The organism is Rhodococcus sp. T2V (genome assembly GCF_029269925.1).
Lineage (GTDB): Bacteria > Actinomycetota > Actinomycetes > Mycobacteriales > Mycobacteriaceae > Rhodococcus_F > Rhodococcus_F koreensis.
The window spans coordinates 1-42,090 of sequence record NZ_JARJBD010000091.1 but is presented as its reverse complement, the minus strand read 5'-3'; the positions used below and the strand labels follow the sequence as shown (position 1 = coordinate 42,090).

General features: G+C 66.2%; 35 protein-coding genes and 2 pseudogenes. 11 read left to right on the top strand and 26 right to left on the bottom strand.

Going from position 1 to position 42,090, the window contains the following annotated elements; genetic code table 11:
- The 6 genes and pseudogenes from P3H15_RS43105 to P3H15_RS43080 all read right to left on the bottom strand — a co-directional run.
- A pseudogene (locus P3H15_RS43105) lies at window positions 1–404 on the bottom strand (cutinase family protein); the annotation flags it as partial.
- A gap of 200 nt (window positions 405–604) precedes the next feature.
- Entirely contained in the window at window positions 605–1,402 is a 798-nt protein-coding gene (locus tag P3H15_RS43100; protein ID WP_276142897.1) for a hypothetical protein, read from the bottom strand.
- Window positions 1,402–3,432 carry a hypothetical protein gene (locus tag P3H15_RS43095; protein WP_276142896.1) on the bottom strand — a complete coding sequence of 677 codons (2,031 nt, stop codon included), beginning with the start codon at window positions 3,430–3,432 and terminating at the stop codon, window positions 1,402–1,404. The genes P3H15_RS43100 and P3H15_RS43095 overlap by 1 nt, the downstream gene beginning before the upstream one ends.
- Window positions 3,429–3,800, bottom strand: a complete 372-nt coding sequence (locus P3H15_RS43090; protein ID WP_276142899.1) for a hypothetical protein — start codon at window positions 3,798–3,800, stop codon at window positions 3,429–3,431. Before P3H15_RS43090 ends, P3H15_RS43095 begins: the two co-directional genes overlap by 4 nt.
- A gap of 186 nt (window positions 3,801–3,986) precedes the next feature.
- Window positions 3,987–4,157 carry a hypothetical protein gene (locus P3H15_RS43085; RefSeq protein ID WP_276142895.1) on the bottom strand — a complete coding sequence of 57 codons (171 nt, stop codon included), beginning with the start codon at window positions 4,155–4,157 and terminating at the stop codon, window positions 3,987–3,989.
- A 127-nt stretch (window positions 4,158–4,284) separates the two neighbouring features.
- Window positions 4,285–4,503, bottom strand: a complete 219-nt coding sequence (locus P3H15_RS43080; protein WP_276142894.1) for a hypothetical protein — start codon at window positions 4,501–4,503, stop codon at window positions 4,285–4,287.
- Window positions 4,504–4,646: 143 nt separating this feature from the next.
- Here P3H15_RS43080 and P3H15_RS43075 point away from each other — a divergent pair, with 143 nt between their 5' ends.
- A complete protein-coding gene (locus tag P3H15_RS43075) occupies window positions 4,647–7,124 on the top strand; it encodes an SEC-C metal-binding domain-containing protein (RefSeq protein ID WP_276142893.1) in 2,478 nt (825 codons plus the stop codon).
- Between the two features lie 179 nt (window positions 7,125–7,303).
- Here P3H15_RS43075 and P3H15_RS43070 read toward each other — a convergent pair whose 3' ends face one another.
- The 9 genes from P3H15_RS43070 to P3H15_RS43030 form a co-directional block, all read right to left on the bottom strand.
- Window positions 7,304–7,936, bottom strand: coding sequence for an RES family NAD+ phosphorylase (locus tag P3H15_RS43070; RefSeq protein WP_276142892.1), 633 nt, complete (start codon window positions 7,934–7,936; stop codon window positions 7,304–7,306).
- The gene (locus P3H15_RS43065; RefSeq protein WP_276142891.1) at window positions 7,933–8,526 is read right to left on the bottom strand and encodes a helix-turn-helix domain-containing protein; all 594 of its coding nucleotides are present in this window, start codon (window positions 8,524–8,526) and stop codon (window positions 7,933–7,935) included. Before P3H15_RS43065 ends, P3H15_RS43070 begins: the two co-directional genes overlap by 4 nt.
- A gap of 814 nt (window positions 8,527–9,340) precedes the next feature.
- Window positions 9,341–9,700, bottom strand: coding sequence for a hypothetical protein (locus P3H15_RS43060; protein WP_276142890.1), 360 nt, complete (start codon window positions 9,698–9,700; stop codon window positions 9,341–9,343).
- A 407-nt stretch (window positions 9,701–10,107) separates the two neighbouring features.
- Window positions 10,108–11,430, bottom strand: a complete 1,323-nt coding sequence (locus P3H15_RS43055) for a DUF2637 domain-containing protein (RefSeq protein WP_276142889.1) — start codon at window positions 11,428–11,430, stop codon at window positions 10,108–10,110.
- Window positions 11,431–11,586: 156 nt separating this feature from the next.
- Window positions 11,587–11,958: a hypothetical protein gene (locus tag P3H15_RS43050; RefSeq protein WP_276142887.1), complete on the bottom strand. Its 372-nt coding sequence runs from the start codon at window positions 11,956–11,958 to the stop codon at window positions 11,587–11,589.
- Window positions 11,955–12,737, bottom strand: coding sequence for a ParA family protein (locus P3H15_RS43045; protein ID WP_011600537.1), 783 nt, complete (start codon window positions 12,735–12,737; stop codon window positions 11,955–11,957). The genes P3H15_RS43050 and P3H15_RS43045 overlap by 4 nt, the downstream gene beginning before the upstream one ends.
- A gap of 1,326 nt (window positions 12,738–14,063) precedes the next feature.
- Window positions 14,064–15,299, bottom strand: a complete 1,236-nt coding sequence (locus P3H15_RS43040) for a hypothetical protein (RefSeq protein WP_276142886.1) — start codon at window positions 15,297–15,299, stop codon at window positions 14,064–14,066.
- Window positions 15,300–15,708: 409 nt separating this feature from the next.
- Window positions 15,709–16,293 (bottom strand): hypothetical protein, encoded by a 585-nt coding sequence (locus tag P3H15_RS43035; protein WP_276142885.1) that lies wholly within the window; start codon window positions 16,291–16,293, stop codon window positions 15,709–15,711.
- Window positions 16,294–18,337: 2,044 nt separating this feature from the next.
- Window positions 18,338–18,595: a hypothetical protein gene (locus P3H15_RS43030; RefSeq protein ID WP_276142884.1), complete on the bottom strand. Its 258-nt coding sequence runs from the start codon at window positions 18,593–18,595 to the stop codon at window positions 18,338–18,340.
- Between the two features lie 1,360 nt (window positions 18,596–19,955).
- On the opposite strand from P3H15_RS43030, the gene P3H15_RS43025 reads away from it, so the two are divergent.
- A complete protein-coding gene (locus P3H15_RS43025) occupies window positions 19,956–20,387 on the top strand; it encodes a helix-turn-helix transcriptional regulator (RefSeq protein ID WP_276142898.1) in 432 nt (143 codons plus the stop codon).
- Window positions 20,388–20,658: 271 nt separating this feature from the next.
- On the opposite strand, the gene P3H15_RS43020 is transcribed toward P3H15_RS43025, so the two are convergent.
- Genes P3H15_RS43020 through P3H15_RS43010 form a run of 3 tightly spaced genes read right to left on the bottom strand, consistent with a single transcriptional unit; the run spans window position 20,659 to window position 23,541 of the window.
- Entirely contained in the window at window positions 20,659–21,222 is a 564-nt protein-coding gene (locus P3H15_RS43020) for an inner membrane-spanning protein YciB (protein ID WP_276142883.1), read from the bottom strand.
- A 29-nt stretch (window positions 21,223–21,251) separates the two neighbouring features.
- The gene (locus tag P3H15_RS43015; protein WP_276142882.1) at window positions 21,252–22,337 is read right to left on the bottom strand and encodes a GAF domain-containing protein; all 1,086 of its coding nucleotides are present in this window, start codon (window positions 22,335–22,337) and stop codon (window positions 21,252–21,254) included.
- A gap of 37 nt (window positions 22,338–22,374) precedes the next feature.
- Window positions 22,375–23,541 carry a cytochrome P450 gene (locus P3H15_RS43010; RefSeq protein WP_276142881.1) on the bottom strand — a complete coding sequence of 389 codons (1,167 nt, stop codon included), beginning with the start codon at window positions 23,539–23,541 and terminating at the stop codon, window positions 22,375–22,377.
- 91 nt (window positions 23,542–23,632) lie between these two features.
- On the opposite strand from P3H15_RS43010, the gene P3H15_RS43005 reads away from it, so the two are divergent.
- Complete coding sequence (locus tag P3H15_RS43005) at window positions 23,633–24,688, top strand: DUF3068 domain-containing protein (RefSeq protein WP_276142880.1); 1,056 nt, start codon at window positions 23,633–23,635, stop codon at window positions 24,686–24,688.
- Here P3H15_RS43005 and P3H15_RS43000 read toward each other — a convergent pair.
- The 8 genes from P3H15_RS43000 to P3H15_RS42965 form a co-directional block, all read right to left on the bottom strand.
- Window positions 24,685–25,353: a hypothetical protein gene (locus P3H15_RS43000; protein WP_276142879.1), complete on the bottom strand. Its 669-nt coding sequence runs from the start codon at window positions 25,351–25,353 to the stop codon at window positions 24,685–24,687. The genes P3H15_RS43005 and P3H15_RS43000 overlap by 4 nt on opposite strands.
- Window positions 25,354–25,917: a hypothetical protein gene (locus tag P3H15_RS42995; RefSeq protein WP_276142878.1), complete on the bottom strand. Its 564-nt coding sequence runs from the start codon at window positions 25,915–25,917 to the stop codon at window positions 25,354–25,356. It lies immediately after the preceding gene.
- A 14-nt stretch (window positions 25,918–25,931) separates the two neighbouring features.
- Complete coding sequence (locus P3H15_RS42990) at window positions 25,932–27,521, bottom strand: peptidoglycan DD-metalloendopeptidase family protein (RefSeq protein WP_276142877.1); 1,590 nt, start codon at window positions 27,519–27,521, stop codon at window positions 25,932–25,934.
- Window positions 27,518–28,330, bottom strand: a complete 813-nt coding sequence (locus tag P3H15_RS42985) for a hypothetical protein (protein ID WP_276142876.1) — start codon at window positions 28,328–28,330, stop codon at window positions 27,518–27,520. The genes P3H15_RS42990 and P3H15_RS42985 overlap by 4 nt, the downstream gene beginning before the upstream one ends.
- Window positions 28,327–30,495: a hypothetical protein gene (locus tag P3H15_RS42980; protein WP_276142875.1), complete on the bottom strand. Its 2,169-nt coding sequence runs from the start codon at window positions 30,493–30,495 to the stop codon at window positions 28,327–28,329. Before P3H15_RS42980 ends, P3H15_RS42985 begins: the two co-directional genes overlap by 4 nt.
- A gap of 26 nt (window positions 30,496–30,521) precedes the next feature.
- A complete protein-coding gene (locus tag P3H15_RS42975; RefSeq protein ID WP_276142874.1) occupies window positions 30,522–33,632 on the bottom strand; it encodes an ATP-binding protein in 3,111 nt (1,036 codons plus the stop codon).
- 34 nt (window positions 33,633–33,666) lie between these two features.
- Window positions 33,667–33,948 carry a hypothetical protein gene (locus P3H15_RS42970; RefSeq protein WP_276142873.1) on the bottom strand — a complete coding sequence of 94 codons (282 nt, stop codon included), beginning with the start codon at window positions 33,946–33,948 and terminating at the stop codon, window positions 33,667–33,669.
- A 259-nt stretch (window positions 33,949–34,207) separates the two neighbouring features.
- Window positions 34,208–34,495: a hypothetical protein gene (locus tag P3H15_RS42965; protein WP_276142872.1), complete on the bottom strand. Its 288-nt coding sequence runs from the start codon at window positions 34,493–34,495 to the stop codon at window positions 34,208–34,210.
- 536 nt (window positions 34,496–35,031) lie between these two features.
- On the opposite strand from P3H15_RS42965, the gene P3H15_RS42960 reads away from it, so the two are divergent.
- From P3H15_RS42960 to P3H15_RS42925, 8 genes and pseudogenes are all read left to right on the top strand, one after another.
- Window positions 35,032–35,700, top strand: coding sequence for a hypothetical protein (locus P3H15_RS42960; RefSeq protein WP_276142871.1), 669 nt, complete (start codon window positions 35,032–35,034; stop codon window positions 35,698–35,700).
- Window positions 35,697–37,442 (top strand): FtsK/SpoIIIE domain-containing protein, encoded by a 1,746-nt coding sequence (locus tag P3H15_RS42955; RefSeq protein ID WP_276142870.1) that lies wholly within the window; start codon window positions 35,697–35,699, stop codon window positions 37,440–37,442. The genes P3H15_RS42960 and P3H15_RS42955 overlap by 4 nt, the downstream gene beginning before the upstream one ends.
- A gap of 59 nt (window positions 37,443–37,501) precedes the next feature.
- On the top strand, window positions 37,502–37,858 hold the full coding sequence (locus P3H15_RS42950; RefSeq protein WP_276142869.1) for a hypothetical protein: 357 nt from the start codon (window positions 37,502–37,504) through the stop codon (window positions 37,856–37,858).
- Window positions 37,858–39,255, top strand: a complete 1,398-nt coding sequence (locus tag P3H15_RS42945; protein WP_276142868.1) for a ParA family protein — start codon at window positions 37,858–37,860, stop codon at window positions 39,253–39,255. The genes P3H15_RS42950 and P3H15_RS42945 overlap by 1 nt, the downstream gene beginning before the upstream one ends.
- Window positions 39,256–39,355: 100 nt before the next feature.
- A complete protein-coding gene (locus P3H15_RS42940; protein ID WP_276142867.1) occupies window positions 39,356–40,579 on the top strand; it encodes an insoluble domain protein in 1,224 nt (407 codons plus the stop codon).
- A gap of 23 nt (window positions 40,580–40,602) precedes the next feature.
- Window positions 40,603–41,292, top strand: coding sequence for a hypothetical protein (locus P3H15_RS42935; RefSeq protein WP_276142866.1), 690 nt, complete (start codon window positions 40,603–40,605; stop codon window positions 41,290–41,292).
- A 28-nt stretch (window positions 41,293–41,320) separates the two neighbouring features.
- Entirely contained in the window at window positions 41,321–41,533 is a 213-nt protein-coding gene (locus P3H15_RS42930; protein ID WP_276142865.1) for a hypothetical protein, read from the top strand.
- Window positions 41,534–41,790: 257 nt separating this feature from the next.
- Window positions 41,791–42,090: pseudogene (locus tag P3H15_RS42925) on the top strand (cutinase); the annotation flags it as partial.

Here is a 42,090-nt window from a genome sequence, read left to right as displayed (position 1 = left end):
CTGCCGCGTCCGCACCCTGGGAGTACCCGGTGATCGAGAACTTCGCGCCCCGGCATTTGTCGGCGTAGGACTTCAACACGGCGGTGGCCTTGCTGACCGCGTCGGCCTTGCTGTCGGCTGGCCGTTGTCGAACGCGCGCGCCATATACGGCAGCGTGTATATCTGTGCGCGGGCACCGTTCTGTGCCTTTATTGCCGCCGCGACCGGGGCGAGCATGCCTACGGGCTGGTTCGGGTCGGCGTTCTCGTTGGTCTCCCACGTTCCGGGGATGAGCAGGTTGAACGTCGACGCGCAGCTGGTCGGGGCGGCGTTGGCGATCGCGGGTGCGGTAAGAGCGACGCCGACGACGGTCGCGGTGGCGATCAGCGCGACCGTGCGACGGTTCTCGAACGTCTGGCGGGCATTGGCACCTCGATTACCGGAAGGGACACTGATGCCTACATTCACCCATTTCGGCATTTCCCCTCAACGGGGTGTCGGGGTGCCACCGCTCCTCTTTAGGGCGCTGACCGGCGAGAATCGACCGGAGTCAGGTGTTTTCACATGCGATGCGACAAGGCCAACCCGACCCGCGGCGGGCTGGTGGGGGGTGGTTCCCAGCGTGTTAGATCCAGTCGATGTGGACGGAGTCGATGTGGTCGAAGTGGAATCCGAACTGGTCGCTGTACCTGTCGAAGCCCTTGTTCTCGGGGTAGTCGAGGGTGGCGTGCCGCTCGAGCAAGGCCACAACCCGGGCGTGATCGTCGTTGGCCAGTGCGGCGGCCAGTTCGCGGGACTCGTCACTGCTGAACGGGGTGTCGGAGTTCGCGAAATCCAGGGTCCGGACCCGGTAGTCGTAGCCCTCGTCGGCGCCGTTGCGGACCATGACGCCGCCCCGGACGCGGATGACCGCTCTTTTCGGGGTTCCGTCCGGCCGCAACACACCGGCGCGTTTCATGATGTCCTGCGCCTTCACGGTCTTGAGTTTCTTGCTGGCGTCGGCCCGCAACTCGTTCGTTTCCCCGGACCGGTACCGGGAGACGGCGGAGCGGGACCGGCCGATCTTCGCGGCCACCGCGTCGATGCCGCCGAGGCGTTCGATCGCCGCCCGCCGTTGGGCACGCTCGAGCACGTCGGCGTGCGGGATCCGCCCTTGCTGGGCCCACCGGCGCAACGTGCGCGCCGACGGCGGGGTGCGGCCGGCATCGATCGCGGCCTGACGCAGGCCCTCGTTGCCGAGCTCCTTGCGTAGTTGTGTGACCGAGACCTTGCTGGTCAGCCCGGCCAGGCCCCCGCTCTTGACCTGCTTCGATTTTTCGACACCGCTGGTCGCGGCGTTGGCCACGGACACCTTGAGGCCGTCGAGACCGACCGCCTGCTGCGCCGGCTTCGTGGTGCGCGGCTTCGGAAGATGTAGGGCCATCAGAGTGCCCCCTCCCCTTCCTCGGTGTCCTCGTCGTCGGCGAATGCCGCCTTGATCGCGAGATTCACGTCGTGCACGTCCTGCGCCGACGTGAAGGCGGACAGGAGTGTGTCGGTGAGGACCACGTCTTTTTCGACCGACATCTTGCCCAGCGCCTCACTCGGGTCGGCGATGTCCTCTCCGTCGGCGAGGAGGTACACCCAGGAGTCGGTGACGGTCCGGATCGGCCAACGATTGTGCTCGCGGGCGATTCGCATCGCGACACGGCGGCCGCGCCACCGGCAGTGCGCGATGATCGACGCCCGCCAGAGCGGTTGGTGGTGATGTTGCATCCGGGTCGCGGTCCACATGTCCGGGTTGACCATTCGCCCGATGTAGCCCTTGTAGCAGGTGCCGATGAACCGTTTCGTCGCCGCGTCGTCGGTGTCCACCGAGACCTTGCGGGCCTCGCGCAGGATCTTCGCCCACTTGTCCAGGGCGCGGCCCTGCTGCGGGTAGACCCAGGCCTCGGCGATGTCGAGGTCGTCGAGTTCGGCACCGATTCCTCCGTCGGCCACCGGTGCGCACAACCCGTCGAGACTGACCGAGGTGACCCAGGTCTGTACCGGTTGGTCGGTGAGCATGTGCGGGTGCGGCAGAGGTAGCTTCTCGGGCAGCGACAGCGTCTGCCCGGCAGGGAGGGTGATCCGCCACAGCCCGAACGGGGCCCCCTTCTCCCCCACCGCCGCAGCGGCCGCCGCCTCGCCGGTCAGATGTGTGGGTTGCCCGTAGCCGAATTCGAGCATCCCCGCGGAGGCGAGGTAGGCGGCGCGTTGGTCTATCGAGACCAACCGGTGGGCGTTGTCGAGGTCATCGGCCTCCGGGACGCGGGTCCAGCCGACCGCGGGTTCGAGGTCTCCCCGCGGCGGACCGTCCAGCGGTGGGACCGAACCCGGTGCGGTGACGACGATCCCTTTGCCGCTGCGGGTGCGTTCCCGCTTGATCTTGTCGACGATCGCGGCGCCGGTGCGCGCGGGTGTCGGGCCCGGGAGCACCCCCAGGTGCTGGGCGCACCAGGCCAATCGGCGACCGAGTTCCCGAGCCGCCGGGAGGTCATCGTCCGGGAGATACGTTCCGGCCGTCGGTGAGCCGAGGATGCCCATGTCGCCGACCCGGTTGTGCCAACCGAAGTCCTTGTTCCAGTACGTCCACACATAGGGTTCGATCACCACATCGACCATCGAGGTGAACTTGCCGATCGAGCGGGACAGGTGCACCACGTGCCCGGGGTCGCCGCGCAGTTCCCACCCGGCGGTCAGCAGTGGGGTGAGGGTGGCCTGCAGCACCGCGGTCAGTTCTTGGGCGGCGCGGTTGCGGAGGGCTTCCATGTCGTCGACGTCGTCTTCGCTGCCCGGGTCGATGACCCACCCGAGCAGCTCGCACGCGGCCTGTCCGACGATCCAGATCTGTGCGGGGGCTCCCAACGGGGTCAGGGCGGCCCAGCGGATCAGTTTGTCCAGTTTCTCGACCGAGTCGACCGGCCCGGTCAGCTCCCGCCCGGACGGTGTGTACGTGCCCGCGGCGGTCACGATCAACGCATGACCATCGGCCTCGTCTCCGGCGGGCAACGCCTCCCACACCGGTGTACGGGGTGTTGCCGTCGGCTCGATCTCCGATGCTGGGAGATCCAGGGCATCAGCGGGCGTCGTCGGTTCCGCCGTGGCGGCTTCTGACGTAGCTGTTTCCGCCGGTGCGATTTCGGTGAGCTCGTCACCGCCGTCCACCGCAGCGCTATCCATCTCTTCGCTGTCCACCTCGGGAGACGGCGGGGTCGGGGCGTCGGCGGCGGCGGCGACATCCGCCTGCTCGGACGATTCGGGGTATGCGGCCACGGCCGGCTCCGAGTCCGCCTGATCGGCTGCGACGCAGACACCAGCATCGACGGAGGCAGAGTCGTCTTCGGGGACAACGCCATCGGTGGAAGCCGGAGACGCCGTCAGCGTTGCCTCGGGCAGTGCGAACAGAGGAATCTGCTCCCACGGACCGCTCATGACTCCTGCTCGACGATCCGGCCGTCATGATCCGCCGGAGGGACACTGTAGCGGTCGAAGAACTCCTGCAGGGCCACATCCACGACGTTGGTCACCGTGGATTGGCGATCGTTCACCAGCCAGGTCAACCGGGCCTCCGTCGAGGCCAGCACCCGGGTATTGAGCGGAACCTTCGCCGGTCCCTTCCGCCGTTCCAACCTCGCCGTCAACTCCGGACTCGGCCCTCCCGCACCACCGGAGTCTCCCGCGCCGGGAGCGCGCTTCCCCGACCCCGCGGCGCCACCTCGGGCGCCGCCTTCGGAATTTCCCACCTTCGCCATACCCACCCACTCGCATTCCGCGTGCCGCCCGTGTGCTTGCGCGGAAATTACCCTACCCACCACACGCCTTATTGCAGGTATCTTCGCGGGCATGTTTGCATGCAGATTTGCGCCCGGGATGTGACGGGGCGCTACGGGCGCAGGCATTTGACGCCGCTGGCGGTGACATAGCCGGAGACACAGCTCGGGTACGTCAGCGCAGGAAGCCGTCATGACTCGACAATCTCGGATTCGTCATTCCACCAGTGTGATCGGCACCCCGGGCGAGATGAACAGGTGGTGCCGGGCGCCGTCGTGGGTGAGGGACATGGCCACCCCCGTGGTATGTCCCTCGGCGAACCGTGCGGGCAGCTCGCGGGTAGCGTCGAATCTGGTGTGGCTGATGTCGTAGGTGACGCCGCCCAAATATGAGGCTGGGCACCATGCCCTCCTTTGCTGACCGTGGATCGTTGCCGAAAGTCTCGCTGACACCACCTCATCCGCCGTGGACGGACACACCGTCGCGGCATGAGAGTATCGGCTGTGGGCGGGGCTACCAGCGGTGGACGACGCTCGGGTTCGGCTCGTCGCTACCCAAAATCGCGACCGGAGTAATCAGCAGGCGCACCGTGGAGTTCTGGCTGACAAAACCGACGAATCCGCCGTTCCCGTGGTCTGCGAAGATGCCCCTGACAGCGTCCTCGAGGTCGTGGGCGGTGGGCGCATCGGCGAGCGGATAACGGACCCCGTCGTAGATCGCTTCGTAACTCATGATCCTTCTCCCGCTGGTGTCGTGATGCTCCCAGCGTGAGAGCGTCGGGCCGACGGTCGATGCCGATGCCGACGCGTTCTTCCGCAACCGAGCGATCCGCTCCTCGCGACGAGACGCCCGGGCGAATCGCATACCATCGCCCGGTGACCGATCCGACAGATCCCACCGTCGAAGCCGCCATGGCCCTGCTCCGCGAACACGGCCCCCTCCATCCCCACGAATGGGCGCGGTTGCTGGTCGCCGCAGGGCACGGATACCTCGCCGACATGGAGGACCTCACCGAGTACATCGACCATCCCCGGCTCGGCTACCTGGCGGACGGTCGCAGCGCGGCCCTCGACTCGCTGCTCGACGGGCGCGTGCTCACCCACCGGCTCACCGCCGTGGAAATCTCCTCCGGCATCCTCGACGCCCACCCGGACCTGACGCCGCTGCTGCCGTTCGACGACCACGACCTGGCGGCGGGCGGGCTGCACACCATTTTCCGGGACCTCGACGACGACGTCTTCGACGAACGCGGCGTCGACGACCCGGACTGGCCGAAGGATGCGGCGCTGCTGCTCGAACCGGATGCGCTCGCCGAATTCCGGCCCGGCGACCTGGTCGCGCTCGCCCTCGTCGACGGCGTACTGCGGCTCACCGCCGCGGCGGTTCCCCTTGCGGGCGCACCCGATCTCACCGGCGCGCTGACCGACCTGGTGCCGCAGGAGGGCCCCGGGCCCCTGGACGACATCGTCTGGCAGCTGATGGCCGACGACCCGTCCCTGCTGACGGCGCCGACCCTCCCGCTCGGCGATCTGATCACCGCCGCCGGATACGTGTGCGACGGCGATGCCATCGCGGTCGAAGGATTCGACTTCGCCGCCCATAGCGGGAAGTCGCACCTCGCGAAGGTCGCGGCGGCGCACCACCTCACCGACGACGAGACGGATGCGGTCATGGCGTTCCTGGCCCTGATCGGCGTGATCGAGCGCACCCCCGACGACGAACGTGAGCGCGCTGTCGACGCGCTCGTGGCGAGCGCGGGTGACCGGTTCGCCGGGCTCGCCCGCCCGAACGCGGCCCGCGCCGCCTTCGGCGAGGCGTATGCCACCTGCGGCGCCGGAAACGAGACCCTTCGGGTGGCCGCCGCGGTGCTCCGCGACCGCGGTCCCCGCCGGATCGCCCCGACCGCGCACTGGCTGGCGGGCAAGGCGGCCGAACTCGACGGACGGACCGCGGAGGCGGAGCGGCACTACGAGCGGGCGGTGTCGGTGGACCCGAACTGGGACGAGGCACTCGAGGAGCTGGCCCGCTTCGCGTCCGATCGTGGCGACGCGGTGCGGGCGATCGGGCTGCTCGACCGAATCCCGGGCGGGTATCGCGACCCGATGTACGACCTGCTGCAGTTGTTTCGTCCCGTCGACCGGCCGGACCTGGGGCGCAACGATCGGTGCTGGTGCGGGTCCGGCCGCAAGTACAAGGTATGCCACCTCGGCAAGGCCGAGCACCCGCTGGAGCAGCGGGCTGGGTGGCTGTACCAGAAGGCGGCGTCTTTTGCGCAGGGCATCGCGTGGCGGCCGCTGCTGCTCTCGCTTGCCCAGATTCGGTCCGCGCACGACGACGATCCGATGGCGCTGTATCACGCGCTCGACGACCCGCTGGTCGCGGATGTGGTGATGTTCGAGTGCGGAACGTTCGAGCGGTTCGTCGCCGAGCGCGGCGATCTGCTGCCCGCGGACGAACTGCTCCTCGCGCAGCAGTGGTTGCTCGCCGAGCGGTCGGTACACGAGGTCGAGGCGGTACGTCCGGGCGAGGGGCTGACGCTGCGCGACGTGCGCACCGGCGACCGCCTGCAGGTCACCGAGCGGACCGCCAGCAGGCAGCTTCGGGCCGGCGACTTCTTCTGTGCCCGAGTTGTTCCCGCCGGTTCCACGACGCAGATCTTCGGCGGCATCGAACCGATCGCGCCCGGGCAGCGGGGTCGGCTGATCGAGTTGCTCGACTCGGACTCCACCGACCCCGAGGAGCTCGTCGAGTTCCTCAGCGCCCGGTTCGCGCCGCCCCGGCTGGTCACCACCGACGGGCATCCGATGGTCGCGTGCACGGCCGTGTTCGAGGTGGCCGACACCGCCGGGATCCGACGCAAGCTCAGTCGCCGCTTCGGCGCCGCCGAGAAAGACCGGTGGACCTGGACCGAGAAGGGCAGCGTGCTCGGCGTGCTGAACCTGGCCCCCGGCACCGAACCCTGGGTGCTCGAGGTCGAGGCGATGAACGAGCCACGCTTCGAGTCGCTGGTCGAGGCCGTGGGCGCCGCCGATCCCGGGGCGAGACTGCGCGAGCAGGCCCGGACGCCGGCAGCGGAGTTGATGGCTCAGGCGCAGGAAAAGGGGGTTCGCCCGGTGCAACCCGTCGACCCCGAGGATCCCGAGATCGCGGCGGCGCTCGCCGAGCACATCCGCGGATACGAGCAGCAGTGGCTCGACGAGGCGATCCCCGCCCTCGGCGGTCACACACCGCGCGAGTGCGCCGCCGACCCCACCCGCCGCGACGAGCTGATCCGGCTGCTCGAGTCCTTTCCGCAGCAGGAGCGGCCGGGGGCGATGAGCGCAGGCCGGCTGCGGGAGGCATTGGGGCTTTAGGTTTTAGGATTCCGGCTGCCCCACACACCGAACCCGGCGACGTCGTTGCCGCACCCCGCCGACCGTGGCCTGCCGGGCGACGGTCGGCGGGGTGAGGTAGACGCGCGGGTTGGTGCCGATCCGCCCACACGCGGCGACGACGATCCGGCCGATTCCGATCGGTTCGGGCTGGGACGGAGTTACACCGTCGATGCGTATCCGATGGTGCGTGCGGCGGTGCGGAGGATCGGCCGCACGCGCGGGTGATCGAGTGGTCGAGTGAACTCGGGGTCGGCGGGGAAGGAGTCGGCGGCGGGGTTCCACAGGACGACGTTCGGAAGGCCGGTCATGGTGGACGATACGTATAGACCGTCGAGATGCGGCCATGTCAGGTGGATGGCGCGCGCCCAGGTGCGGCACACGGTACGCGGTCCGTGAAGCAGCGCGGACGAGGAGTGGTGACGGACCAGCCAGGTTTCGGTGAGGTTCAGCAAATTCAGGGGACGGGCCGGGCGCCACCCGGTCAGGGCAGGCGCTCCGATCGTGGTGTCGATCGTTTGTGTCGCCTGGTACACCTCGGCCAATGCGGTGGCGACATCGCAGGCGGCGTACAGGACGCCGGTGGTGGTCGCTGCCGCGGCGGGGCCGGGGTGCGGGTCGTAGCGCATGGACGCGATCGGTCCGTAGGTGCGCAGAGTCCGCCAGGACACGGCGTGTGGACCGGTGGTGCGGTGGATCCGCCACAGCACACCGTCGTAGGCCAGGATGTCCTCCGGATTTACGGTGAGCGGCGTTCGCGGTGCCCGCGGAGTCTTCGGGTTCCGACCGCTCACCAGGTGTCGAGGGATTCCAGGAGCGCGGCCACCGGTGCGGGGTCCGCCGCGGCGGCCAGATGCTCGAGCGGGGTGCGGTCGCCGAGGTCGGGTTGCGGGGTGTGCATGAGCGCGGCGATCGCCACGGGGCTGACCGTCGAAGGGATGGCCGCCACGACAGCGCTGAGCCCCGGCAAGACATCGTCACCGACGAACTGCCATCGGGGGATCCGGCGATGCCCGTGCAGATCGAACGCCCACAGCGTGCGCGCGGTGAGCCTCCGGGACACCACCGACCTGTCGATGCCGAGCAGCTCCGCGGCCTCCTTGACGTCCAGCGAATCCGCGAGCGCCGTCACGGTTTGCCGCGCGATCTCCACCGCGCGAGCGCGGATCTCGGCCACCGGCGACCACTGGTCGAGGACTTCGCCGACGCCCTCGCCGGCGTGCGCGCGGAGGAACTTGATCTCTCCGGCCGACAAGGTGTCCGAAGCGGCGGGTACCGCGGTGAGCGCAGCGTCGAGTTCGCGAAGCATCTCACGGGCGGTGAGGTCGAGGTGATGCTTGGCCAGCAGCGCGTCGAGTGAATCCACCTTCTCCACCGACCTCATCTGCACATCTTAGCTCGCGTGTGCACTGTTGTGCACGTTGGGTCGCCGGGCGCCTGCTAGATTCCGGTTTCCGGGCAACCCGATCGCACACTGCTGACGGCCCAGCCGCTGCGCATCGGTGGCGACTCCCCGTCGTCGCGACCGCGGGCGACCGCTCCGATCTACCTCGTCGGTTGTGGTCCACGGCGTCAGACCCGGGCGACGTGCGCGATCGATCTCGTGGCGCGGATCCACATCGGCCGCCTCGACGATAGCAATCTTGACCCGCGCCCGTTGCTCGAGCGCAGCGTGGCCCATCCCGCCCGGTCGGCGCCCAGGTCGATGACGGACCTCGTTCCGTACTTGTCGACCTCAGGTCAGGGTTCCACGCAGAATCTGAGAGATCGGTGGTGTGCCGTGCGTTGCACGACACGCCCCAACTACGACGCTAGCTAGCATAGCGACGTTAGCTATCGGCGCTGTGCGGCTACGGTCGCGGGCTTTTCGGCGCACGATCGATAGTGCCGCGCACCGGTCCGATCTGAGCCCTGTGCGCAGCCACCACTGCACATGATGGCGATCCGCGGCTGGCCATCTGGTCGCCGGCGAAAAGTGGACAACCGACCAGCTCGGCCAGTTACGTCACCGTGATGAAATTGTGCCTGCTCTCCCCTTCCGGAGAAGTCGCAACGTACCCGCGTCGATACCCGCACTTGATGTGCCCGCGGCACCGTCGAACAACTTGAGCCGCCCGCGATGACATTTGGCGAGACCCGCACTCGACTTTCGCGGCGCGATCGATCGCGGTTACCCGTCGGGATCGATCACCACCCATCTACTCGCCCGCTTCGGGATCGAGTGGCGAGGAATGTGCGCCTGCAGCGGGCTGCAGCTCGACGGATACACGGTGCTGCATCGCGCGGGCGTGTTGTTCCTTCGCGGCGATGGCAGTCTCGATACGGCAGCGCAGGTTTTCGTCGTCCAGGCGTGGATTGTCGAACCCGGTCACCACCGCCAGCTCGGTTCCGATGCGGATGTGGGCAGACTTATTGACCACCGATCCGTCGTCACGGCACGCCAGGTCGCGCCCAGCGGCGATGACCTGAGCCATGGCGTCATCGCGATCGGACGCTTCCCCCGCGCGCACCGATGTCCGCTGAATCTCCAGATCCCAAAACGACACGAACCACTCCACAACCGCTCCCTCATCCACTCTTCTCGAGTGAACTGTACGAGTCACCGACGTCCAGCATGCAACGCAGCGCCGGCCTACCTGCAATGCGCAGATGATCGCCGACGTTGTGATGGTGTTGGATCCGCATTGCGGTCCACACGCCCGATTGCCTGTTGCATCCGAATCGGGCGCCCGCGTTGCCAAACCTCGTACTAGTCGGCGTTGCGTTCCCGCAACCAGGCGTTGCGTTGCCAACCTCATCTGGTTGCAACGCAACGTCGGGCTGTGTTGCGGTCAGAGGCGCTGGCTGTTGCGGAGGTTCGGAATTTGCTGGGTGGGGCGCGCTTCGTTCTGTTGGTCGGGTCGTCTCACTGGTCGTGCCGCGGAGGGTACGAGCTGGTCGTCGCCGCATTGCCGGGAGCGGGCGATCAGGGTGCCCCGACCAACGTGTACTGCGGATCGAGCGTTGCCGCATTGCGTCCGTCCGCCATCTCCTCGAGCTCCGGCAACGGGGGCGTTCGGAACCCGGCGTCGACTGCGCGTTGCGCCACCTTGTCGAATCGGCGCATTGCGGTGCTGGCGGCCTTGGCCCGTGTGAGCGTGGCGATTTCTGCGTAGCTGTGCTGTTCGATGATTCGCAGTCGGGCCGTCTCTTTCACTACAGGCTCGAAGTCGGCGCACGTGTCGATGAAGTCGAGGAGGTTCTCGATGGTCTGGGCTTCGTCCGGCAACACGAATGGCTCTTGCGAGTCCTCCGGCGCATTGCCGACCAGCAGTGCATCGGCATTGCGCCCGTCCAGCGCACTGCGCGCAATGTGCTCCTCGGTTCGGGTCGCAACGTCGGTGAGGTCATCTGGGTTCGCCTCGGTGCGGGTGGCAACGTCGGTGAGGTCATCTGGGTTCGCCTCGGTTTGTTGCGTGGCATCCGCAACGCCAGTGGGACCCTTAGGTCCGGCCGCGGCGGTCTCACGGCTGTTGTCGGGTGCCGAGGAGTCGTCTGCCGTTGCAGCGTCGGCGGCCTGCGCAACGGCCTGAGCAATGCGCGGCGCAACGTTGGGGTCCGGTGCAACGTCGGAGTCCCGTGCAACGTCGGGATCCGGCGCAATGCTCGGGGCAACGAGGGCCGCAGTATGCCCGACGTTCCGTTCGGATGCCGGCATCGACTGATCCGCCACCGTCGGGTAACCGGTCGTGATGTCCGCACTGTCCTGCTGTTCGCGGTCGCGGGTGTCTCGGACGACCGCGGTGTACTCGGTGTGGGCGGTGCCGATGGCCTTGATGAGGATTCCGACACCGTGGGTGAAAGCCAAGACCAAAAGTGGCGGAATGACTGCAATAAGCGATGCGCCGGTTGGAGTCAGTGGGGTGTATCCCAGGTCGATGCCCGCTGCAACACTCCGCGCAGCTGCTTCCGCGGCGCGGTAGGCGTGGTAGGCGTTGCCGAAGACGCTGATGAAGACGACGACCACTGCGAGCCAGAGGAAGAAATGCTTCCCCGTTGCGTTGCCGTTGATTTTGCTGAGCGCAACGATGGCGATCGTTGCGCCGAGGATTGCGCCGTCGACGATGGCGGGGAAGATCCAGGTGAGGTAGTGGGGGATTTCGGCCTGCAATGCGAGGTCGCGTTGCACGGCGAACGAGAGCACGAAGGCTCCGGTGGTGATGCCGACCGCAATGGCGATCGCAACAATTAGGGCGGCAATCAGGGCGCGGAGCTGGATTCGTGCTGCTCGGATACTAAGGTCGTTCATGATCGGGGTGTCCTTCCACGGGTTCCCGGTCCACGAGGCCCCCGCCGGCGCAATCGGCGGGGGCCTCCTCATGTTGGTGCGGCCAGTGCGTTGCGGTAGGCATATCTCGAACCACGAGCGCCCACTTAGCTCTGCTAGCTAGTGTCGCTATGAGTGCTAGCAGCCATTTCTGGTCAGGTACTCGATGAGAGCGGCGTCAGTGACCGACGAAATGGTGATGCTTCGATCCCCGGTCTCATAGCGCAACTTGTCCACACCGCGCGTCAGGCGCGCCTTGGTCGAGGGCCGCAACCGCACGTTGTGTTGTTCGCTGAGCTTCTCGACAGGCGATGACGCCTCGGGCGCAGGAGACAAGACTGGCGTGACGGGCACGTCGGCGACAGACCTGATGGTCGATTCGGTCGGAAGTTGCGTCGACTGCTCGTCGACGGCGGCCGGAGTGGGGTCTTTGACGACCCGAGGGCGCTCAGGAAGATCTGCGGCAGGGTGCGCCGGCCTGCGGATTGCTGGTTCACGTTGGACGCTCATACGGTCGCTCCTGCGGTCTTGATGGGTAGTTCGTTGAGAAGGTCGGTGTAGGCGAGCTGCAATGACAGCGATTTCCCGCCTGTGAATTTGTGGATCGGGGTGCGCGCGCTGTGTGCGTCCTGCCGCGTGGCGTATTCCGGGATGGTGGTGCGCGCGACGAGGTCGCCGTAGACCTCGCGCAGTTCGCTCTCCCGGAATCGGTGTTCGCCTGTCCCCCGCTGTCGGCTGAGGACGATCTTGTCGATAGCCAGGTTCGGGTTGGGGCGTCGCTGGACGTTCTCGACGGTTTCGAAGAGCTTGGTGACGCCTTGAACGCTGTCGATGGTGGGCTCGGTCACTGCGATGACCCCGTCCACTGCACAGAAAACGGCGAAGAGGAGTTTGCCGAGCGACGGTGGGCAGTCGAAGAGGACTGCGTCGTACGCGGAGAGGTCGAGGCCCTCGAAGGCGATGTCGAGGCGGAAGATGAGGTCGTTGGCCCCATCCGATTCGATGTTCGCGAGCGTCTGGTCGGCCGGGATCAGATCGACGCCGTCCCATGGGGTGGCAATGACGGCGTCGATCGCCGTGCCCGACTCGGTTCGGCTCATCAGGTCGTAGGTTGTCAGCATCTCGTCGGTGATGGTGACGCCTACGCCGTTGGTGGCATTGCCCTGGGGGTCGACGTCGACAATGAGGACGTGTCCGCCGGCGTTGCTTATTGCGCTCGCGAGACCGAGGGTCGTGGCGGTCTTGCCCACTCCCCCCTTCTGATTGCAGATCGCGCATTTGCGTGTCATGACTTGGTTTCCGTTCCGTCGAGGCCAGGAGACTTCCAGATGCGCGCGATGAGCGTTAGTGCAACTCCGCACGCTCGCGTAGGGAGCATAGCCAGGCTTGGCTGCTGAACTAGCTCGACACGCCGAGCAACACTAGCGTTCTTTGCTAGGTGAGCTAGCATGCATAGCGTTCATAGCGTAACTAGTTTCTCTAGTTTGGCTTTCGTAGCGATCGACGCTGCAGACGCAAACATATCTATGGCCTCTAGGGTTGCAACCCTATCTAAGGTCTCTGTAATCGCTTTGTTCGCAACAGTTACTGCACTAGCTCTTATAGCGACGTTAGATACGACTGCGTTTATAGCGATGACCGCAACGATCGATAGCCCAACTTTCCTAGCAAGCCTCGCCCTCGTAGAAGTGTGCGCGCTCATAGCTCTGCAAGCACCCCTACGACCCCTAGACCGCATAGCCAGCCTATTGAGGCTAGAACGCCTAGAAACGCTCGAAAGGCAAGTCAGCCTAGACATGCAAGCGTCCATAGACAGCGGCGCAACTATAGCGCTCATACGGAGTCTAGCTCCAGTAGATATCGTTGCAGGCATCTCTCTGCTAGCGACGACTGCGAGAATTGCTGCGCTACAACGAGTAGCTGTGATCGTCGCTATAGCAGAAATATCCGCGATATGAAGGCTAGAGCCGATAGCCCAGATACACCGCATAGACCGGATAGTTGCGCTTCCCTCCCTGCTACCAAAGCAGATCCCGTCAATGCTATCGGAGCTAGCGTTGATATTTCAGCAGGTCAGGGGGTCGTCGGCCGCAGCTATGCCACGAGGCACCGTCACGCGAAACGCATCCCTCCACCAGATCGCATCTGCCTAGGCACGGACGGAACCCGGGGAAACAGAACAGGCCGGCTTCGAGTCTTCACAGCTCGACATGCCGCCCGAGCGGACCTCGCCCCGGATCCACCAAGTACGATTTCGAGCTAGCGGTGCTTCGCTAGCTAGGCTAGAGGCCCTATCTCTGTAAGCGAGAACTGCTATTTCCGCCAGCGGCGTTAATGCAACGGTCGCTACACCGCTAGCTACTACGTCACTCCTGGCAGCTGTAGGCAAGCGAGCAATCAACGCTCGCATAGCTAATCAAGATTGCTGTAATAGCGTAACTCTGCTATCTAGCGTCCCTAGCAACGCTACGTAGCATGACTAGCATCGCACCGTGGAAAACGTCGCTTTCCCAACGAGCGCACATTCGCTGGGCAGCGCGTCGCAGGAAAGCATTCCCCCGGGTTAAGAAGGAAGCGGCAGGACGTGTGAATCGGGTGTGCACAGAGCCGACGGTTCAGGGCAGTAATCGGTGGGCGAGTTGTTCGGCGTTGAGTTGCCGAATGCCGTCGTCGACGGCTTGGCGGTCAGTGAGGTCGACGCCTCGCTCTCTGAGCGCTGCGGCCACCTGTTTGGCGGGGCCCCAAGTAGTTTCATCGTCGAATGCGTCATGGAACTCGGGTAGGAAGGTGTCCACAGAATCAACGACGCGGCTGATCCACTGGCGGTCGAGCCCCTGTTGGGTCAGCGCGAAGGTCAGCCATCGGCGCAACACGAAGGGCAGTGCGTTGCGTTGGTCGGCGTCGAGGACTGCTTTGCGGGGAAGCCAATCAGTGAGCAGCAGCATCACCTCGCCCGGGCTCCAGCACAGCGGTCCGGCGCCTATGTAGCCGTCGCCATAGTCCAGGAACAGCGCGGCCAGCGACCGGCTCACCTCGTCGTCGCTTCCGATGTCGGTGAGGAAGTCCTCGACCAGTTGGCGGCGCCTTTGCTCGGGAAGTCCGACATGTTCGGGCCATTCTGGCAGGTAGTCGCGGCAGCGGGACCATGCCAGCGCCCGGTGATCGCAAAAGTCCTCGTCGGCGGTGCGCGGCCAGGTCATGTCCGTGGTGCGCAACGCGTTCGCGAGATCGGCGAGCACCTCGGCGACCGGGACCGACTGGAGCGGCATCGGTGCCTCGTCGGGCTCGCGCAGCTGGTCCCACGTGGTGGCTGCGCCAGGATTCAGGAGAGCGAGCTTGTCGATCATCAGCCCGCCGACCTGGTAGATATTCGCCATCAATGTGTGTGGGTGCGGTCCGTCGTAGTCAATGAACAGGACCCGTTCGCTCTCGTACACGTCGATCGCGCGCCACGCTGCGGTCGGAGTCCACGCCGCGACGGTGTGCCAGGCCGGCAGAGGTTGGGTTTCGGCCAAGATGCCCAGGGCGTCGGACAGCATGGAGATGTCGGCCGCAGGTGCGACCCGCGCGAGCGCGTCGACCGCGGCCAGCGAGTGCGGGGACGGTGTGGAGCATGCTCGGCCGGTGACCTGCATGCACAGTAGGTGCTCGGGTTCGTGTTCGGTCAGTGCCGCCGTCGACCACGCCTCGCCGAGCCAGCCGCTGGCCCAGGTCTCGGCGGTGAGCACGTCGTCGATTTCGAGGAGTTGCCAGGCGTCGCGCAGCAGAAGATCGGCTGGGTGAAGTTGCCGAGGAGCACGGCGAACGGGTCGGCTTTTGCCGCCCTTGCGGCGGCCACGGCTCTTGGGCATATCCGCAGTCCACCACAGACACCGACCAAGGCGCCATCACGACGCGCCGTCCGGTCAGATTCCGGCGACGTCCGTTTCTGCCGTCACGTGACAGAAACCGTAGGTAGCCCGGGTATCAACGCTCGCCTAACTATTCGCAATAGCCAGAACTACCTAGCGTTGCTAGGTCGCATTGCTAGCAACGCTAGGTCAGCGTTGTTTGGCTGCCGAACAGCCGGGAAAGACGCCGTGCCCGTTGAGCGGGACCTCTGGGGTCGTGCGCCGTTGAAAAGTCTTCATCCACGAAGATGGGGTGAACCGCCTGCTGTGCGAGCGGGTCGACTTCGATTGCCAAGCGTACGAGGCCATCTCGGAACTGCTGCTGGACAGGTGGTGCGGTGTCAGAGTTGCGTCGGCCCACGCTTAGGCATCATGTGTCCCTCATGGTGACGTTCTTGCGAGCTGGACCGCGAACCACGACTGCGGTTTCCACGACTGCGCGTGCCTCATCGGAAAGGGCGAGAATCGCGTGATCTCTAGCCTGGACCGTGGCCTCGTCGTAGGCGTGGACAACGACATTGTCGTCGGCCCACACAGCCGAGTGGTCACACGCTCTGATGAATGCGTGATTGTGAGCTACAACCCGGCACTGGTCGAAGGCAGTAACCGTCGCGTGGGTGTAGGCCCAGACATGAACTTGCCCGGTGACTTCCACGGTCGTTGCGTCAGTGGCGACGATGTGAGCGGTCGCGGGTAGTGGTGAGTCGAGGTGAATCCGTGCCTGCGATCCTGCGGTAAACCGCAGGGTCCACTCGTCGCCGGCCGATGCGAAGGTTTTGTCGTCGAGTTCGATTAGCTGACCTGCAGTGTCAACCACGACTGTCTTGGCGCCGTTACGGAGGCGCTCGCGGATCGAGTCTGCGTTGCGGCTGATGCGGGGAGGCGCTTGGACTCGGCTGACGTAGACCCGTGGGTGGCGTTGGGTCGATCGGGACATGGTGTTCTTCTTACCCACGAGCGCACTCCGTTCTGTGCGAGTCGGCCACGATGATTCTCGCAGTATATGGCCGAGACTCGGTGGCGAGTGGTACCTCGCTCGGCGCGGTGGTGATCGTTCGCGGCCGGTGCGGCCAGGGTTGCCGTATATGCATGCTGCGCCGAGGATCGATGGGCATGGTTACGCCGCCTGCCTTTGGGATGCCAGGGTGGCGCGGATCTGTTCCATGAACGCTTTTCGGTGCTCAGGCGACGCCGCTGCGCGACGGGCTCGTTCGCGTTCGGCGTTACGCTCAGCTCGGCGCTGTGCGCTGTGCGCAGCCTCTGCGGCGCGTTGCTCGCTGGGGGAGGGGCCCGACCAGTCGATTCTGGACAAACGCCAGGTCAGATATCCGATTGGCGAGCGAACCGTGTTCGGCCAGAGCTCACCTCGCGAGACGGTGTCAGCGGTCAAAGCTTGGGCGATATCCCGTCCTGTCCAGCGGGTGGTGTCGATTCCTGCGCGATCGATGACGTCGCACACGGCGCCGATGTGGCCGCTGGGTGCGATGATTGGAGCTGCGGCGACCAGGGTGGAGGCGGCTCGTTGGAGATTTATTGGGCGCGGGTTCGCTTGATTCGAGGATGAGGGTTGGTTCTCGCGCGCGCACGCGCGTTTGGTGATTACTTCTCTACAAGAGATCCCCTTCGGGGAAAAACCACTCAAAGATAGGGGGTCACGGTCGCGGGCTTGGGGATTGGGATTCGAACCCGTCGGGGTGGTGTGGCGAGCGTGCTTCGCCGCGCGGTGTGTCCTGCGGGGGGAGCTGCCGCGCTTCTTTGGTTGTGGGGGAGCGGGGGTGGCTGCGACGAGGTCAGGTGGGGAGGAAAGAGCCCATACGCTTGCAGCGCGGTGCTGACGCCCACCGTGGTGAACTTCGGCGGCTTGGAATTCACGCGTAGTCAGGGTGCGGCCCCGTATCAGCTCGAAGCCGAGGTGTAGTGCTTTCAGCACGCGGCGACCTCGTTTGACCACTGACTCGGACACACCGGCGCGGGCGGCGAGGTTCTGGACTGTGGCAGTAACGCGGCGCCCAGTTTTCGAGTCGGCTGACGACGCGTGCGCGGCGGCGATTGCGACCATACTTTCGACGCCGATCCTGTGTCGGGCGGCTGCGGCGCGGCCGGCGGCGGTCTCGGTGACTGCGTACCGGACTTGTCGCATCCATCCGTCGCGGCTTGTCCAGATCGGGATGCTTGCTTCTTGGCCGGGGTTGACGGGCAGCGTCCAGGATTTTCCGCGCTGATCGGTGTCCGTGTTGAGTTGTCGCAGCTCGTCGATCCACGGGGTCTGAAGTGGTTGCGTTGCTGGTTGCGTGGTTTGGGAAATCGGCGAGTTGTGTGATTTAGCCCACGACACGCCGAGATCGGAATGTTGAACTGTTGAGAGGTATTCAGGGTATGCGTTACCCTGAGACGTACCTAGCACAGGTAAGTCCCTTCGGGGAATGCAGTACCGAGTCGAAGAGGCTGCTCACTTCTTCTTCTCACCTCAGGGAATGACCGTCCTGCCAGACGATCGCCCTAGACGGGGAGGACCTGCCAGTCCTCCCAGTGGGATTCATTGACTAAACCCACCCCCGCCGGGGGCCCTTTTGGGTGGTACCGCTGCTCTTGAATTAGCTATCGAGTTAGTTCCGATGCGCTATTCGCCAGGCCCACCGCCCTCCTCAACTAGAAGGGCCGGTACGCGTATAAGCGGCACCGGAAGTCGCAGCTCGGAACCCGCAGATTCCGTCGCGTAATGGGCGCCCTGGTAAGCCAACACAGGGGTAGCGCCGTCGAAAGAGCCTGGAGCGTGCGGGAGCGCCGCAGCCGGCATGTGGCCTCGTTGAGACAGACACGTGACTGACTGGAGATTCGCAGGCAGGCCAGAGTTGCGGGCGTGCGTTATCATGGAGTAAGCACCGCCTCTTCCTTCCGAGGTAGTGGTGGTCAGGGAGCTGGTAAGGTCCCGAAATTTCATACACGGACAACCCCCGACGCCGCCAAGCCCTGGGGGTTGTTCCGTATCTAGGTGTCGTTCATGCGCCCATCGCCAACTGCTCGACGCGATGCAGCGACCCCGCAGCTTCGACTTCAAGTAGCCGGAGCTGTTCCGGTCGAAGTTTCTCGCTGATGTAATCCGGGATGTCCAGTCCGTGCGTGATGGCGAGAATAAGCACGGAGTAGTCGCCAGCAGGGATGCCGAGTTCGGCTGCCCGACTCTCGTAAACCTTGTGGTGTCTGAGGGGTGCGCGGGTAGCGATCTGTCCGCGGGGCCCCTTGTTGTGCTGTGCCATGAGCAAACCTTAGATCGAACCTGTAACCGATACGGGTAACCGGCGCTCTTCGGTGTGTCGCATGTGACTGAAGTGGTCATCGGAGAGGTCTGCCTTTCATGGCTGTGATCTGGCTGGTCGTATTCAGACCCCGTAGCCGGATCCGGTGTTAGGGGAACGGGAAAGTTCGAGGCCAGCTGCTTCGGCTTGAGCAGCACATATGGGCGGGTCAGCGGCCGCATTTGGGCGGAGTTCGGCCTATGCGCAAGATCTGCCTGGTTGACACCGCTTCACGGTTGAACACCGAAAAGGTGTTGTGCAGCAGGATCTGCGGGGCATGGTCGCGCAACAGAGCGACCCCTTCGATCTGCACGCAACGGCCCGCAGGTCAGGGTCTGATGGTTCGAACCTGAGCGTTGTCGTTCTGCCTGCTCCCGGGAGTCGTCCTAAGTAGAGATCGGATGAACTCGGCGAGATTACGTACCGCATCGGCTGTGGCGGTCTCGGGATAGGAGGCTGCATCATCCGACAACGCGAGTAGCTGTTCACGCGCGAGCTCGTCGAGATGCACCGAGTACGTCCGCGGCGCCGTCACGATGCCTGCCGAACAGGCCTCGGCATTTTGTGTGATGCCGGTAGCTCTACCACTGCCGAAGACCGCGTTAGGGCTCGGAGACGGATGCCGTCCCGTGTTCGAACCCATGCTGGCAGTGCCGAGATTCGAATCGGATCGCCGTCCTGGTCATAGGCAACTGCGGCCCACACCATCGATGGTGTCGCCCCCTCCCGGGCTTGCTCCGCGCAGGTCGCAAAGAACGGGCACCCCTTGCACGCCTCGATCGAGGCCAGGAGCTGACCGGTGCTGGCAAGGTCGGTGTCCCATCCCTGCGGATTGCGTGTGCACGGGGGTCGGTCATCGGTGGCCCGAGGCCCGTTGATGCGATCGGGAAGGTTCGAACTGATCCGGCGGAAGAACGCCTCCTCACGCGCTGCTCTATACACCGCGCACCGCTCTGTACCTGCAGCGCATGCGCACACCGAGTCGTGGGCATGGAGGAATCGTCGAAGTTGAGTGTTTGTCCAACTCAACACGTCCGTCTCGTCGACACTTCCGCCGACGACGCCTATCGTTTCCATTGGCAGATCTCCGTTCTGCTAGCTGAAGAAACACGCTGACCAGGGCGGCAACCCTGTTCGGTTCAGACCCCTGTCCGGCGGCAACCGGGCGGGGGTTCTTCTGTTAGATCACCGACCCCTTCATTGATTGCTGGTCACGACCAGGGCATATTTGATCTAAAACTGTGGTCTGGAGTGATCGTAAGGGAGATGGTGCAAGGTGTCCAGAAGTGATGGACGGAGTGTTTCGGTGAGTCGACGGGTGATGCGCGGGTTCAACCCTGCTCGGCTCAAGAAGCTGCGTGAAGACTCCAAGCTCAGTCGGCCCGAGCTTGCTCGCGCGGCCGGCATCGGACACGCGACCCTCTACCAGTGGGAAACGGGCGCCACGTCGCCGCAGGTAGATCTCCTTAAGCGGGTCACCGACGCCCTCGGCGTGCCGATCAGCGATGTCGTCGTAGTCCCCGAGGATGAGCGCCTTCCGGGGGACTGGCGTGTCCTCGCGGGTTTGCTGCAGCCGCAACTCGGGAAGCTGGCCAAACTCAGTACCACCACTGTGGCGCAAGTCGAGCGCGGGCAGGCAGCTCTGACCGACGAGACGGCGCGAAAGGTTTCCGCAGCCTTGGGGATCTCCGAAAGTGTGTACCGCGCGGCCTACGAGCGCGCGCGAAGTCGCCCGCCGGGCACCCCGGCGTGAACTCATCGAAGAGCTGAGCCTCGGGGGCAGGGTCTTGGTGACCGTGGCGGTGTAGTAAGCAAAGTGAGTAATCATTCGACCTTCTCGCGAGCATGACGAAAAGCCCCTTCGAGGAGGGGCTTTCTGCGTGCTGCGCGGGCAACGCGAAAAGGTCGCGCCGCAACCTCGGGTGAGGTGCGCTGACGTCGGCCGACCGGGCACGTGCCAGAGGGGGCATCGCGCAGTCAGTCCGCTTGGCGAACTCTATGTCGAACCAACGTCGGAGGGGATATTACATAGCTTCCTCGGATTGGTGGGCGCGCCATGCCGTGAGGATGTAGTTGCGATGCCAGGTGGCTTGGGCGACAGCGAGAGCCAAGAGACTTCCGGGTGCGACGAAGACACGCCAGTTGACCCAGGTGTCCGTGGACATCGTGTAGGCGACCACGATATTGACGGCGCCGACCGCGACCAGTGCCACGAACCAACTCCAACTCAGGAAGCGCCAGACGGCGTCCGGTGCGCTCACCCATCGTCCGATGACGAGACGCACCGGGTCACGCTTCGTGACCATCAACGACGTCAGGAAAGCGCCGGCAATTAGCCAGTACACCCCTGTGGGACGCCACTTTATGAAGGTCTCGTTGTGGAACAACAGAGTCGAACCACCGAGGACGAGCACAAGGCATAGGCCGATCCATTGCAGTTTGTCGACCCGTTGGCGTCGGGCCAGCGTCACGATGATCTCGCCGACGACGCCGGCCATGACCACGACCGTCGCCGCGAAGATTCCGGCGGTCTTGTAGGTCGCCATGAACGCAACAACCAACGCGGCGTTGTAGAACACTCTCCACACGAGCTTTGTCCTCCGAAAGATTTTCTCCGTCAGGAGGGTTCGTCAGGGATGGTTTCGATCTCGGGGGAGATCACCGCGACACCGATCGAGTCGCTGACGAGGGGATCGAGAAGGAAGCCCCGGAATTCGGCCTTCAGCCAGCCGCCACCGCCACGTCGTGCCCGCACCGTGCCGGAGACCGGCCCCTTACGCACCTGCTGGACCCACTCGATGATCTTCGGCCAGTCTTCCTCATGGAGCGCGAAGGTCTGTCCGGTGCTCACGCCGTGTCCGAGGCCGGGAACGTGCTCGGTCACCCACTTCAGCCAGTACGGGTACTGGTACGACAGGTCCCCAACCGCGATGTACATCCCCGATGTAGATGCCAACATCGTCGACAACCACGCGTCGAGCATCGATTCGTGGACAAGGGCTTCGTCGGTGCCCGCATCCCAGCAGATCCCGCGCACGCGTCTACCCGCCGGGCCCTCCACACACCGCTCGGCGTAGCGCAGCTCGCGGGTGACGTCGGTCTCCGCCCGGATGGTGAACGTGCCGTCAAACCTGTCCTTTACCTGGCAGTCTCGGATTTGGCGTACATGCCGCAACGTGTCGGACAGGCGGGCCGAACGGGTGTAGAGATCTGCAGGACCGAAAACCGATCGATCCTGATGCCGGGCGGACATCCCGATGAGCTCGATAGCTCCGGGGTCCAGCTGCAGCTGCGGTGGGGGCGGGTTGTCCTCCGAGCTCAGAACCCACTCCCATGCCCCGACATTGGGGCGGTCCGGCGGGTTCTTCTTCGGGTCACCGCTCCAGATCTGAACTGCTACGACCACGCTCTTGTCGGGAGTCAGGATGGGGTGGGCTGCCCCGACCGGGCCCAGAGCGTCGGCGACCTTGCCCTCGAACGTCTCGATCTTGAGCTCGCGATCGGCGATGCACGTACGGATCAACCCCAGGACAGCGGTGCGGGCAGGTTCGCGAAAGACATTGCCGATCTTTCGCCAGTCGCGGTGTTTGGGGCCTTCGGCGACGACATGGTGCTCGTCGCCGGTGCCGACGAAGACGGTCGTCCATTCGCGGATCGGGTGGGTGGGTTCGGCGGGGGCGCGCACGAGGGTATCAGCTGTCATCGGTTTATCCGTTTCTCCCGTACTGGCTTTCGGGTGGTCAGGTCAGGTTTACTGGCATCTCAGTGGGGCCGTGAGTGCGCCAGGTATGTCGCCGGTCGAGTGTTTCCCATGGCTTCACCAGGGACAGGACCGGGTGGCGTTGGAACAGGCGGCGAGTAGCGATGTCGAGCTGCATCACGGCCAGATCGGCGCCGAGACAGTAATGAGGTCCGCGGCCGAAGGCCAGGTCCGGGCGAGCGCCGCGGGCGGGGTCGTTGGTCGCCGCGCGCAGGGAGAGATACAGAGGACTGCCGGCGGGGATCCGGGTGCCGCCGACGGTGATGTCCTCAACCGGGAATCGCCGTATCGCATAGGACCCGGGCGCGGCGTCGAGGACAAGCTGCGTCACCCGGGCGCGCCAGAGCTGGTCGTCGGCGATTTCGACGACTAGTTGGTCACGATCGAGTCCGGCGAGAATGCCGATGGCATTGGCGATCTGGTAAACGGAGTTCTCGAATCCGGCGAGAAACGTCAGGAATGCCAGGGAGATGAGTTCCTCCTCGGTCAGACGATCTTCGGCGTCGCGGGCGCTGATCCAATCGGTGATGACGTCATCACCGGGCGATTTCCGTTTGGCCGCGATCACACGCATGAGTACGAGAACGATCGTGGTCATGGCCGGAATACGAGGGTCGTCCGCGGTCGGATCGCCAGAATTCATTGCCATCACGGTCCCCGCGGCGGTACGGAACTCGTCGGCATCCGCATCGGTCACGCCAAGGATCTCGGCGATGATGTCAGCAGGCAGGGGAGAGGCATAGGCGGGAAAGAGGTCCACAACACCGGCGTCGTGCGGGTCGAGCTCGTCCAGGAGTCCATCGACACGGGCGGTCACCATCTGCCTCACCGCTCCGATCCGTCGCCGTGAGAACGCGGGCGCTGCCAGAGCGCGGACGCGGCGGTGATCATCGGGGACCATATTGAGCAGGTTGCGGGCCAGTGCCGGTGGTAGGGGAAGACCAGGGCTGCCTGACGGGCCGCCGGGCCGGACATTGACGATTCCGGGGTCAGCGAGCAGTCGAGAGACGTCGTCGTACCGGGTGATGATCCAGACGCGCAGTCCGTCGGCGTCGGTGGCCTCGACAACTGGGCCGGCGGCGCGAAGGTGCTCATGCAAGCGATCAGCCTCCGCGACACTCAGGCCGGGCGCGAACGGATCGAGCACCAGGTTCCCTTCTTCGATGTGGCAAATACCTCAGGACGAAGATACCGGCTGACCGGGATTCTGCATGGCTCCGGCGGCTAGGGTGCGCTACGTGAGTGCTCAGGTCGACACCGTACTGGATGAAAACGTGCACAAGGCGGATGCCGCCGACCGTCGGGGGTGGAGGAGATCCGCATCGGTCTGCACTCTCGTCGCGCTCGGCTCGTGCCTGCTCGCCGTCGCTGTCTTGGTCCCCACCTACAGTGCCGCCAGGTTGAAGGTCATCCCGCTCGACGTGCAATCGGCGACAGTGTCGGTTGCGGAGGACGCGGCAGTGCTCAAGGCCACCTCGGTGGCTATGAAAGGTCCGCTGAAGACCGACCGGGGTGTCCCGCTGCGGATTCAGGTCTACGTGACGACAGAGAATCCAGTTTCCGCCGATTCCACAACTCTGCAAGCGGCTCAGAAGACGGTCCGGACCGACTGGGGCGACGGGTTGGGCCTGGTCTCGGCAATGGTCGATCGCGTCACGATCGACCGACGATCAGGCATGCCGCTCGCCGAGCCCGTACCGACGACTCAAGCCGAACTCGGCAAGCCCCCGACGGAGACGCCTCGCGCCGGAATTCAGTACAAGTTTCCGTTCGACGTCGAGAAAGTCAGCTACCCGTACTACGACGGAACGGCACGTGAGACACATCCGATCGAGTACGTAGACGACGATCGCGTAGTCGACGGCATGCGGTTGTATCACTTTCAGCAGACGATCGGCCCTGTGAACCTTGGGAAATCGATCGGCAGTGTCGCAACGACGACGTTGCCCGCTGAAAAGTGGGGGCTACCTGGCACAGAGCCGATAACGATGGATCTGCACTACTCCACCACGCGCGATGTGTGGGTCGAGCCTGCCTCTGGTGCGATCGTTGCTGTGGAGGAGCAGCCGAGGCGATGGCTGGCGCGGTCGATTGACGACCCGAATGCGGTGACCACGCTGGAAGCGCACACCCATTTCGACGACGAAACGATCAATGGCCTTGCCCAACAAGCGAAGGACGCCCGTACCGCGATCCTGTGGGGAACCCGTTATGGGCCCGCCCTCGGTGCCGTGGCCGGCATCGTGTTGGTGGGGACCGCGCTCATCCTCGCGCGCCGCTGGTCACGCCGCTAGCTGAACTGGTCGAAAGCCGCGCGTGCGTAGGGGAGTGCCTCTGCGTATTCGTTGCGGACCTCGTCTTCGGTGCCCAAGCGTGATGAGCGATCCCTCTGAAATTCTTTGCTGGTTCGGTCTTGGTAGTAGTCGCTTTCCTCGCCGGAATTGTCGACGATTCGTCGGTCGGTGGTCTGAATACTTACGGCGTATTCGACAGGGCCATCTTTGGTCGGGTCTATTCCAGAATCTCGTCCGAGTTGGTAGAAGCGGTGGATTATGGCGATAACCGTTTCGGGGGAGTGGCGGGGCTTGTTTCCGAAACGCTGATTCCAGCCGAAGAGGTCGTATGAGGTTCCATCGAGCGCGATCCACCAGCGGGCTTCGGCGCGTGATGCTGTGAGGGCGGCGAGGATTGCGTCGTCCTGCTCTCCACGGTCGTGTCCGATGTCGATGATTCGGGTGACGGCGTCCCTCTGTCGATCGTCGCTGGTGTCGAATAGGTCGAGGGTTTGGGTGGTCGTAGCGGGTGGTTGTTGTGGTGTGGAGTCGTTGTCATTGTTGCTGCTGCATCCGGTGATCACAGCGGCCGTAAGTGCGAGCAAGGTCATGGTTGTCGTGATGCGGTGCTTCAAAGCCCCCCCTTGTTGATTCGGTGTCGACGCGGGTCGATCGTAGGTCTGCATTCAGTAGGTGAGGTTATCGATAAACCATCGGCCGTCCGCTTCGGTGAGGGTGAGCCAGACCGTGGTATCAGGTTCGACGGAGTGGGTGGTGTCGCCGGTGACCGCGGTTTGGGTGATCGTGACCACCCGGTGTGCGATGGTGTCGGTGTCGGGTGGGCAGCCGGAACAACCGATGGCGACGTCGGCGATGATCCGGGCGTTGTCGTTGATCCATTGCTGCCATTGCAGGCTGGGCCCGCGCTCGTTTCGCACATCGGAGGTCAGGCGTGCAGTCAGGACCGGTGTGAACCATTGTGTCGCGCGCCGAAATCCGTTGGTAGGGCTCTCGTCGGTGGTGGGGGCCCAGGTGAATGCGACGGTCATGGCTTGGCGGGCCACTTCTTCCGGCGATGTCGGTTCCGGTCGCTGAGGGACGCGGGTGCCCGCTTCTGGTGCAGGTGTCGGTGCGGTCGTGGTGCTCTGCGGTGTCGCGGTTCCTGAGGGGTTGGCGTTGTCCTGGCAGGAGTAGAGCAGTACCGCGGCCGCGGCGATGATCACTGCGAGCACGATCAGGGCTTTTCGCATGGTTCCTCTCCTGATCACATGCGGCGGGCGCGCATGCCTGCCATTATTGGTGCGGTTTTGACGACGTCATTTGTGGTGGGTGCGTGGACCATTTGCATGTTCCCGGCGTAGATGCCGACGTGGCCGGGGCCGCCGGCCTCCCAGGATCCGAAAACGAGGTCGCCGGGCTTGGCCTCGGACAGGGGGATTTCGGTGCCGACCGTCCACTGCTGTTCGGAGGTGCGGGGAAGGACGGTCTTGCCGCCGGTGGCCCGGGCGTAGGCATATTGTGTCAGTCCCGAGCAGTCGAACCCGCCGCCGGTCGGGCCACCCGCGCCGCCGCCGCCCCACACGTACGGGGTGCCGAGGTACTGGCTGGCGGCCTCGACGATATTGCTGCCGCCGGCGGTGGGGGAGGGGACGAACTCACCGCGGCCGCCGGGCTGTTCGAACTCGGGAATGTAGGAGAGGACTTTTTGCACGTAGGGTCGGGTTTCGCTGGAGTAGTCACCTCCGGAGGGCATCCCACCGGCTTGCTTGATGGCCCCCTCACCGGCGTTGTAGCTGGCGATGTAGAGCGAGAGCGGGTCGCCCTTTACGGAGCCGTCGGCGAGCCAGCTGTCGACCGATCGCGCGATCTCGCAGAAGTATCTGCCCTGAGCCATCACGGCGTCTCCGACATCACCTTGGGATATCCGGCCGTTGCCGTCATCGTCGCGGCCGTAGACGGCCCAGGTCCCGTCCATGAACTGGGTATAGCCTCTTGCGCCTGCGGGGCTGGTGACAGCGCGGAAGCCGCTTTCGGCTTTGGTGTCCGCGGCCAGCAGCGCCGGGCTGATCTGCGGGCACAGCGATCCTCCCTTGCGGAACCATTCTTCGAATGCCGCCGGGACACTGCCGGGTTTGAGGTCGCCGCCGCCCGGGGTGCCGAAGCCCTTGCCGCAGTCGACGGGGGTGGATGCGGCCATGAGATCGATACTCGATCCCGGTGCGCTCGCGTCCTGTCCGGATGGTGCAGGGGCGCCGCCGAGCTTGGTCGTCGGGTCGATCGCGGTGCCGCCCTGCAGGCGGCCGCCGTCCCAGTACTCGAAGTGCAGGTGCGGACCGGTGGATCCGCCGGCGTTGCCGATCTCGGCGATGTGGTCGCCGGCCCTGACGGTCTGCCCGGGTGTGACGTGGATGCCGTTGGCGTACATGTGCCCATAGACGGTGGAGACCGGGCGGCCGTCGACGACGGAGTCGATGACGACCCAGTTCTCGAAACCGACACCGGGTCCCTCCCCACTCGAGCCGGCGGCGGCGACGAGGCCGTTGAGGGCGGCGTAGATCGGGGTGCCAACCGGGCCGGCGAAGTCGATACCTTTGTGCATCGCTCCCCAGCGGGGTCCGAAACCGGAGGTGAACGTGGTGGTTCCCGGTGCGGTGGGTTGCTGGATCGGCCCGGACGGGGTCAGCGCCGCCGCCGGCCGATCATCGGGTGCGCTTTCTGCGCGCGTGCCCCCGGAATCGGAGTGGACGGGCCGGCAAGGTTTGGGCAGGTCGATGATTGCCCCGCCGGTGCAGGCGCTGGCCAGCCCGATAGTGAATGACGCGGCAAGCGCCGCAGTCAGACGTCGAGCGGTCATGCGATCGGACCTGGCAGCGGTGTGTCGAGTTCGGGGATCGGGATGGGGCCGGGAACAGGGACGGGGATGGGGGCGGGGCTGGTGGCCTGCTGGGCGGGCGGAGCAGGCTCCGAAGACGACGGGGACTCGGGGACGTGCCGCGGGCTCGGTGCTGTGACGGGGGACGGCGTGGTGGTGGCGGTTGTCGTGGTGGGCGCTGTGGTGCGCCCGGTGGTGGGAGCGGCCGCGGCCACGTCGTCGAGGTCGAGCGTCGGGAGGGGGGAGGCGACCTGCCAGCCGTCGTCGGTGTCGGTGACCGCGACGGTCATGGTCCCGGCGCTGGTATCGATCTCCACGGTCGTTCCGGTGGTGCCGGTGCCTGGCAGCATGCGGGTCGGCCCGAGAATCGACACCGGTGCGGTGGGCCGGGCCGCCGCGAGGGTGTCGTTGACGTGCTCGGGGCGGGTGACACGGCTGAGCGCGACCGCCCACTGAGTTGGCGATGTGGTGGTGTCGACGAACGCGTGCGCGTAATACATCGCCGCTGTCGCGGGGCTACGACCGATCGACCTGGCCGACATTGTCGCCACCGCGGTTTCGGTGACTTCTTCGGCTGCCGCAGTCGCCGAGGTCACTGAGGTGTTACTGGTGTCTGTGTCGTGGGCGCGCACGTCGCTTCCGCTGTTCTCCGCCCCGGTGACCGCGGTGACCATCAGACGGGCGAGGTAGAGGACCGCGACCATGATCGCGATCCCGCTGGCGAGCCGGCCGGGACTGCGCAGGACCCAGCTACGGATCGCGGTGGTGATCGGGTTGGCACCTGTTCTCACCAGTTCACTCCCAGGTCCCGATTCGGCCGGTCGAGCACTCCCGTCGACTGAGCCGACACGGTGTCCTCACGCAATCCCTCCCGAGGCAGATCACTCCTGACGGGCCTTGCCGACGACGAGGCCGGTGCGGGACGGGTGATCGACACCCACGGACGCTGCGGCTTTCCGGACGCGTCGGGTTCCTCACTCGGCCGGTAGATGGTGGTCGGTGCGATGACCGCGTCCGGCCCGCCGTCCCACCGGTTCGCGTCCTGATGAGGAACGAAGACTTCGCTGTCACCGGTGTCGAGGGACTCGAAACCGTCGGTGAACCCCGTTGCTGGGGTGTGTTTGCGCAGATCCGCGAGTCCGGTGCGCCCGGTGCCGTAGGCCGGGCCGGCGGTGAGGTTGACACCGGGGAGCCGGGTGCCGGACTCGGGTCCCTCCGGGGACGCTTTGCGCAGGTCCGCCAACGCTCCACCTGCGCCGCCGCGTAGGGCGGCCAGCTGTGCTTGGCGGGCGCGGTCACGATAGTCGTCGGTGCGTGCGGCCGACAGTGCGCGACCTTCCTGCCGGATGATCGGAGGCTTGTTGCCGCCGATCATGTCGGACCACTGCCGCCCTGCCGCGTTTGCGATGCCGTTTGTGGCGCCGCCGCCGGCGCGGATGAGTTCGAGGCTCTTCTCGGCCAGTCCCATGGCGGGGTTGGTGACCATCGAGCTGGCGGTGAGAAGTTGCTGCTTCCAGGAACCGTGCTTGTGCCGGTCCATCGCGCCGCCGATCATGCCGCGATGCGACTGGGTGATGGTTTGTGAGAGCCGTTTGAACGGGCGCAACAACATCCAGAAGACGATGGTGAGGATGACCAGGAACCACAGTCGCCAGGTTCCGTCGACCGCATCATTGCGGTACAGCTTGATCAAGATCAGCAGGTAGACCGACATCAGCACCGCGGCACCGACCGCCCACAGGTAGATCCCGCCGAGGATGCGGCCGACGCGGAGCAGGATCGATCCGGAGACGATGGCGAGCGGAACCCACACGGGGGCGGTGATGATCGCCAGCCGGATCGCCAGCAGCGCCGAGAGTTTCAGCACCGAGGACCCGATCCACAAAATGGAGGGCATCGACGTCTTGACCATCGACAGGAACCCGGTCGTGACCCGGCTCGAGTCCTTGCCCTGAAAGGTGTAGAACGAGAGCCCCTTGCTCTCCAACGGCTCGACGACCTCCCGCCGGAACTTCTCGGCCTTGGCCTCGTCGATCCCCTTCTGTGCGGCGTTGTCGGCTTTGATCCGGGCCTGCTCGTCGTAGGTGTAGGCGATCGACTCCCGCAACTTCGGCCACAGATCGCTGAGTGTCTCGGGGGATGCGTTGGTTCCGAAATACCCGCGCTGCACGTCCGGGATGATGATCCGGTCGGTGATCACCAACCGCGGGTCATCGGTCATGCCCGCAGAGTTGAAGATCTCGCCCTGAGTCTTCGTGATCAGTGCGCTGAACGTGTCGTCGGAGATCTGGATCGCCTTCGCCGGGGCACCGACCATCAACCCACCGATCGCCAGCGCGCCGGCACCGATCGCGAGCTGCCGGAACACCGCCGGGGCATCTGATCGCAGACCGCGGTAGAGGATGATCAGCCCGGCCACCCCCACCCCCAGCCCGAGCCACGGCCCGTAGACGGTCGGCCGCAGCGAGTCGGAGACCGCGAGCACGATCTCGTCGAACTGCGCGATCGCCCCCTGGCGGCCGGTCTCGCGGCCCTCGGCGGGGGTGTTGGCCTGCTCGTCGAGCCAGAACGCCGCGGCCGCGAACGATTGCCCGATCGTGAGGAAGGTGTTTCCGACGTCGGTCTTGTTGCGCACCAGCGATACCCCGGTGATGTCCTCGCCGCAGCCGAGGTCGTAGATGTGCCACGTCAGCCCGGCCCAGCCGTGGCCGCCGTACCCGGTGCCGGAGAGCTGGGATTCCGCGGGCTTGTCCACCGACCCGGAGTCGAAGAACGCCGGCGCCGCCGAGTTCGGGGACTGCGGTGCCGGTACGTCCTTGCAGTTGAAGCCTGCGGCGTGGGCGGTGGTCTGCCCGCACAGGGCACTGAGCCCGACCAGCATCATTACCGCGCACAGTTGGGTGATCCGCTGCAGCAGGTGTGCGGGCGAGCTGGTGGTGCGGGCGGTGGCGGGCATCGAGAATGTCCTTCCCAAAAGAGGGGTCAGGCGGCGGTGGCCCGGGAGTTCAGTGCTTGCGCGACGTGGGCGATGTGGGTGAAGTTCGTCCAGTTCGCGCGCACCAGTTCGATGTCGCCGCCGAGGCGGACGACATAGGTGCGGGCTTCGTCGGCGCCGGTCTTCGCGGCGCGCTGTTTGCGGGCCTTGTTCGCGCGCGGGTCGTAGGTGTCGTTGCGGCCCCCGCCGAGCTGGTTGGCCAGGATCGTCTCGTACCCCTCACCCTCTTCGAGGCCGAGGAGTGTGAGTGCGTCGGAGATCGCCCGTTCGGAGGAGCCGAGTCGGCCGATGATGATCTCGTCGGTCAGCTGCGACTGGTCCTGGTCATCCGCGCCGTCCGCCAATCCGAGGAAATCGCCGGCGAGCTGGCTGCACACCAGTGCGCGGGTGCGGAACTTGCGGGTGTCGCGGCCGAGCCGGACGTAGAGGGTGCGGCCGGATCCTGACTGCTTGAGGTACTTGTTCTCGTCCAGGAACAGCAGTTTCGGCAGCGCGCGCGGCTTGTCGTAGACCAACCGGGTCGCCAACCAGGCCGCCAGGTGGATCAGTGGCCCGGCCAGGCGTTGGCTGTCGGTGGCCGCACTGCCCTCGGCCTTGTCGTCGATCTGCAGGCCGGGCATGGTCAGGATCGTCAGTCGCTCGTCGAGGACCGAGTCGAACAGTTCGGCGGCGGCGTCGTCGCCGGCCGTGGCCGACGGGAACAGCACCCGGGCATCGCGCAGCTGCGACATCGTGCGCAGCATCGGCCCGATCCGGCCCGCGGCGGTGCGCAGTCCTTCGCCGATGACGGGGGTGTTCTCGGAGCTGTTGGTCTGGCCGTTGGTCGTGCCGTGGGCGGCCGCGGGGCCGTTGGTGTAGACCACGCCGGCGGCGATGTGGTCGATCGCGTCGAGGACCTTGCCCAGATGGTTGGTCGGCTGGCCCCCGACCATCGCCGCCGCCATCCGGACCACGCTCTTGGCGTCTCGGTCGCTGCGGTCGTCGGTGTCGAGCATCGAGATCAGCACCCAGGACGCGAGCTGGACTCGTTCGGCATGGGCGGCACCGCGATCGTCCTCGTAGGCCGCTGCTGCGGCCGCTGCCGGGTCGGATTCGTGCGCGTACTCGGGATGGGCGGGGCGGTAGATCTCGTCGGCCGGGTCGGGCTCGCACACGACCCGGTAGACGTTGAGGACGCCGGGCTTGGCGCCGCGGCCGGTCAGCTCGTAGACGCGGGTGAATGGCTTGAGTTCGGGCAGATCGGCGAGTGCGCGCAGCGGCCCGGACGGATCCAGGATCACCGCGTGCGCGCCCAGGCGCAGCGCCTGATAGGTGATCATCCCCGCCAGATGGGTTTTGCCGGCGCCCTGGACGCCGACCAGCGGGGTCAGGCCGCCCTTGTCGAAGAAGTCGTGGGCGGCGAACAGGTTCCAGGCGACCGGGCGGACCGAGATTGACGCGGTCTCGCCGAGGATGATGCCTTCCTCGTCACCGATTCGGTCGGCCGCCGCCCCCATCCCCGCCGACATGGCGAGGACGCTCATCCTGCGCTTGTGGGCGGTGTTGGCGAGCTTTTCACCGGGCATGAATTCTTTGAGCAGGTGGTACTGGCCGTTCTCGGCTTCGAGTTCGACATCCGGCGCGTACTGCTGCTGCAGCTTTGAGACACGATCGCGCACCTGCTGCGGGGAGGAACCGGACACGGCGATCCGCCACCACCCCGACCCTCGGGTGGCCAGTGCCCCACCGTTCGACATCTCCGTCCGCAGCCGCCGGGACAACCCGTGCTGTGCCGCCAACTCATCGGGTGGCGTTTCGTCGTGCTCGACGGTGTAGTGCCGGTACTGCGACTCGATCGCGTTGCGCTGCTTCTGGATCTCGCCGAGGGTTTCTTCCGGGGTGTGCAGGGTGATCCGCTCGGACCACTCCAAGGGCAGCCCGAGCTGGTCGCCGAGCAGCTGCCACGGCATCTTCTGCTCGGGAATGGCCAGTGGTGCCATCCGCCCCACCGTCAGCACCGTCACGTACGACCGGTAGGTGCGGCCGGCGATGGTGCCCTCGACGACGGTGTGTCCGGCGCCGGGCGTGTAATGCATTTCCGTCAGGTTGCTCAGCGACAACAGATCGGACAGGCCCCATCCCGACGGTGCGTTCGCGGCCGCCGGTTCGGTCAACGGCATCCCCACCGCGGCCGAGCGGCGCAGCAGATAGTCCACCTGACCGCTGTCGGCCGGCAGGGCTTCGACACCGGGGGAGAGCATCACGCGCTCGATCTCGGCGATGTGTTCGGCCGCCGCGTCCTGCTCGGCCACCAGGACCTGCTCGGACCACTTCGACAACCGCGGCCCCACAACCTTCACCCCGGAGCACATGTCGGCCACCGCGACGATCGCCTGCGCGGTCATCGACCGCCGGGGCAGTTCGATGCCCCAGTAACGGCGCTTGCGGGTAGGGGCCGAGTCCAGCAGCGCGACTTGCTGACCGACCAGGTAGTCGTCCCACGCGAGGGCACCGGGAACGTCGGGGAGGCGGTCCTCGGCGAGCTGCGCGTGTGCGCGGCCCCATTCCTTGACCGGCCAGGGCTCGCGCACAGTGCGCCGATGGATACCGGAGACCCCTGTGCCGCGCAGTTCCGCCAGCACCAACGCTTCGTCCCGGATGAACCGCGACTGATCGGCAATCGCCCGCATGCTCCACGTTCCGGGCGATTGCACGAACCACAACGTGGCGGTGTCGTCGGTGATGGTGACGTTGCCCAGCACCGCCCGCAGCCGCCACTTGGACTGCTTCCGCAACCGCGCCCTGCTCCCGCGCTCAGCGCCCGCACTGGTCGAGTGCCCCTGCGGGGCTGGCCGGGACTTCTTCCCTCCCCGCTTGCTGCCCTTGCGGTGGGTGGATTCTGCGGGTGCGCCCTCGTCATGGTCAGGGTTGGTGACCGAGGAGGGGTCGGTGAGCAGTGCATCACCCAAGCTCGCGTGTGGTGCGGCGGTGTGTGGGTCGGCGGTCTGCAGCCCGGCCTGGCGCGCCGCGCGCAGCCACGACTCGGGCAGCACCGGCGGCAGTGCCCCGGGGGGTGGGACGAGGTCGGCCGGGTCGAACCGGTTACCGGGATAGCTCATGACCTACCTGCTCGTAGTCGAAGAAGTCGTGTGATCAGCGGCGGCGGGCGAGGCGAACGCGCGCGATCTGGTCGGGGATCGACACCGTCTGCGGCGTATTCCGGATTTTCCTGTTGCGGCCGGCCGCAGGGCGTGGGGAGGTGAGGTCGTTGATCGCGGACCGGGCCAGCGACCGGATGGTGCGTTCGTGGCCGAGCCCGTCGACGATCCGTCTCGTCCCGAGATAGCTCAACCCCAGCACCACGGTGACGGACCAGCCGCTCCACGGCACCGACAGCACCCCCATGACCAGGATGAGCGAGAGCGCCAGCAACACCGCACCGATACCTACTGCCTGCCATCTGACTGGTCTCGGAAACGCCCGTCCCGGAGGGCCTAGCCAGTGCTGATCCACCCGGTACAGGTCGTCGTCGGTCTCGATCACCGCAAGCCCCTCACCGGCGCTCGCTGATGGCACGACCGATTGCGAACACGATGGCGGCGGCGATGACCACGCCGAAGATGATCGTCATGGCAGACATGGGATGAGGTCCTCTCGAAAAGGGTGAGTCCGAATGGGCTGTGTCCGCTACCGGTCACACACCGGGGACGATCAGCCGGATGATTCCGGTGCCGACGCCCATCGCCGCGTCGGGGTTCGCCGACAACCCGAACCACCCCAACCCGATCACGGACAGGCTGGCGATGGTGATGACGGCAGACCAGGACGAGCGAATCGCCTTCACCAGAAGCACAATCGCTCCGACGCCGAGGATCGGAGGGACCACCTGCTCGCGGAGGAAATCTCCCACCCCGCCGGTGTCGATCCCCTCCTGTGCCAGGAACGTCAGCTGCGACGCAACCTCGAAAGTCTCATGAAGCATGCTCTCTCCCAAAAGATTCGCGGGCAACACCGAACGGTGACGCCAGAACCTTGACACAGGGCCGCTTCGGCACACGAAGACCCCCGCACGCGCTCGGGCGTGTCGCTGCGGGGTCCACTGAGGGTGGGGACCGGCGCTGCGGGGATGGATGCTGCCCTCCGGGCACGCTCTCTTCGGACAGCCCTCGCGAAGAACGTGATTGGCCCCATGCGGGGCACGTGTCGACGATTGGGGGATCGGTGATGCCTGCGCCCCCACTCCCTTCGGGAGGCGCCTCCCCCCTACGGGGGGAGGCGAAGTTGAAAATAGCGCCCCGGACCGGTTTCGGCGAGTAGTGGGTTAAACACCACTTGGCAGAGCGGTTTTGGCGATCTCGGCGGGGTTCGACTCACGTCGGCCTGGGGCGCACTCGCAGGGCGGCGGCGGGGCGACACGCCCGAGCGCGTGCGGGGGTCCTTGGTGAATCCTCCGGCGAGCGGATTCACTGTGTGCGCATCAGCACCACGCAGATGTCCGACCGAGAAGGGGTTTCCGCGATGCCGTCGAATGACCCTGTGGGCGAGTTCTTCCGGGATGTTTTCGGTCCTTCCGGTACCTCGTCGGCCGCCGGCGGACGCCGGCGGCCCGAGCAGTCGGGAGAGGGAGACGCAGCGCGGTTCACCCCGTGGGTGCTCGTCGTCCTGGCCGTCACCATCGCCGTGTGGTGGGCGCCGACCCTGTTGGCGTCCGCTCAGGTCACGGAGCTGTGGCCGCGCTCGCTGCTCTGGGCGCAGTGGATCATTGACTTTCGGCCCAGGCTCGTCGTCGCCGTGGCACTTGTCGGTTTCCTGGACTTGAGCCGGTTCCTGCGGCACCGGCAGCGGCGAATCCTGTCCGCGGTGGTGCGGCAGACCACCGGTCACAGCCCCGTGCGGATCAGGCTCAGTGTGCGTACCGGGTGGCACAGCACCGCGTGGGCGGCAATCCGCCTGCCGCACGGAGCGGTCGTCGATGCGAACCGGCAGGAGCGTCTGAATTCGGCAGTCAATGCGTTGATCGTCGGATCGCCGCTGTGGCACCGCGTGCGCGCCGCGCTACCTGCCTTCGCTGCCACCCGCCCCCGGCGATTTCTGCCGCGGAAGACGTCGGTACAGATCCACAGCGGCCCGGCGGGCGAACCGGGTCCCGACAGCCTTGCACCCTCGACGCCGAAGGCGGAGCGATGAGCCGATTCCTCGGACCCACAGTCACCGAGTGGAAGTACGTCACCGACTTCCGGGCCGACAAGAGCACCATCACGATCACCCGCCAACCGGTGCTGCCGGACACCCGCAGCGCACGGCACCGCATGCTCGCCGAGCTGTTCTCCGACGGCAAGGCCCTGCAGGACGTGACGGTGTCGGTCGACTCCTACGCCTACGACGGAACCGAAGCCTCCTACCGCATCCACTACAAACCCACGCTGGCCACCGGCATGGATGCCAACCGGGAAAAGCTCTCCGAGGCTCTGCTCGCCGCCCTGGGCACCCACGAATCGGGTCAGCTGTGGCGTGTGGACTGGGCACCGGAGCGGCCGATCATCACCCTTTCGCTCCGAAAGCCGCTCGCGACAATGGTGATGCATTCGCTGAAAATCCCGGCCGCCGACCTTCCTGTTCCACAACTCGACGAGCGTGGAATCGCGCGACGCCAGCAGATGTCCTGGCCGGGAAGCGACCCCAGCGTGCCCGGGCAACGCCTGCATGTCCCGTACGCGTCCTGCGAAACCGTTGCCGGTGTCGTCGACGCCTACTGGAACATCTCCGACGATTCGTCGGCACCTCACATGCTGGTTGTCGGACCGACCGGCGGCGGCAAGACGGTCCTGCTGACCACCGTGATCACCGAACTCACACTCCGCGGAGTCCCGGTGATCGGTGTCGACCCCAAACGCATCGAGCTGCACCAATTCCTCGGCTACCCCGGTGTTCCGGCGATCGTGTTTGAACCCTTGCGGGCCGCAGAGTTCATCTACGCGCTGTGGCGCGAGATGCACGCGAGGACCAAGTACATGCAGATCCAGCGTCTGAAGGCACGCAACATGCCGCTACTGGTGGCGGTGCTCGACGAGTTCTTCATCCTATCCGCGGCCTGGACGCAGCTGGCCAAGTCCGGCACCGACGAGGAGAAGGAAGTCATCAAGCGCTGCAACCCACTCGGGCGAATCGGCGAACTCGTCGCCCTGGCCCGCTCGGCCGGTATCCGCCTCGCCGTGGGAGTCCAGCGCCCCGATGCGCACCTGTTCGGGCGGGATTCCGGCAGTGTCCGCGACAACTTCCAGACCCGAGCAGCGCTCGCACGGTTGAGCAGTGACGGCGCCTACATGATGTGGGGTGAGACCACCGTCGGCCGCGACATCGACGCCGAGATCCGCGGCCGCGCCACGGTCAGTGACCCCTCCGGCGACCCTGCCCTCGCACAGGTGTGGTTCACCCCCACCATCGACGATCACCCCGCCGCCCGCAGCGACCTGTCCGCCGAGGAAGCACACGCAGTCGACAGCCTGCGCCCGACAAGGGATACCCCGGTGTACTGCTTCTCGGCCGAGCTGGCGCAGTTCATCGCCGACGAACAGCACCTGATCACCGCGATGGCCGATGACGTCCGCGAGCCCGTCGCAGTCTCCGGGTCGTCGGTGACATCCCTGATCGACCACATCGCTGATGCGATCCCGGCTGGTGCCCTCGAGGAAGGCATGAACATCGTCCTCGGCCTCGACGACGAACCGGACCGCACTGGCACCGTCCTGACCGTCGAGACCATCCGGGGGATCGCCCGCGACAGCGACGGCACGGTCACTGAGGAGGGACTGGTGCGGGTGGAGGTGTCGGTGGAATCCACCGGCCGCCGGCCCGAGGTTCTGATCCTCGAATACAGCGGACTCGACACCGTCTTCCTCGCCGCGGTCGACCGCGCTGCCGCCGCCTGACCCCTGATGTCCCGGCTCAATCCGCTCCCACCCCCGAAAACACGAGAGAGAGGCCACCGATGGCAGTCCGGCAGATCGAACGAGCAGTCATCCTCGAACCCGAGGACATCGAGGCCATGCACCGCCCATTCGTGAACAAGGGCAACTCTGACCCCGTCGTTCGCGCGTTCCGAGAAGCGTTGCGGGCCTCCACACCCGGATGGCTGGCCGCCCTGGACACCGAAAGCAAGACCGTCTCCCGCAGCCGTCTCGACGAGCTCCTCACCGCGATCGGGCATCGTCGCGGCCTGGTTGGCGCGCTCCCCGACGGCGAGGTCAAGACCGAGGCACTCGATCAGCTCACCAGCCTCGATGAGCTGATCACCGAAATGCTCGCCCAGCTCGACGGCACTACCTCGGGCGCCGGGAGTCTGTGATGGCCGCTCCGCAGATGACCGTCGCGATCGACGACGGAGGACGCCACGCCACGGCGTATGTGCCGTCACGGGCCGCGACGCTCGACCTGCGAGGCGACACCGAGCAAGACCTGATGACCGCGGTGTTCGCCCAGGCCCACGCCGAAGCGCGAAGCAGCGGTCAGACGATCACCGTCGCGGTCAGCGGCGGCGCCGACACCGCGCCGATGCGGCTCGAGGTCGACCCCGATCAGACCATCCGCCCCGCCCAGGAGCAGGCGCCGGAGCAGGAACCCGGGGCGCCCATTCGGGAACGGTCCCAGCGCCGCCCGGCGAGCGGCACTCCCGTCGTACGGATCCAAACCGAGGGCAGTGAGCCGACGGTTCCCGTGCGGCTGCCGGCGACCGATCCGCCACCCGCACGGGCAACCGTATCCGCCGAGCACGCAGACGGACACGACCGCACACCCCCCGCCCGACCGCGGCGGCCGGTAGCGGGGCTGGCCGCCCCCGAGATACCTCCCGGGACCGGTGAGCCTGCCCGCCTGGGAGTGCGCGGTCGACTCAACGCCATGCTCGGGTTGAGACTCGCCCCGAAAGCACAGTCGCCGGAGATGCGGCTGCGGGCCGCCGAGTCGGTGATCACCCGGACGCTGCCCGAATTCTCGGTGATCACCGTCGCCAACCCAAAAGGCGGGGTCGGCAAGACACCACTTGCCGTGGCTATCACCCAGACCTTGGCCGACCTGCGCGGCGGCAGTACCGTGGTGTGCGCGGATCTCGGCGAAGTCGGCGGCAGTCTCGCCAAACGGGTCGCCGTCCGTCCGTCGCCAGGCAACGATGTCCCCGCGTTGTTGGCCGCCCATCCCGACCCTGATGTCGCCATCCGACCCTCGGTGCTCTCGCGGCACCTGACCCGTCAACCGTCGGGTGACGACATCATCGCGGGACGCCGCGGCGACGCGACGTCCGTTCTGAAGGAAGACCATGCGGCGCATTTGGCCGCGATGGTGGCCCAGCACCGCGACATCCTCGTCGCCGACACCGGCAACAACCCCCTCTCGGGAAGCTGGCAGTGGGCAGTGAGGACAGCGGACGTCGTCGTCGTCCCTGTTCCCTTGCGCTGGGATGCCGCCGAGGCCGCAGAAGAAATGATCACGGAATTGGCGTCGACCGCCACAGATGTTCTCCAGCGCACGATCGTTGTCATCACCGCCGGCCCCGGGGATGCCCCGATGGTCGAACAGGACACCGTCGAAGCCCTCCGGGACCTGGGAGTCCCGCTCGTGGCGCGTATGCCGTTCGAGCCGCTGTTCGCCTCCGGGGAACGCCTTGCACTGCCGCGGCTGGAACCTCAGACCCGAGCAGCGCTGACCCGACTGGCCGAAGAAGTCGTCAAGACGATCACCGGCCCCTGACTCGGCCATCCATCACCGACCGGCCGTACAGATCTCACGCCGCCCCACGTGGGCACATCCACCTTCGATTCGCATCTGGCCACTCCACGAAAGGCACGAAATGAGCAACGCCACCGGCGGCAACCGCGCCGCCCGCCGCGCCCGAGGCTGGCACCGCCGACAGGGCACCACTCAGGCCGCCACCGCGCTGGCAGTCATCACCGCTGCCCTGGCCTCCGGCATCGCCCTGTCCCCGTCCGCGTTCGCCGACCCGATCCAGGGTGGTGTCACCGGTGACAGCACCCAGGAAGGTGTCACCGGCGGGGACACCCCCAGCACAATCACTGCCCCCACACCAGCACCCGAGCACGCCCATGTGCCAGAGACCCCGGCGGAACCGGTGTACTGGGTCACCCCGCCCGCCGAGTACCAGAACATCGAGTACCAGCCGCTCCCGAACTACGACTACGACACCAATGCGTATGTCGAGCCGGAGGACTACTACGTCGCACCGGTGGCTTTCGACCAGCTGCACCTGCCGACCCCGGTGGAGCCGACGAAACCGTTCATCGCACCACGGGACACCCTTCGGCTGGGTGAGCTGCACATCAAGCAGCCGAACTGGGTGTCCGACGTGGACCGGGACCGCACCAACAACACGATGGCGGTCGTCCAGGCGGGGGTCTCGACGGGTTGGCGGTCGATCGGTGTGGAAACGTCTCGGGCCGACCGGATCGCCGCCGCACAGGTCGGTGCCGGTGCCGCCGGGGCAGCGCTCGGCGCAACCGCCGCGGGCGGGGCGGCAGCCACCGCGGGCGCACTGGTCGGTGGCACCATCGGCGGCCTCGCCGGAATGACCGCAGGAAACGTCTTCCTTCCCGGACTCGGATGGGTGCCTGCCGGGATCGTCGGAACCGCGGCGGGTGCCGGCCTCGGTGCTGCGGTGGGTATCCCCGTCGCTGCGGCCGGGGCGGTCGTCGGCGGTGCGGTCGCCGTCGCGGCGGTGACCCCGATCGCTGCCGGCGACAAGGGCGAACCGAAGGAGATCGAGGTACCGGACATCGACTCCGAGGCCGTGACCGCACAGACCGAGACCGTGCTCACCGACTGGGAGAACTCCGGCCCGGTGGGGCAGGCGGCCGCCGACGTCGTACAGGACACAGCCGCGGCTGCGCCCGCGATCGACCAGCAGGCCCGCGATTTCGTCGCTGCCCAGCCCGGCGGCGAGCAGATCATCGAGCAGGTCGAGGGAACCCTGAACTCGTTCTTCACCGACACCACGCCCGGCCTGGCCGGAAACCTGTTGTCGGGCGCCATCGGCGACGCCATTCCGACCGCGAACTGAAACCACGAAGGCGGGTGCACACAATGAAGAAGCCGACCCTCGGCCGATCGACGCCGCGGCATCCCGCCGTGATCGACCTTCTCGGCACCACACCCACCGCCGAGCACCCGCCGGGCGCCCGCACCATGGCGCTCGGCGGCCCCGCCACACCACCGCCCCCGCCTCGGTCGCCTCTACCGTCCCCCCGCGGCCGCCGCGGGGGGACGGTAGCCGCCGTCGCGGCGGTCGCCGTCGCCGTGGCCGGCGGGGTGGGCATCAGCCACATGCGCAGCGGAGAAAGTGAATCCGCGTCTACCGCGGCCACAACCACCGCCACCGCAGCGGCTGACGAGAATGGGCTGCCCATCCTCAACCTGGCCGAACCCGAGGCGGCCGCGTCGGACGGGGACTGCCGAGCCGACCGCGGTGACCAGAAGAGCGGCGCAGGCGTGGTCGCAGCGTTCAACCACGCGTACTACAGCCTGCGCAACGGCGAAGCTGCCCGCGGCCTCGCCACCGCCACCTCATCGGTGCTGCCAGGTCCCGAGCTGCAGAAGGTCATCGACGCGGTCCCGATCGGCACCAATTACTGCCTCCGCACCATCGAACTGTCAGACGGGGTCTACCTGGTCGATCTGTCCGTGATGCAGCCCGCCCAGCCGGTCAAACGCGGCACCCAGACCGTCACCACCCAGAAGGTCGACGGCAAATGGTACGTCGACGTCTTCAACTAAAGCACCGCGCCCGAAAGGACTTCCGCGAATGATGCCCCTGTCCTGCACACGGCCGCGATCTACGGCCACCATCGCAGCACTGGCCGGAGTCGCTCTCGCCGCACTGACCTTCTGCGACGACGACTGTCGCGCGGCCGCGGCGGTCACCGCCTCGATCAGCGGATCAGTCGTCACCGACGAAAGCATCGACCTGGGCAGCATCGTCATCGGATGGGGCGAGACCCAACCAGTCGTGATCTGAACGACCGGCTCTACCTCCGCTGGCTCGCGCACCGCCCGATCGGATCTCGGCGAGTCGGCAGTGCACACATTCCATCAACGTCGGGTGGAGCGGCAGCACAGCTGATCTACGAGCACCCAACACCGCATGCGGGGAGTACGTCCGCGGCCCACCGCCGACACGCCCGACCGCGTGCGGGGGTCGTCGCTGAGAGAAGGACTGCTACCCGAGACTGAAACCGGAAGAGCACTGGCTGCAGCGCGATAGGAGTCCGGACGATGGCACGGTCGGCGAGAGGTCGGCTCGCGGCGGTCACCACCGTCACCGCCGTGCTGTGCGGGACCACGCTCATCTGCGCGCCCGGCATCGCGCACGCGGACCCGGTCGGCTGTGCGTCGACGTTCAACCTTCTCATCCCCGGCACCTGGGAGACCAACGAGAACGCCGACCCGAACAGGCCGGTGGGCATGCTGGCCCCCGTCGCGGAGGCGATCACAGCGAAGAACGGTGCCCGTGCGCAGATATACACGCTGCCGTACATGGCGCGCGCGTTCGACAACGGCCACACCTACGCCGAC

Bases quoted from the DNA above. Each gene is read 5' to 3' on its own strand.
- P3H15_RS43100 (WP_276142897.1), bottom strand. From the start codon at position 1,402: ATGGCCCTACATCTTCCGAAGCCGCGCACCACGAAGCCGGCGCAGCAG.
- P3H15_RS43095 (WP_276142896.1), bottom strand. From the start codon at position 3,432: ATGAGCGGTCCGTGGGAGCAGATTCCTCTGTTCGCACTGCCCGAGGCA.
- P3H15_RS43080 (WP_276142894.1), bottom strand. From the start codon at position 4,503: ATGAGTTACGAAGCGATCTACGACGGGGTCCGTTATCCGCTCGCCGAT.
- P3H15_RS43065 (WP_276142891.1), bottom strand. From the start codon at position 8,526: ATGAGGTCGGTGGAGAAGGTGGATTCACTCGACGCGCTGCTGGCCAAG.
- P3H15_RS43055 (WP_276142889.1), bottom strand. From the start codon at position 11,430: ATGAACGACCTTAGTATCCGAGCAGCACGAATCCAGCTCCGCGCCCTG.
- P3H15_RS43050 (WP_276142887.1), bottom strand. From the start codon at position 11,958: ATGAGCGTCCAACGTGAACCAGCAATCCGCAGGCCGGCGCACCCTGCC.
- P3H15_RS43045 (WP_011600537.1), bottom strand. From the start codon at position 12,737: ATGACACGCAAATGCGCGATCTGCAATCAGAAGGGGGGAGTGGGCAAG.
- P3H15_RS43040 (WP_276142886.1), bottom strand. From the start codon at position 15,299: ATGCCCAAGAGCCGTGGCCGCCGCAAGGGCGGCAAAAGCCGACCCGTT.
- P3H15_RS43030 (WP_276142884.1), bottom strand. From the start codon at position 18,595: ATGGCACAGCACAACAAGGGGCCCCGCGGACAGATCGCTACCCGCGCA.
- P3H15_RS43025 (WP_276142898.1), top strand. From the start codon at position 19,956: ATGCGCGGGTTCAACCCTGCTCGGCTCAAGAAGCTGCGTGAAGACTCC.
- P3H15_RS43015 (WP_276142882.1), bottom strand. From the start codon at position 22,337: ATGACAGCTGATACCCTCGTGCGCGCCCCCGCCGAACCCACCCACCCG.
- P3H15_RS43000 (WP_276142879.1), bottom strand. From the start codon at position 25,353: ATGCAGACCTACGATCGACCCGCGTCGACACCGAATCAACAAGGGGGG.
- P3H15_RS42995 (WP_276142878.1), bottom strand. From the start codon at position 25,917: ATGCGAAAAGCCCTGATCGTGCTCGCAGTGATCATCGCCGCGGCCGCG.
- P3H15_RS42990 (WP_276142877.1), bottom strand. From the start codon at position 27,521: ATGACCGCTCGACGTCTGACTGCGGCGCTTGCCGCGTCATTCACTATC.
- P3H15_RS42980 (WP_276142875.1), bottom strand. From the start codon at position 30,495: ATGCCCGCCACCGCCCGCACCACCAGCTCGCCCGCACACCTGCTGCAG.
- P3H15_RS42975 (WP_276142874.1), bottom strand. From the start codon at position 33,632: ATGAGCTATCCCGGTAACCGGTTCGACCCGGCCGACCTCGTCCCACCC.
- P3H15_RS42965 (WP_276142872.1), bottom strand. From the start codon at position 34,495: ATGCTTCATGAGACTTTCGAGGTTGCGTCGCAGCTGACGTTCCTGGCA.
- P3H15_RS42960 (WP_276142871.1), top strand. From the start codon at position 35,032: ATGCCGTCGAATGACCCTGTGGGCGAGTTCTTCCGGGATGTTTTCGGT.
- P3H15_RS42955 (WP_276142870.1), top strand. From the start codon at position 35,697: ATGAGCCGATTCCTCGGACCCACAGTCACCGAGTGGAAGTACGTCACC.
- P3H15_RS42950 (WP_276142869.1), top strand. From the start codon at position 37,502: ATGGCAGTCCGGCAGATCGAACGAGCAGTCATCCTCGAACCCGAGGAC.
- P3H15_RS42945 (WP_276142868.1), top strand. From the start codon at position 37,858: ATGGCCGCTCCGCAGATGACCGTCGCGATCGACGACGGAGGACGCCAC.
- P3H15_RS42940 (WP_276142867.1), top strand. From the start codon at position 39,356: ATGAGCAACGCCACCGGCGGCAACCGCGCCGCCCGCCGCGCCCGAGGC.
- P3H15_RS42935 (WP_276142866.1), top strand. From the start codon at position 40,603: ATGAAGAAGCCGACCCTCGGCCGATCGACGCCGCGGCATCCCGCCGTG.
- P3H15_RS42930 (WP_276142865.1), top strand. From the start codon at position 41,321: ATGATGCCCCTGTCCTGCACACGGCCGCGATCTACGGCCACCATCGCA.